Origin of the sequence: Nostoc sp. (genome assembly GCF_036916575.1) — a bacterium.
Lineage (GTDB): Bacteria > Cyanobacteriota > Cyanobacteriia > Cyanobacteriales > Nostocaceae > Nostoc.
The window spans coordinates 1-57,671 of the sequence record NZ_JBALGC010000153.1; the positions used below are offsets into that span (position 1 = coordinate 1).

Consider the following 57,671-nt stretch of genomic DNA (forward strand, 5'->3'; position numbering starts at 1 on the left):
ATTGGCATTCAAGTACTGTGGCGAGGTTGGTTAAAATTACACGATCTCTGTGAGGGTTGGCAGCTTGCAAAAGAGACTTAACGGGAAAAGTCAGGCTAACTGATGCCTACGGCGGGCTACGCCAACGGCGGGAACCGCCGCTCAACGCCAGTTCCCTTAAGTGGGGAAACCCCACCAATGGACTGGCTCGACTTTGCGCTATTTACGCGCCCGCTGTACTAGTGCAAGAAGGTTTGTAGTAAGCACTAAAGTGCTAGGGATTTGCCGGGATACCTACAATCCTCTATGGATGACATTCCATAACATCCCATCCTACCAAGTAGCTAAGTAAGAAAAAACAAAGGCTCTTGTCACCCCAAAAGCATTAACTGAAACCCTTAATATTTCGTTAACTCACAAAAGTAAATGTATCTTAAGAAGTATTTTCAAAAAAAGGTAAAGCAAATATGCTGTTACTGCTCAAGTTTCGACTTTTATAGCTTATATTTAATAAAGTAAAAATTTTATTAGGTAGGGCTTGCTGTAATGGGAGCATCTTGGTCGTTAATGTGATAAGTTTATGGGACTGAATAGCGCAAAGAGTTAATTTGAGCGTGCACAAATTTGATTACCCCTGATCATTGATAGATAAGGTAGTAAATTAAAAAAATAGGTTTTGCCATATTTATTTACAAGGTGTCCGCTCTTGCAAGTAACCCGCTCCTTGCCTGCTCAATCGGGTCTGAAGTATTGAGGAAGGTATGGGGTTTGCTTCTCCTGCTCTCTTTATTCACAGCTACGCTTCATAGTTTTGTGAGTTGGGCAACATGAACGTGGATGGATTTAGCCAACAGATAGACAAATTGCGCTCGCAGGTACAGGGACTATTGGAATGCGATACAACTAAGCCAATCTCACAACAAGAGATCATCATAGAGGCTTTCGAGGAACTCAACATTACAATGGAAGAACTATTGACAGCCTGCGAGGAGTTAGAGATAACACGAGCGGCAGTAGAGAAAGAGCGCCAGCGTTACCAAGATTTGTTTGAGTTCGCTCCAGATGGTTACTTGGTAACTGATATTGAAGGGACAATCCAAGAGGCTAACCATGCAGCAGCAATCTTGCTCGGTGTCAACCAAAAGTATCTAATAGGTAAACCATTCATTATCTTTATTGCTCAAAAAGACCGCCAGTCCTTTCATTTTCAAATGAACAATTTGCAGCTACTGAACTGGGAAATTAACCTACAGCCACGGAGACGAACGCCTTTTCCTGCTAGTCTTAAAGGGTCTGCGGTATACGACCTTAAGGGGAAGGAACTTGGCTGGCGTTGGCTGCTGTGCAATATCAGTGAACGCAAACAAGCTGAAGAAATGTTGCACCGAGCTTACGATCAGTTAGAAATACGGGTGGCGGAACGGACAGAGGAACTGGTAAAAACAAATCAGAAATTGCTGACTGAAATTACAGAGCGCAAACGAGCCGAGTCACAACTGCTGCACCTTGCGTTACACGATGCACTGACGGGTCTGCCAAACCGTACTGAATTTATGAACCGCCTAAGACGTGCGCTTAATTATTCAAAACGGTATTCAAATTATCTATTAGCTGTAATGTTTATCGACCTGGACCGATTTAAGCTGATCAATGACAGTTTTGGACACTTAAGTGGAGACCAATTACTGCTTGCTACTGCAAGTAGGCTAGAACGATGTATACGCTCCATAGATACAGCTGCACGGCTTGGGGGAGACGAATTTACAATTTTGCTTGAGGGAATTCAAGATGTATCAGACGCCATCACAGTAGCTGAACGGATTCAACAGGAACTGGCGTTACCCTTTGAGCTTGACGGACAAGAAGTGTTCATAACGGCAAGTATTGGCATCGCGTTGACTTCGATAGTAGACTATGAAAACCCAGAAGACCTTTTGAGGGATGCTGATACAGCAATGTACCGAGCCAAGGTGCTAGGCAGAGCGCATTATGAGCTATTCAACTCAGATATGTATGCTAATGCTTTGGCGAGAGTGCAGTTAGAGACGGATTTGCGCCGAGCAATTGAACGGCAAGAATTTCAGGTTTATTACCAACCGATTGTTTCGCTCACTAGTGGCTCTATTTTAGGTTTTGAAGCTTTGTTGCGCTGGCAGCATCCAGAGCGTGGTCTACTTAATCCAGCAGATTTTATTCCTCTGGCAGAGGAAACTGGACTAATTTTCTCCATTGGCAACTGGGTGTTGCATGAAGCCTGTCGCCAGATGCAAGCTTGGCGGGTATGTCATCATTCCAACTTCCTAGAGAAAATCAGTGTCAATCTCTCCCTCAAGCAATTTTCCCACCCGGATTTGATTGAGCAGATTAGGCAAATTTTGCACTCAACTGGTCTTGATGGTGGCACTCTAGTGTTAGAGATTACTGAAAGCGCAATTGTGGAGAATGGCGATCAGGGAACTGCTGCACTCTTACAACTTCAAAAGATGGGCATTGAGTTATCAATTGATGACTTTGGTACAGGCTATTCCTCATTAGGTCGTCTTTATCACTTTCCGATTAGTGTGTTGAAAATTGACCGTTCTTTCATCAGCCCGATGGGCACTAATAGTAAGAATTTAGAAATTATTGAGATAATTGTTACATTGGCACACAAGCTGGATGTAGATGTCCTAGGCGAAGGAGTAGAGACAAAAGAGCAACTAGCACTTCTAAGAAAGTTGAACTGTGAATATGGCCAGGGAAATTTTTTCTCCGTTCCATTAAATAGTTCAGCAGCAGAGGCATTAATTATGGCAAATCCTCGGTGGTAAGGGTGCTTTAAATAGGCACTTCTAAGGGACTGGGCAGGAAATGAGTATGGGAGATTGAACTCACCGCTAAATTCCTAGCTTCTCTAAGAGCGAACTTTTGTTTAGATTCCACATTCCGCACCTTCAAATTTGACTATTGGTTTTTACTGCTTTTTCTATGCTGAGTACTTGAGAGCAAAACCAAAGCTGTGGAAATGTCGAATCTTCTTAGTAGATTTACGTAAACTTTAAGAAAACATAAAGCTTACAGTGGGAATATTGTAGTTAACCTGTATTACTGCGGAAATAAATGACGGTTGAAGAAGCGATGCCTGCGGCGGGCTACGCCTACGCTCTAGTTGAGCAATTATTGGAATCAGGACGCTTAACGAGAGTGCAAGAGATTGTATTTCGCTACGCCTGGGAAGGGAAAACTTACCCAGAAATGACGCGAGAAGTCACATATGACCCCAGTCACATCAAAGACGTTGGTTCGCAACTATGGCGATCGCTCTCTCAAGCTTTAGATGAAAAAGTTAGCAAGAATAATCTGCACAGAGTCTTAAAGCGAACCGCACACCAGTACAATAGCGCAAACACATCCCTAACATCAAACCTCCAGCCCTTCACGCCTTACCTCGATTGAGGAGAGGCGATCAATCTTTCCCGCTTCTATGGACGTAGCACTGAATTAGAAACCTTGAGCCAATGGATTGTAGGCGATCGCGCTCGTCTGATAACTTTACTAGCAATGGGTGGTATTGGTAAAACTGTGCTTGCAGTTAAGGTTGCAGAACATAACCAAGATGCGTTTGAATATATTTTTTGGCGGCAGTAGTGACTCTCAGGTGCGATTGTAGGATGTTGAAGCAGGTACATGTCTCCAAATCTTGTCAGGACATACTGTTTAGTCCTGATGGTGAAATGCTTGCAAGTGCAAGCCACGACGAAACGATTAAACTGTGGAATGTCAGAACTGGCGTATGCTACAAAACGTTTCAAGCTTCACGACCTTACAAAGGAATGAATATTGCCAGAGTAAGAGGGTTAATACCAATTCACAATTCGCAATTCGCAATGACGCTCTCTACGAGACGCGCAAGGGACGCGGACTCGCTCTAAGCGTAAAGCCTGCGGCATAGCTTCGCTTAGGGCGCAGCCTCTCGTTCGCTGTCTTCGTCTCTGAAAGAGAAGAGAAGCTATACCGTTGGCATTCGCGGAGCGTGTCGCAGACAAGCCTCTCGTTGGCGTTAGCGTCTCTGAAAGAGAAGAGAAGGCTTTACGCTGCGCTAACGCAATTCAATAACTTAGATGCAGCAAGGCTTTGAGGGTTTACATTTGTTTCATTATTTTAGGGAATTGGTATAACCGATGCACAGAAAGCTTCGTTAAGGGTGCTAGGTGTGGTTGAAGTTGAGTCCGAGATTAATTTATGAGATAACCCCTTGTAAATCTAAGAAAAACATGGTATCGCTTTCTACTCAAATAACTGATTTGGTGACAGTAGCACTTCCTTCTCTTTTACCTGGCGATAAATCTCTACTAACTCTTAACTCCTAACCCCTAACCGGAGGAGGAGCGTCTTTGGCTTTGTTCCTAACTCCTAACCGGAGGCGGAGCGTCTCCGGCTCCGTTCTTAACTCCTGATCAATGACTGTCAACTTTCGCTAAATTGGAAAAAGATAAACTCAAGGAAATTTTAAATGTCAGCACAATTGTTACTGGTAGATGATGAACCAGGGATACGGGAAGCCGTGAAGGACTATTTGCAAGAGAGCGGTTTCAACGTTCAAGTCGCCAGTAACGCCCTTGAAGGTTGGGAATGGATGCAGCTGAATACACCTGATTTAGTGATTTCCGATGTCATGATGCCTCAGGTGGATGGCTATCAGTTTCTCAAGCAACTGCGTGAAGATCCCCGCTTTCAAGCGCTCCCAGTAGTATTTTTAACTGCTAAAGGTATGACAGGCGATCGCATCCAAGGCTATCATGCTGGTGTTGATGCCTATCTACCCAAACCCTTCGATCCAGACGAGTTAGTGGCTATAGTCGAAAATTTGCTAGCCCGCCGCGCCGCTAAGGCTTCAAGTACGGGAGATGAGGTTGAAACCCCTGATATTGCTGAACTAGCCAATCAAATTGCCCAAATTAAGGCATTGTTAACTCAAAGAAATGCCATTTCTCAATCGCCAGCCCCTTTCAAAATTGATTTGACTCCCAGAGAACAAAGTGTTTTGAACTTGGTCGCTGAAGGGTTGATGAACAAAGAAATCGCCCGACGTTTGGAAACCAGTGTCCGCAATGTAGAAAAGTATGTCAGCCGTTTGTTTAGTAAAACTGGCACCAATAGCCGTACAGAGTTAGTTCGTTTTGCTCTAGAACACGGTCTTGCTAAATAGAAATGGGGCATTGGGCATTGGTTATTCTCCATCTTCCCCTGCTCCCCCTGCTCCCCCTGCTTTCCTTGCTCCTGGGTAATTGGTAACAGGTAACTGGCTGCTAAACCATGACCTATTACCAGTAATAGATAAAACTATAAGTATTTCAGCAAATCAGGCACTGAGCTAAAGCAAAAAGCTAAAAGAAAGGTTATTTATTTTTACTTTGGTCTTTTAGGTTTTCATTTGATTTGCGCCTGTTGTCCAATTCCCCATCTGTAAAGACACAGGGTTTTATTATTCCTGAATGTTTTGATAAAAACTCGGTAAAATGCACCCAGCTGAATTTGCTCTCAGCCTTTACCAGTACCCTTTGCTACAAAGTTTTCCATTGAGGAAACTGTTCCTGGGACTTTGTGTTGCTAAATAAAACTTTCACAAAGTAGAAATCACAGTATTCTATGAATTTTACTTACTGCTTAGTTTCTATTGCAACGAGGGTATGGGAGCAACATTTGATTTGATGCCCAATTCACGTTTTGCCACTATTCAAATTACACCTTTAACTTTGTGGATTCTCAGCAGCATTACGCAAACGCATTAGCTGGCGTCGCATTTGAGGTGAGGCTTTGAACTCGGACACTTCCTGCGCTTTGACGGACGCTTGCAGCGTCTCTAGAAAGTCGTCAGAACCCTCGGTCAAGGCATCAAGTAGCACCTGTAACAGTTGTTCGCGATCGCCCAATAGACTCTTTTCCTCAATCAACCGGAATTTGAGATGTATTTCGCACTCATAAACACCTACTTCGAGATTATTTATCTGGCGTGGTAATGCTTTGGAGTTCATAGCTATTGAGATTCCTTTACTTGGTGGTCATGAGGGTAAGGAGGTAGATGTCCAGCAAAATTCTTTATATCTTTTTTGAATCCAAAATGCTTGAATTAAGAATTTTTCTTCATCAATCACCTTTGTATTCCATTTCACTCTCCTGTGCTTTATTTTAAAGCTAGATTTTCACTGTCTAAATTTTGATGTGACTGTGCCAGATGTACTTATGGTAAGCCATAACTATTATTCAGTTTTTAAGATTCTACACAATAAAGTTTCTGTAAGAAGTTGTTCGACCTTTTTAAAACTTTTTACATCAGCTTTATGTTAACGTCAATAACAGTTTGAGTTGTTACTTTAATTTTGGTGTTTATACGTAAGTAAAACCCCTTAATTTTTTTGAGTTTATTAAAGCCAGAGGTCGATGTAGCGTTATTCAGTAAAATTACTAGATGTACGTTTTTTTCAGCAGCAAATTCAGAATAAATTTCTGAGTATAGTTATTAAGGAAAAAACTTTTGTTCTCCAGAAAAAAATGTACACAGATCAAATTATTCCTGCCGAGTGCCTTACCCTACCGTCTTTTGGGCTTGATTGAGTACAAAAATCTTAGCAGTAGGTAAGATGAACACACCGCTTAAACTTGTTTATATGCCCCAAATCAAAACATTCTACCCAGTAATTTTTACAGAAAAATAATTGGACTACTGTCAGTACTAGCAACCAGATCCGTCTTCAACTCCTAACAGAAGTAATAAGTTAATCAGTACAACTGATATTTTTACTTATGCCCATTTAATATACCTTTTGAAACTACGTTCAAAGCTTGTAAATTGAGAGCATTCAAGCTCAGAGATAACGTCTACAATAATTTCAGTGTAATCCACCCAAATCTTACACCTTTTTATGGATAACCCGATGCTGCTCAAGTCCACAACCCGGCATGTCCGCATTTTTGCAGGGGAAATTGACCAAGATGGTGACCTGGTTCCCAGTGAACAGGTTTTAACGTTAGATGTTGACCCAGACAACGAATTTAACTGGAATGAAGATGCGCTGCAAAAGGTTTACCGAAAATTTGATGAACTAGTAGAAGCATCTAGTGGCGCAGACCTGACAGACTATAACTTACGCCGTGTAGGGTCAGACTTAGAGCATTATCTGCGATCGCTCCTGCAACTTGGCGAAATCAGTTACAATCTCTCTGCCCGTGTTACCAACTACAGCATGGGAGTTCCCCAAGTTGCAATTGACGACAAACAATAAGCGAATGAGTTAGTAGCGTTCTGGCTGAACCCTTCTGTGTCAACTTCCAGCTATTGTCATTAGTACCAAGTACCTCGTTCCCAGCCAGAGGCTGGGAATGCCCTCTGTGAGGCTTTGCCATCTCCCCAAAGAGCATTTCCTTCTTAGAACCTGGAAACGAGATTAGCGAAACAGTGCTAAAGAGATTTTTAAAGCCACTTCATTCGTCAGGTACTGTCGCCAAAAATATTTTTAGTAATTTTAATTCTTAATTAAAGTTAATTGTTGCTATCTTACTTATAAACTAAATAAATATCAACATTACCTGCCTCTTGATGATGGGGTAATTCAGCAAAAGTAAATAGCGCAGTTATGCTTGGGTTATGCTTTGGTAACAGGGTTGGAGTTAGTTGCTTTGGCGATGGAGAGTCACAGGGCAATAGAAGCTATGATGAGGCTGTAGGGTTGACTTAAGAGCGTATTCTTTGGATAAGTAAGTATTAGCACCTGCTGATATCCGCCAGCTAAAATCATCATCTAAAGTCTGGGTATGTCAAGTTTAAGAAAGATGAGCGGTCTAGATTATCCCTACTAATGCTATTAAAGAAATTGCCAATCGCTGATCGGTGCGAAAACTATGGAAAATGATGCGGCAACGCTCTACTGTCCAAATGAAAATTGTCAGGCTGCCAACCCCCTGAACCACAAGTTTTGCCAGCGATGTTCCACGCCCCTACCCAAAAATTACCTCTGGGCTGTGGTAGATGGCCCGAGTGTGGGTAGCCCTGGACAAATATTAGCTGATCGCTATTTAGTCCTTGATAAATTTGTTCTTTTAGATACGAAGCCTGGTTTATTAGCGCTAACGCCTGAGTTAGATAATTTCCAGCCTCTAAAAGCTTACCTGAGACTCATTCCCTACCGCTTACACGTACCGCAGGTATATGGAGTGCTTTTTCTAGCTGAGGGTTCCTCCCATCGAGAAATATTACTCTTAGAAAAACCGCCACTATTAGTAGATCACACAATTCAACAAGTGCATTTGGGCAGCGAGTTAACCACCGCTTGGCGTGATGCTACATCGATGCGCCAACTCAATTGGTTATGGCAAATAGCTCATCTGTGGCAACCTCTTGCGAGTGAAGGTGTCGCCTCTAGCTTGCTTGACTCCTATGTATTACGAGTAGAAGGGTCATTAGTACGTTTGTTGGACTTGCGTTTCGACGCCGCAACATCACCAGAATTGCCCCAATTAGGTGAATTTTGGCAGCAGTTGGTCAGTGATGCCAAACCAGCCATAGCTGAATTTGTTGATCGCGTTAGCCTTTGCTTAATTCAGGGAGAGATTAATTCAACCGATCAATTGATCGGAGTTTTAGATCGGGGACTGGCTGGGTTAGGGCGATCACAAACACCCACGATCAAAATTATCACCAAAACCGACACTGGACCAAGTCGCCAACGTAACGAAGATGCCTGTAGCCCCCCCAGTGGAACTCTAGTGAGCAAACCACCCCAGCCAACAGCCTTAGCAATTGTCTGTGATGGCATCGGTGGACACGAGGGCGGTAATGTCGCCTCAAATTTAGCCATTGAAACGATCCAGCAGCAGGTACAGCAACTAACAAAAGTTCCCTACGACCACATAGACCCCTCACTGCTGCTTAATGACCTAGAAAAGGCAGTGGCAATTGCCAATGACAAAATTAGTCAGCGCAATGACGGTGAAAATCGCCAAGGGCGTCAACGCATGGGCACAACTTTAGTCATGGCATTGCCTGTTGCACACGAAATGTACATTACCCACGTTGGCGATAGTCGTGCCTACTGGATTACACGTCACGGCTGTTATCAAGTTACCCTCGACGATGATGTCGCCTCCCGCGAAGTGCGGCTAGGTTATGCCATTTACCGCGAGGCTGTGCAACAGAGTGCTGCTGGTTCTCTCGTCCAGGCTTTAGGCATGGGGCCCAGCACTTCATTGCATCCCACATCGGGACGGTTTATGCTCGATGAAGATGCTGTTTTTCTGCTCACATCCGATGGTTTGAGTGATTTTGATCGGGTGGAGGAGTACTGGGAAACAGAAATCTTGCCGATTCTAGTTAGGGAAGCAAATATAGCAAACGTTGCAGATAGATTAGTCGAAATCGCTAATGTTAAGAATGGACACGATAATGTCACCGTCGCTTTAGTCCACTATCAAGTTCAATACTGGGAACCAGAAATCACGATCAAAGCCGTAATTGCAGAGAGTTATTCTGCTAAAACTGTTGATTTCGCGTCCAGAGCCACAGATGCGACACTTTTAGGTAGCTCAAATCACAAAACTCAAGTCATTCCCGACAAAGAGTCGGTCAAAACTCCTATTTTCCCGCTACAATGGATAGTTGCGTTAATATTTGTGGTAGCAGCAGGTTCTTTAGGATTCTTCGTGAAGCAACTGCGATCGCAATCAGGACCATTTCCAATTTTTTCCAATCCGATATCAACTCCAAACATTAGCATCGAAGCGACACCCATACCGCGATCGCTTGCTAACGTTTCTCCTGGTTGGGTAATTAAAACCAACAATCAAATCTCTTTGGGAAATAATCAATCGCTTCCCCGTGGGACTTTTTTAGAAGTTATTGAAAAAAGATCAAATCCCAAACCTGCTTCTGGTGATTTTTCGGTGTATATGCGAGTCTGTGTTAATAAAAGCACACAAACTCCAGTTAATACTAATAACCCAGTAGTAACTTCCTCAGTTCCACCAAATTCAAAACCTTTACCGCAAACAGAGAAAACAGTATTGCTGGACTTGTCCCAACTGAACCGTTTTGGCGTGTCTGTTTTACAACCAGACGCACCCAATCCATGTAGAACTGTCACGCAACCGTCAGTTATTCAACCACCTGACACCAGTCCAACTTAATCAAATACTCGATAAACTTGTAAAAACCTGGAATAATAACAGGTAACAACCAGAGTAAAAAATTTACAAGCTCAAAAAGTAGAAAATTTTCACCTTAAAGAATTGTTATTTGAAATTATTTGTTTTAGCTTTTAATTTAATGAATCCATGCCATCCCTGAATTTGGCGCTCGCCCGTCTTTTAAACACTGGCACTAACAACTTCGCCATTTGGGTGGTCAAAGCTCCCTATCCCAGTGGCTATGTTTTACGTGACTGTGTGTGGCCTGTTGAACTCACCCAAGTCTGGCAAGAATGGCAGCAGATGTTTGCTGGTCATAGTCGCCTAGATATTTCCTCAAACTCAACATCTCAAAAGCCCAACCCACTCCCCCTAGATTGGATTTCACGCTCTTCAGGTCAAACCACTGGCCCTTATAGCAGTCGTCTGATGCAATACTTGGGAATGAATTTATGGCGCTGGGTATTCGACGGACAAATTCTCGGTAGTCTAGAACGCAGTCGCGGTATTGCTATGGGTCAGCATACACGTTTGCGCTTTCGACTGGAAATTCGCGACCCAGATTTGATCGCTCTGCCTTGGGAAATTATGCAGCGTGAGCCTGGTCAATCGGCTATGTCTCTCTCCCCAGATTTGCTATTTAGTCGCACCAGCAGTGAAGTTGACGCCTTACCGTATTTGCGAACTGACCAGGCTTTAAGTATCCTGCTGGTTTTAGGTCATGATGAAAAGCTGCAACTGGAACAAGAAGCTGCTATCTTACAGCAAACTCTTGCAAATACGCCTGGTAATTCCCAAAAATATGCACCTTGTATAGTAAATCAACTTTTACAACCAACTCCACAGGAGTTAATTGAAGAATTAGAAACCAGAGCATACAATGTTTTGTTTTACGCTGGACATGGTTTGCCAGATCCAGACGGGGGGTTACTGTTTTTGCAACCAGATATGCCCCTCAATGGAATAGAATTGGCGCAAGTATTGACCCGTACAGGTGTGAAACTAGCGGTTTTCAACGCCTGTTGGGGCGCACAACCAGCTGCTATGAATCATCAAGCTGTACCTGCCAGTAGTTTAGCAGAAGTACTGATTCGTAATGGTGTGCCTGCGGTTTTGGGGATGCGCGATGAAATCGCTGACCACGAAAGCCACAGTTTTATTCAAGCCTTTACCGAAGCTTTGCGATCGCACATGCCAATTGATGAAGCCGTAGCCCAGGCTAGGCAAGAGTTGTTAACAGTGTATAAATTTAATCAACCAGCTTGGACTTTGCCTGTTCTTTACCTGCATCCAGATTTTAATGGCGAACTTATTAAGAACCTGGATGAAGGTATTACAGAACTACCAGACACAGCTATTCCTGATGTCGGTTCCTCGCTTCCGACTGCTTCTTTGCGATCGCTCACCCCAAATGGTAAAACCTGGTTGTTGCGTTATGGGGTCACTCGCATCGGCCGCACGAGCGACAATGATATTGTCATCCTTGAACCATCTGTTTCTAAACGCCACGCCGAAATCTTCTGCCGCAATACTCTTACTGATGCTACACTGGTGCGAACTTATTACTTGCAAGATTTTTCCACCTACGGGACAACCTGGTTTTTAGGCCCTAAAGGCTGGCAACAAATCCTCCGAGAGGAAGTCCCTTTAAAATCGGGAATGCAGTTAAAGTTTGGAAGTGCTAGAGGTGAAACCTGGGAGTTTCTTATTGAAGATTCCTAGCAGAGCTATTGCACGAATGGATTTGAGTTTTTAGCATCAGCTTTTAAAATCTGTTTTTATTGGATAAAATATCAACTATTTTTGCGGAAATCTCTTCTTAGGAATTGTAGCTGTCAATACTACCAAAGAATCATGAGGCAATAAAAAATGGCTGACAAAATTAACGGCTCAGACACTTTCTCCTCTTTGCCATCTCAAGTAGATTTAGAGTTTTTAGAAGCCTTACTGCAACCAGACGATGCTACCTATCCCTGGAATCCAGGTGATGAGCAATCAGAAGCTTATTTTCAGGAACTAGAACAACAGTTCGGAATGCAAGATTTACTCGAAGAAGAACTAACGACGCGATCGCAAGATTTTTACAGTCATTTAGACACACTTTGGTCTAATATCTCCGTTGGATCAAACTATAATCTCAATCCCCAAGAGGCAGTAGTGCATAATCTTCAAGAAACATTACGTACTACTTTTTTTGCCTATGTCCCCCAAGTATTGCTCAACACCATTGCCACCAAAGCCGCTGAAATATTTGCTTCTCACCAATTAATGGGTGAGCATCTAGTTGAGTGCGTTCAGACAGTACTACCAACTTGGGGAACAGAGGATCTTTTAGTTTTGGCTCGTCCTTTTGCTTACGCTATGCGAAGTAGCGAATCACAGAACGCAGCATCTACGCTCAGTAATCTTAAAAATAGCGAGTGGACAGCTTTATCAGAAGTAGAGAAAGCAAAGGTTAGTTTAGCAATCGCTTCCTATGCTTTCAATCAACTCAACAAGTCTCAGTCTGAACCATAACTTGAGTCAACTATCTCTCTTTTCTACATAAATTTCCGGGGGAGGGCAGGCAGATTTATCTGCTGATAATGTTTGTGCTGCAATTTTAAGCATTTACTAATTCTTAGTCTTTTAGAAAAATGTGCCTAAAGTAACAATACGATAAACTAATTCTCAGATCAGACCATCTATCCCAAGATATAAATATTCAAAAGTTAAGAGTCAAAAGTTCTTTTATCTCTTCTTCTTTCCCTACTCCCCTGTTGCTACTGAAGTTTAGATGCCTGCGGCAAGCCGCAAAGGTCTATAGCGGTACTTCTTCTCTACGATACGCTACGCGTAGCAAGCTTTAAGAGAAAGGAAAGGGTACAAAGAACCCGTAGGGTAGCCGCCGCGATCACTTCTGTTTATTCCCTCTGCCCCATCTCTTATTTTGGACCGAGAAATCGGGTAGCAAAATTTTGCGATCGCGTCGGTGACAGTGCCCGTGCCTTGAGAATTGCCGCCATCAAAAAGGCGTAAGATAACACCCCAACAACTACCAACAGCAAGGCATTGATTGATCCTGTAGCATTCCACAAAGCATGGAGCGCAGCGGCACTAAGATAACCAATAGAGAGAATTTGCCAACTTCTACTGGGTTTGAGAACAGCCAACCCGATGAAATAACCCAGGTAGCCACTATAAGCCATGTGTCCGGCTACAGAGCCTAAAATTCGCGGAATTAGCAGTTGTAAACCCGCCAGTTGACCAGCAGCACCTGTACCCACCTGTTGCGTGACATTTTGAGTAATATCTGGCACATATTGTCCGAGAGTTTCCAAGAGAGTGAAGCCCACAGCAGAAGCTGTTCCCAGGAGAATACCATCTAGAGGTTCCCAGACCCCGATGCGTTCCCGCCAAGGTGAAGACAATATTCTACCGATGGCAAAGGCCCCTAGTACAGGCAATGCCTTGAGTAATTCCTCCATCAAGCCAGCGCCAAAAAACATCCGCACCAGCAACTCTGTGAAGGTGATCGATTCTTGGGGTGAGGGCAAGTTTCCAGGCAAGATGCCGCGAAACACGTAGATAAATAAATTCAACACCGGACTGAGCAAAATCAGCATCGTCCCCAATGTTGCAGCCATTAGCACCCACCAAGGCTTCTGTTTACCGCAAAGTTGGTAAACAAAATAGTAGGCAGCGAAGGCGATGTAAGTTGCGACGATCACTTGATTAGCTCGGGGCTGACCAACTGTAGCAAACATTAACACTACAAAGATTACAGTCAGTATTCCCGGTACAAGGTAAGCTTTACGAGTTAAATCTTTACCAGTGGAAATAATCGGAAAAAGCTGGGTGAAGCTAACAGAATCTGGCTGCTTTAATTGCGTGTGGTTGTGGTAGTTTGTCGCCGAAGGTAATGGTGTAACTTGGTTAACTGTCGTGGCCGGGGTGAGTGAGGTAAACTCGTACTCAAAAACGTATTGTGGGCCATCAGCACCTAGAGAAATGCGATCGCCTGGGTGCAATTCCTGACATTCATACAAGCGTTGTCCATTCAAATAAGTGCCATTAGCACTATTCAAATCACAAAGCACCCAGCTGAATTTGCTATCTGGAGATAGAGAAAGGGGACGAATCACCGCATGACGACGAGATACCATTCGGTACATCATGGCATCCAAGACAACTTGGCAGCTAGGGTCGCGTCCAATTACCATCTCTTTACTGGGGGGCAGTGAGTAGCGAGATTCTGATCCAAAAGCTGCCCCATTACCAGACACTAGCCGCAGAAATGCATTATGTCTTGCGTTTTTGCCTGTCATCGAGTTAGAGTGCGTTTCTAAACTAATTCTTCAGATAATTTGGCAGCAGGACTAACCTTAGCCACATTAACAGCAGCATTGCTAAATCCACTATAGCTTCACTTACTGCTAAGAAATTTAAAATTTCAGATGCAAAATTTCAAATTGTTTCACCTAATGTAAATAAGTATTCCATCTGCAAAGAGTTCAGACTGAACCTGGCTTGTTAGGCGGATAAATCAGATTGTATTGGTGGTGTACTCTTGACATCCTAGCTACAAATTAAACCCACGCCAATTTATCAAAAAATAGTAGTTTTTACTGCATATAGTTTCATCAAAAAACTATATGATTTTCTGCCGTCTGTTGTTTTTACCAGTGATAATTGACTAAGCCCCTTCGGGGCAGGGAGTAGGGAGTAGTGAAAGAAACTGCCCCGAAGATTAAACCAAAAGATTTCTCGTATCTTGCCTCACACAACTGTAGTCAGTTCTGGGTGTTCAATCTTAGTTCCCAGTACTGTGAGGAATTCTGCCAGCCAATGGGGGTGAGCAGGCCAAGCTGGTGCTGTCACCAAGTTACCATCAACTATTGCCTGATCAACAGGGATATCGACATAAATCCCTCCAGCACTCTTAACATCTGGGCTACAAGCAGGGTAACCAGTACATCTCTTACCTTGCAGTACATCAGCAGCAGCCAATAACTGCAAGCCGTGGCAGATGGCAGCAATAGGTTTATTCCTTTGGGCAAAGTGACGGGTGATTTCTAGCACCTGCTGATTCAGACGGATATATTCTGGTGCCCGTCCTCCGGGAATGACTAACGCATCATAGGTTGCGGCTTCTACTTCTGTAAACGTAGCATTTAAAGTAAAATTGTGACCGGGTTTTTCGCTGTAAGTCTGATCTCCTTCAAAGTCGTGAACTGCTGTCCGCACCTTGTCGCCAGCTTTTTTGTCTGGGCAAACTGCATGGACAATGTGTCCCACCATTTGCAACGCCTGGAAAGGAACCATTACTTCATAGTCTTCTACATAGTCCCCAACAAGCATCAAAAGTTTCTTTGCAGCCATATTTTTGTTACCCTCACCTATTAGTCAATAGTTAATAGTTGTTTATAAAGTAAATATTAATTTAAAGTCAGCTACGTTAGGCATTAGTCTATATAGTAATATATAATACGTACAGTATTAAGTGTGCCGTAATGTATCATTTAAGGGCGGCAAGTTAATAAAATGTAATCCATCTTACAGATTTGTTCTGTTAATGACTATTGACTAATTAAAGCAGATGAAATTCTGCGATCGCTTTGGGAAAGTTTTTATTTTCATGTCCTGGGTGGCTGAGTTTAATCAAGGCAAAACGCTGTAAGGGCGTTAAAACCGCCCAATGTTGTTGTTTCAAGGTTACACCTATTTCTTGAGCTTTTTCCTGGATGCTAGTTGGCACAGTGGCAGAGTCTAGCCATGCAGGATGAGGCTCGATGGGCAATTGTGTAGCTGGTATACCCGTGCGTTGTAAAATTAATTGTTGGATATGCTCGCGGTAAGACTGAATTTCCGTTTCTGTAGTGCAAGGTAATTCGACTAAAGCTTGACGCTCGGCTGTAGTCATTTGATTCCAATCAGACAATTTTAGCTTGATGCCACAAGTATCTAATTTGCAACGCACCTGCATGGGGATGCAACGCAGGGAATCAACAAAGTCCGCTTCAAATTCAAAGAAATCTGCCATAAGTAAGTATTCAAAATTCGAGCATTCAAAATTAAGGGTTTTTAATCATCGATAATTTTTATATCTCAGTTACATAAATTATGAATTAAAAACAAGACTTATCTAGTGATCGCACATTAATCATTTGTCCAAAATACAGTTTAGGCTAATTTTAAGTATCAAGTATACTATATTATCTTGGCAAGAATTTTATTTTAACCTATATTTAACTACATTTATGCCTGAAAACATCTGATTACGTCTTTATTTTTAATATTAATTTTTGTAATTACTTAGACGAATTATCAGATAACTAATTGAGAGGGCGAGAATAGCAATTCCTAAACCAATTATATCAATACCTGAGACTTTATCTAAGTCAAGAATAATAATTTTTCTGGCAACAGCAATTAAAGATGTGACAATAACTAATTCAACTTGAAAAACGTGTTTTCGTAAATAAGCTGTGATATTCTCTAAGATTTCTAAAGCAATTAAAATATTCAAAAATAGCCCAAAAATTTTATACAATGTTGTGTTAAACTTTGCAAAAGGCGCTGTAAATAACTCTTTAAAAATAAATATTCCTAAATCTCCGATCGCTACCAAAATCACCATTACCATAAAAATAGATAGAGCTTTAGAAACTAGCACTTCTATGTTTTCGATAATGTGCATGAAGTTCTCATCTTTGGTAATTACTAAAATTTGCCTTAGTAGCTTTCTCATAATGCTGCACCCGATTCTCAAACAAAAGAAAATCCCATAGATAAATCTAGAGGATTAAAAAAAGAGGAGTTACCAAAGCTTTGTAAGTTTTTTATTCTTTATCCATAGCTAAAATCGACGCTAGTAAAACCTCTTCTTACGAGAGATTTAACCTCTTTAGATATAGTAATTGGTAACAGCCAAAATTAGACAGTCATAAAAAATGATAATAACTATTGACTATTGATTATTGACAAAATTACCTATTGCTGGTTAGAAATTATCTCTTGAGCGGTACACTTAGGAGCTTACCATTGTGAGGACTGGAGTTGATAATCTTTGACTGTAACTTCCACAGAGATTGGTATCAGCTGCACAGCACAGGCTTTTAATTCTGGTTGCAGCGAATCAGGGTAAGATTCTGGATGGGTGAGGGCATTAGCTTCGGCATTGTCTGCCCACAGCGAACCCCTTTCCTTTCTGTGCGTCTTTGTGGCGATACCTAGGTGTACTATTATACCAAATCTTCAAATCAAACAAGCAACGAATCCAAACCTAGAAACCTAGATGACATCTGAGTTTCTTAATAACGAATTATATTAGCGTACGTCTCATAGAGAAGCGTAAAGCCTTCTCTTCTGCTTCTCATATCAAAGACGCTGCGCGAACAAAGATGAAAACAGCGAACCAGAGGCTTGTCTGCGACACGCTCTTGCTAGCTTGGTCGTCTAGTAGGGATACGGCCAACGGCATAGCTTCTCTTCTTAGGCTGCACCCTAAGCGAAGCTATGCCGCAGGCTTTACGCTTAGAGCGAGTCCGCGAACGTCACGAGAGTGATTACGAATTAGCAATTGGTATTACATCATCAACCAGCCATAAAAAGCATGAGATAATTTCTCAATATTCTTGAGAATAAGCTTAATTAACTAAAATGGCAGAAGTTTATACAAGTGCCCAGTGGACTGAAATTTACGAAGAAAGCTTACAAACTGGAAAGATTGCCTACCATTGTGATGAGATTGAAAGCGTTGAGATTTGGCAGCATCCACTCATAAAAGGTCAAATTAGTAACACTCCACTTTGTCTGGGACTGTGAGCAGACATTGCTAATTTGGAGTTACCAGAGACTGTTGGTTGGGATTTTGTGGATGGTGATACCTACGTGACTTTGGTTTTTCGTAGCGCAGGGGTACTCAAAGAGGAAATTGAAGATATTTGCGAACAACCTGGAGAAAGCTATTTATTCTACAGCTTAGGAGAAGTCAGAGAGATTGAAAAATTGATGGTAGGACAAAATGTCAATGTTAGAGTCCGTTTGGAACCGCATCTGCTGAGATTATTGAGTGTGGGTCAGGAAGCATATTTACCCAGCAAACTCAAACCATTTTTGGAAACTGATACACCGCCTTCATTTCATCAATCACTTGGCAAAATGACCCCGGCAATGCAATTAGCGTTACACCAACTGCTTCACTGTCCGTTTCAAGGAATCATGCGACGTACTTATTTAGAAGCTAAGACACTGGAATTGATCACCTTACAATTTGCTCAACTATTTAATGATCGTACACCCTCCCACCAATTGGTTAATTTGAAGAGAAACGATGTTGAGCGCATCTATCAAGCCAGAGATATTTTGCTTCAAGATATTACCAATCCACCCTCATTAATTGAATTAGCAAAACAAGTGGAGTTAAACGATCGCAAACTCAAGCAAGGATTTCGTCAAATTTTCGGTACTACAGTGTTTGGATATCTGCATGATTATCGTTTAGAAAAAGCTTGTCAATTGCTCATGGAAGGACGGATGAATATAGCTCAGGTGTCCTACGCTGTGGGATTTGCTAATAGAGGTTACTTTGCTGCGGCATTTCGCAAAAAGTTTGGTATAAATCCCAGCGATTATCAAGCACAGTGACGAAAATAGTCCGGCAAGTGATCGCAAATGACCGTGTAGAGATCACCTGAAATCAGAAAATGCCCTATTCTACCTAAAAGTTATCAAAATTTACTTGCAACTGTTTTGGAAATCTGCGATCGTGGTGTGTGGAGCAATGAATCAAAAAAAATCTTATATTCTTTTCGTAGTGGGTGTAATCTCAATTCTGACGATGCGACCTGCTCAAGCAGATTCAGAAATTTCTCGCCTTCAGGATGTTATTCATCCTCTTAGAAGTGCTGCACTGCTAGCTCAAGACTCTAGTGTAACGGTAGTACAGGTGACCGGAGTAAAAGCCAATCCCACGAATCAAGGCGTGGAGATAATTTTACAAACGACTAAGGGGCAACAGTTGCAAGTCATAAATCGCAGTGCTGGTAATAGCTTTGTTGCTGATATTCCTAATGCTCAACTGCGTTTACCGTCGCGTGAAGCCTTTACATTCCGCTCTACTAAACCAATTGCAGGTATTACTGAAATAACAGTCACTAACTTTGATGCCAATACTATTCGGGTGACAGTTATCGGTGAAGGGAGTGTACCAACAGTTGAGTTATCTGACAGTCCAGACGAGGGTTTGATCTTCTCAGTTGCAAGTGCTGCATCTAGAGCGCAAAATCCCACCCCGCCTGCACCAAGGTCACAACAAACCCAGCCAGAGCAACCAACAGCCCAGGACGATCAGCCGATTGAATTGGTAGTTACGGGTGAGCAGGATACAGGATATAATGCGCCAGACGCGTCAACTGCCACCAAAACAGATACACCCCTCCGGGACATTCCCGCTTCAATTCAGGTGATTCCCCAAGAGGTAATCCGCGATCAAGGTGCAATCAGCGTCAGAGAAGCAGTGCGTAATGTCAGTGGTGTTACTTATGCTAGTTCATCTGGCAATCGTGCAGAGGGTTTTACTGTTCGAGGCTTTGGTGCTGGGACCTTTTTGAATGGATTTCGTGATGAAAGCTTCTCGCGAACTCAAGAGGAGAGTGCAAACATCGATCGCATCGAAATCTTGAAGGGGCCTGCATCCATTCTGTATGGACGGGTAGATCCATCGGGAATCATCAATCGGGTTACCAAGAAACCGCTATTTGATCCTTTCTACGAATTAAATTTTACAGCCGGAAGCTATAGTTTTTACCGTCCAACTTTAGACTTTGCCGGTCCACTCAACGACGAGAAAACATTAGCGTATCGCTTGAATATTGCCTACGAGGACGCAGGCAGTTTTCGCGATCGCGTGCAGACTGAGCGATTCTTCTTTGCGCCATCTTTTACCTATCAGTTAGGCAAAAATACGAGCTTAAACCTAGATGTATCTTATCTGCGGGACGCACGACCGATTGATCGGGGACTGGTGGTATTGAGTGACAATAAAGTTCCTAATATTCCAATCGGTCGCTATCTGGGCGACCCGACCAGGCAGGAAAAATTCACCCAAACCCTAGCAGCCCTTTACCTCGACCATCGCTTTAATCCCAATCTCTCACTCCGGTCTTTGTTTCGCTATACCGCAAGTACCGAAAGTGGCCCTGGTGCCACTCTACAAATCTTTGGTGATACAGAAGACGATCGCACCTTTGAACTGGGCAATTCTATTGGCGATCAATACTATGAAACCTACTCCTGGCAAAATGACCTGACTGCCAAAGTCAAAACGGGATCAATTCAGCATACGGTATTGCTGGGCTTAGAACTCACACGACAGAAGAGCTTCTTCTCTGCCAGAGATCGCTCGGCTGGATTCATTGATGTTTTTAACCCCAACTACAACTTTACTTTTGGTGAGTTTGATCCCTTGAGAACTGGTAATGATGTCACCGAGACTTTTGGTATCTATCTGCAAGATCAAATTACCTTGCTGGATAACCTCAAACTGCTGGTCGGTGGAAGATTTGATACCTATCACTATGAATCGACTACCAACGATGTTGCAAATCCGCCCGACAACGCAGATGCATTTACCCCACGTGTAGGCATTGTATATCAACCGATTCAGGAAGTGTCACTTTACACCAGCTACAGCCAGTCTTTTACCCCTAACAGCGGTAGAAGTATCAGCAATCAACCCTTTGATCCCCAACGTGGCACAGGCTATGAAGTTGGAGTCAAAACAGAGTTGCTCAATGGTCGGTTATCTTCAACACTAGCGTACTACAATACGACGCTGAAAAATGTCCTGATCGACGATCTAGATAATCCTGGCTATTCGCTTCAAGTCGGTGAACAGCGCAGTCGAGGTGTTGAGTTTGATATTGCAGGTGAAATTCTTTCGGGTTGGAAGGTGATTGCATCCTACGCTAACACTGATGCAAAAGTTACCAAAGACAACATATTAGCGATCGGCAATCGGCTTAGTAATGTGCCACGCAATAGTGGCAGCCTATGGACAACGTACACCCTGCAAACAGGGAGTTTGAAAGGATTAGGCGTTGGGTTTGGGGCATTTTTTGTCGGTGAGCGAGCAGGAGATTTAGCTAATTCCTTTGTGGTTCCTGGTTATACTCGCTTGGATGCAGCCCTGTATTACCAAAAAGAGAATTTCCGAATTGGACTCAATTTCAAGAACCTCTCGGATATTCGCTATTTTGAGGGGTCACAAGGTAGAAGTCAGGTTATTCCAGGCGCACCCTTTATTGTACAAGGTACGATTTCATATTCATTTTGATTGGTATAGCATGAGTATTCACAACCTTTTCCCTATTTAATGTTCCCTATTCCCTAGAACTCTTACAAAAGTGTTTTGTGGGATAGTGAAATATTTGACCATTTGTGATTCTCATTCAACTTTTGTATAAATTCTTGATGTTCAGTGGCAGCTAAACCTGCTTGTAACACAGATAACACCGTTGCCATTTCTTCTGACAGTAAGGCAGGTACCGCTAACCACAACCCCGGAAACACCTGAGAGCGAAAATCAAAGTCTTCTAATTTAGCAATACTGCATCCATTTTACTAGCGCACATGAAAAAGCTCTTTCCCCTATTATCAACTAGCAAATCGAGATATCCTTCTGCTGTGCCGTGTACGCCTTCCCCTTCAGGTTGAAAAGGCGGGTGCGCCCTTAGAACGGAATGGTATCTCCTCAGCAACTACTCCTTGCTTGGAGCGTCATTTCAAAACTTAAAATTTTCGCAGGAATTTAGGATCATTACAAAAGTTCATATTTAACCAAAATTAACTTACAGTTGATGTAAAGCCAAATTAGGTATCCTATAGGCACATTAGGTCTATGTAATAATAATGGCAAATCCCTAGTGGTCAGAAAATTTTTATAAATTTCCGCGAAAAACTTTAACTTGAGTTTGATAACTAGACAGTAAGCTCTACTGATCCAAGCATTAAACATCAAGTTATGGATTTGTTTATTGGAACTTTAAACAGTCAGAGGGATCTCTAGACTACTTCTGAAAGTATTTCACTAGGAGCGCCTCTATGACAAACGTCCACACGGTAAGTAATCTAAACCAACAACTCCAGCAGCTTGTTGCCGAAGCCTGTTCGCATCCAGCAAGGAGTTTAATGCGGCGGCAAAAACTTAGTGAGATAGTTAGAGTTGTGACGAAATCGGGCAAACTATGGAAGGAGAACACAGCTTACTATAATGATGCTCTGCAACAAACTTGGTTATATTTCTGCCGAAACCCAGAGCAATATAACCCCCAAAGTTGTAGTGTTATCACTTGGCTAGATAATTGTCTTAAATGGCGACTACAAGATTTCCGTTCGTGGTCAGCAGAAAATCAAGCCAGGACTGTTCCTATCTCGATGCTAGGAATTGAGGAAATAACTAAAACAATCGAAAGCTTGCCAGCTGCTGCCGAAATTCCACCAATTTTGGAAGAAACTTACCAATGGGCCTTTACAGATCCAGACAAGGATTTAGCCAGCACTTATGTTAAAGGACGTCCTGACGTAACTTGCCAAATCTTGATCCTGCGACGCCTGCCTCCAGAAACCTCCTGGAAAGACATCGCTAAGAAATTCAACTTACCTCTATCAACTGCACCCAACTTCTATAAACGTGAATGCTTACCCCGCTTGAGAAATTTTGCTCTCAAGCAAGGATATCACGAAATTTTGGATTGAGGCAGAGATATCTAAAATAGAGGACTATCTATAAAGTGGAAGGACAACTTATGATTCATAGCACCAAGAACCTAGAAGAAAAATCCATTCCGGTGGCTATTACCCAAGCAGCCCTAAGAATAGCACACAAGTTTGCCGATGAACAGTTGACATTAGAAAAGAAAAAGCAGGTTTATCTTAATACGTTGGCTGTATGTGCGGTAAATGATTACATGGAAATGATGAACATTCCCACAGACCCAAAGGCTAGCGATAGTTGGAATTCAGCCATGCGCTATTATGCAGATGTGGCAGACCTAAAGTTGAGTGGATTGGGTCACTTAGAATGTCGCCCCGTCAGGTCTGATAGTGTCTGTTATATTCCACCAGAAGTACTGGATGACAGAATCGGCGTAGTTGTAGTTGAGCTAGACATAGAGCATCAGCAAGCAACTCTAGTGGGTTTTGCTAAAACAATAAAAGCTGGTGAACTTTTTTTTAACGAGTTACAGACTATTGAGAACTTACTTGCCTATCTTGATTCACTCGAAAGTAACCCGAAGGAAGTCAAGTTGAGCTATTGGTTGGAAAATATTTTTGAGGCAGGTTGGCAGCCGATATCAGAAATTTTAGCACCAAAAACACCACAATTTGCTTTTCGCTATAGTAACGGAGTAACGCGGGGTAAGCTGATTGACATGGGTATACAACTCCCTGGACAATCGCTGGCACTAGTTGTTACACTAACACCAAAAAATTCGGTAGAAATCCAACTGAAATTGCAAGTGCATCCATCAGGTGAGCAAGCCTACTTACCCAACAATCTCATCGTCAAAGTGCTAGATCAAAAAGGCGTTACTGTTATGGAAGCTCATGTTATAAGTGGCAGTACTCATGTAACACTAGAGTTTAATGTTCAAAAAGGAGAGCGTTTTAGCGTTAACTTAGAGTTGGGAGATACTAATATTACTGAGAAGTTTGTTGTTTAAGCACATATACTTGTCAATTGCTAACCATGCAAAAGTTGGTTGTTTTAAATCTAGATGGTGATTTGAGTCAGGGAATAAAAGTCACGCTGGAGATTGGCGCAGAAGGCGATCGCGCCAGTATTGAAGTTCAAGGCTATCTGACCCCAAAGCCAGAGATAATTGCAGATTATGAGCTTTGGCGAACAACCTATCGCAGTTTAGCAAACTTTCGCCTTACACCCGTGAGTATTAATGTCGGAAGTTCTCTTAATGAGCATCTCAACAACTGCCGCAAGTTAAATAACAAGTTAAGTCAGCAAATGAATAGTTGGCTCAACTGTAACTCATTTCGTCCACTGAAAGAGAAATTACTCAAACAGCTAACGTTAGATGATACAGTTCGCGTACTAATCAAAACGAGTGACACTTGGCTACGTCGTCTTCCGTGGCATTTATGGGATTTTTTTGAGGATTACTCTCAAGCAGAAGTTGCTTTAAGCGCCCCAGAATATGAATATCTGCCAAAATCAAAAATAGATATTATTAAAGAGAAGGTAAAAATCTTAGCAATTCTGGGTAATAGTCAAGGAATCTTGATTGATAAAGATAGAAACCTATTGGAGATGTTACCAGATGCAGAAACCACTTTTCTGGTAGAACCACAGCGCAGCCAGTTAAATGAACAACTTTGGGAACAAGACTGGGACATCTTATTTTTTGCCGGGCATAGTTCCAGCCAAGAGGATGGTAAGAACGGTAATATTTTTATTAATAAAACAGATTGCTTGACAATTTATGAGCTAAAGTATGCTCTTAAAAAAGCTGTAAGTAAGGGGTTGCAGTTAGCTATTTTTAATTCTTGTGATGGCTTAGGACTAGCACATCAACTAGAAGACTTGCACATCCCACAAATCATCGTTATGCGGGAGCCAGTGCAAGACTTGGTAGCACAAGAATTTTTAAAAAATTTCCTCAAAAAATTTTCCAGTGGCGAGTCTATGTACTTAGCAGTACGAGAATCAAGGGAAAAATTACATGGTATTGAAGATCAATATCCTTGTGCGGTTTGCTTACCTATAATTTGTCAAAATCCAGCGGCAGTGCCACCAGCTTGGAAAGATTTTTTTATAAACCCACAAATAGAAACTAGCAAGCTTCAAGTAAATAAATATAGAACTCCAGTGCAGTTTTGGTGGCGTAGTGTTCAAGTAGTGCTGTTATCAAGTTTAATTATTACTGGTTTGGTAATGGGGGTGCGATCGCTTGGTTTATTGCAACCATCTGAATTAAAAGCTTTCGACCAAATGATGACGTTGCGTTGGCAGGAAAAACCAGATTCGCGTTTTTTGATAATTACTATTGATGAAGCGGATATTCAGTATCAGAACCGCATGAATATGAATATGCGATGGTCACTATCAGACCAAGCACTCGCACAATTATTAAAAAAACTAGATCAGTATCAACCAAGAACAATCGGCTTAGACATCTATCGTGATTTCCCTGTAGACTCCAATATTGCAGATTTAACAAATAGACTACAAAAAGATAAACGTCTTTTTGCCGTATGCAAAGTTTCTGCACCTCTTGATGGTGCGCCAGAAGGCACTCCTCCAGCTCCTGAAATCCCAGAACAACGCTTAAGCTTTAGTGATTTTGTCGCAGATGATAATGAAGTAGCCCGCCGTCAGCTTTTGCATTTAACACCTCCTTTAACATCTCCCTGTGCGGCACAATATGCTTTTAGCCTCCAAATAGCGCTTGATTATTTGGAGGCTAAAGGTATCAAATCATATATCAACCCAGAAGGTAACTTGCAGATTAGCAACGTTGTATTTAAGCAATTAAAATCTCATACTAGCGGCTACCAACAAGTAGATGCATCGGGTTATCAAGTCTTGGTCAATTACCGTTCGCTTTCTTCTCCTCAAAACATTGCTCAACAAGTATCTCTCAGAGATGTTCTTAATGACCGGATTAACTCCGAATTGGTCGAGTTGTTGAAAGGGCGAATTATTTTGATTGGTGTTATTGCTCCAACAACTACTGATTATTGGAAAACTCCTTATAGTGCTAAAGTCGTGCCTAATCAAAAGCTGATACCAGGGGTCTTTGTTCAAGCTCATATGATCAGCCAAATCCTTAGCGCTGTTCTAGATCATCGACCTTTGCTTTGGTGGTGGCCTACTTGGGTTGAAGGACTCTGGGTATGGGGATGGTCACTATTAGGAGGAATTTTAGCATGGTATATACGGTCTCCACTGCGTCTTGGGATGGCTGGAATGATAATGCTATTGTCATTATCTAGTATATGTTTTGGTATTTTTACGCAGGCAGGGTGGATACCACTTATTCCAGCAGCATTGGCATTAATTGCTACACAAGTAGCGGTTGTGTCCAGAGATGTTCGTAATCGTTAACTTTCGTAAGCAACTTTCTATATATTTTAAATTCATAATATTATATGAGTATTTACACAGTTAAAAACTTCATAAGGACATCATGCTGTGTTGCAAACAAATATATAAGTTGTCATTCCCAGCCGATTAAAGGATTTCTACAATTATTTGCTTCACTGAAAGTTATATCTTTAAGGGCAAATTAAGTAAGTCGGCACAATAAAATCAAGCTATGTGAAGAAAAGTAAACGAAGCTAAAACCCTTTTCCCTCCTGCCTCCTGCCTTATCCCAACGAGAATTATTTACGCCGACCTACTTAGATTAAGCATTTTTAAGTTTATTTTTTCCGTAATCTTATAACTTTTTATTGTAGTTAACATTAGGACATTGCTAGAAATATAGTAAATCAATGAAATGTCTTTCATAGCTACTTATAAGAGTTTAGTGTGTTCCGAACTTATGATTATCACTGCAAAGCTAAAGTTAGTTTCTTCTCTGTGATTGACGTTTATATTCCTTTTGCAAAAGGGGACTATTTTTTTGATGAAACTTACTTGCATTGTGACTTTAGTACTTCTTGGACTCATAAATTGCCCTTCATTAGTTTTGGCATATATCGCTCAATCAGTTAACAAACACCTTGTTAATATGCGTAGCCAATCTGAGCGCCCAAAATTTCCAGATAACGGCGCACCTACAGGTCGTCGTAAAGGAGGTACAAGCCGTGATGGTTGTACCCCTTTAGATATGCCTATTACTGCCTTGGTGCCTGGTAAAGAAATTGCAGAGGAATCAAAATCTTTTTTAACTTTTACAATTTCTGAATATCCAACTTTTTGGGTGTATGTGCCGGAATTACCTCTAAATGCTCACTTTGGCGAGTTCTTACTTCAAGATGAAAATGACGAAAATATCTATCGAATATCTCTATCATTACCAGAGAAGGCTAGTGTTGTTGGCATTTCCTTACCGCAAATTCCCGAATACGCTTTAAAAACAAACAAAAACTATCAATGGTATTTTAAACTTTTTTGTGGTGATCCCCGAAAAACACCAGATTATTTTTATGTTAAAGCATGGATACAACGTGTTCCGCTAACTTCTAAACTTCAAAGTCAATTGAATATAAGACAATCAGATTCCTATACTACTTATGCTGCCAACCAGCTTTGGCAAGACGCCATAACAAATTTAGCTAATCTCCGCCTTACTAATCCAAACTCACACATCTTTCTAGAGGATTGGACGCTTTTATTAAAAGATATTGGCTTATCAGAATTTGCACCAGTACCGATTATGAAAATTGATAAACTACAAAAAGGTATTCCTCAATCAAATTAATATTTAAAATCAATATGATAAGAAAACACTGTGTGTTTTTCCGCTTATTTCGATGGATTTTTCAATTTTTAAAATTTTCTTCTTTAGCGCTAGTAACATCTCTACTATGTAATCTTAGCCCACCTGTTTTAGCAAACCTTACTTACCCCAATCTCAAACATCCACAAACTCAAATTCAACACTTAGTCACTCACACTCAAAGCTTGGTAGAGCAGGGTAAAGCTTTCTATGAAGCAGGACAATTTGCAGAAGCGCTCAAGGTCTTGGAACAGGCTGCTATCGATTTTAAAAATACTGGAGATCAACTCAACCAAGCTATGGTGCTGAGTAATCTTTCCCTCACTTATCAGCAACTTGGTCAGGTAACAGAAGCAGAAAAAGCAATTACCCAAAGTCTCAATCTGTTACAAAGTTTGAATACTTCAAAAGACTATTTTGCAATTATCGGACAAACCTTGGATGTACAAGGAAAGTTACAATTAATGCAAGGACAAACTGAGGCAGCCTTGTCTACTTGGCAAAAAGCTGCTGAAATTTATCAGCAAATAGGTGATAAAGAAACATTAATTAGTAATCGGATCAACTCTGCTCAAGCTATGCAGGCTTTAGGTCTTTACCATCAAGCACAAAAAACCTTAACAGAAGTTGAGCAAACCCTTACTAGTCTGACAAAATTACCCATCAAAGCGGCTGGGCTGCTTGGTTTGGGAAATGTCCTGCGATCTGTTGGTGATTTAGATAAATCTAGAACTATTTTAGAGCAAAGTTTGGTTGTAGCAAAGCAAGTACAATCTTCAAAGGCTATAGCTGATACGCTACTTAGCTTAGGTAACACAGCCTTTACTCAAGGCAAAAGTCAATTAACCATAGGCAACACAGAATTTGCTCAACAACAGATTCAAGCTGCCTTAAGATTTTATCAGCAAACAGCTACAATTGCACCACCTACTACACGGCTTCAAGCACAGCTAAATCAGCTAAGTCTAATTTTAGAAATTCTCAACAACAAGTCAGACGAAAATACGTTAAAAAAAGCTTTGGGCTTGTCTTCTCAAATCCGATCAGAAATTAACAAATCACTTCCTAGCCGAAATTCAGTATATGCTCGGATTCAGTTTGCATCCATTTTAAAAAAATTAAGACATCAAACAACTATAAATGGTCTCTCTAATTTGGATATCGCTCAACTTTTATCTACTGCTGTACAGCAAGCCCAAAATTTGAGAGATCAGCGAGCTGAATCTTATGCCCTTGGGTTTCTTGGTGGGCTGTATGAAAATAATAAACAGTTATCTGATGCCCTAGCATTAACTGAAAAAGCCTTATTTATAGCGCAGAGTATTAATGCATCAGATATTATTTATCAATGGCAATGGCAGCAGGGGCGTTTACTCAAGCAACAAGGAGATATAAAAGATGCAATTGTTGCATACGATGCAGCTTACAAAACTTTAGAATCTCTGCGCGGTGATTTAGTTACTGCTAGCCAAGACGTTCAGTTTTCTTTTCGGGAGAATGTGGAACCAGTGTATCGAGAGTTAGTTGAATTGCAATTACGAACAGAAAACTTAGAACAAGGTACACCAGAAAGCAGTCAATACAAGCTTAAACAAGCTCGTCAGGTAGTTGAATCACTTCAGCTAGCAGAACTGAACAACTTCTTTCGTTCAGCTTGTTTAGAACCAATTGTTGAGATTGACAAAGTGGTTACCCAGGATAAAAAAGCAGCAATTATCTATCCAATTATTTTGCCAAACAGCTTAGAGCTTATTTTAACCTTGCCAAACCAACAATTACGTCATTATACAAGCAATATATCCCAAGAGAAGGTGCAGAGTACTATAGCTTTGCTGCATGAATATTTACCTGATGTGGCTGCGACTTCTGAAGTCAAGCAACAATCACAGAAGATATATGATTGGTTAATCAAACCAGCCCAAGCAGAATTGTCTAATAATGGTATTACCACCTTAGTTTTTGTGCTAGATGGTGAATTACGAAATATTCCAATGGGGGTTCTCTACGATCAACAGAACAAGAAATATTTAATAGAGAAATATGCCATTGCTCTAACTGCTGGTTTACAACTCCTTGACCCTAAACCTTTGCAAAAGGTGCAGTTAAATGCTTTGATTGCTGGAGTAGGAGAAGCGCGTTCGATAGAAGGGCGAAAATTTTCATCACTGAAAAATGTCGCAGGGGAATTAAAAGAAATTCAGATGGAAATTCCTAATAGTCAAGAATTTTTAAATCAAAATTTTATTGACAATAATCTCCGAAAGAAACTGCAAACATCTGCTTTTTCCGTAGTTCACTTAGCAACTCATGGGGAATTTAGTTCTGATCCAGAAAGAACTTTTCTTCTGACCTGGGATAAGTTATTGAAAGTTAAACAATTTGATACATTACTGCGGGTTAGTGATAAGAGGTCTAGGAATATAGAGTTACTTGTCTTAAGTGCTTGCAAAACTGCTCTTGGTGATCAGCGAGCTGCTTTGGGATTAGCTGGAATCGCCGTGCGAGCAGGCGCACGCAGTACATTAGCAAGCTTATGGTCAGTGGACGACCAGTCTACTGCTCAACTCATGAGTGAGTTTTACCGAGAGTTAAAAACTGGAATCAGTAAAGCACAAGCGCTCCAGCGGGCTCAATTAGCTGTATTTGCTAAAGAAAAAAGCCCTTATTTCTGGGCACCTTATGTCCTAGTAGGGAATTGGCTTTGATATATACAATTACTACAAGACATATGACTTCATTGTTCCGTATTTGAGCGATCGCAACGCGCATCTACTGATGAAACCCAGAAGTACTGCAAGATAGAGCGTTTTGCCATGAACTACTAGCGGTTTTATTGACTTCGGATGTAAGTACCACCTCTCCCTTTTCGTTTACCGCCCATCCACTTGCTTCTACAATAGGTTCTGGTATTGTTACTGGCCTAACACGGGGACTGTGGCGATCGCTGCCAGACTTGAGCGATACCCAAGCTACCTCCACTGTGTCAGGAGTGAGAACATCCTTGGTGGGATTGGGAGGTAAACCACCGCGTCCGGTGATCACAAAACTGCTTTGAGCATAACCTGGACTATCGCAAACTTGTGCTACCTCAGTGTCAACTGGTATTGTTGGTAACTCTACTAAACTCCTGCTGGGGTCAACGTCAGGCGTGTTAAGTTGGATAGTGCCATTGAATTGAGAATTTGCTCCTGTGGCAGTGATGTCGCTTTTTGCAGTTGGTGCATTGCTCGGCTGAATGCCAAAGATCCCTTGAGCGCTGATTTCGACTTTTCCACCCCGAAAGTCAGCAGAATTAGCACTGATATCACTATTTTCTTCAGGAACAGCAATGATGAAGCCATCTTTTGCATCAATTTCGATGTTGCCGCCAGGAATACCAGAACCTTTGGCATTGGTGGTAATAGAACTTTGATTGCGTAGTAACAACAAGGGCGATCGCATAAAGATATTTCCACCTCCTCCTGTAGTGTCAGCAGTGATTTTGGCAGCGTTGTTGAGATATATTGAGTTAGCGTTAATTTTTAAGTCACCCGCACGCCCTGAGCCTGCGCTATTTACAGTTATTTTCGCTCCATCCTGAACTGCCAATTTTCCTGTTGTCAGTGTCAAGTCACCGCCTGCTCCTTGTCGTGTCGTCTCAGCCGAAATTACTGAACCGTTACCAGTGAGATTAATAGATTCAGGAGCATTGACACTTAGGGTTCCGCCTTTACCACTACCAGAGCTAGCAGCTGATACCGTTGCTCCTCCAGTGAAATTTACAGCTAAGGTTTGCCCATTGTCATTGGGTTGAATTGTCAAGTTGCCGCCTGGTGCAGTTCCTGTCGTCCCAGCTTCTAATCTGCTGCCGTCTGTCAAGTTCAATTGTGCAGCTTGCACAGTCAGATTGCCACCATTAGCTGCGGGGTTAGTAGAATTAGTAGCGGCTGAAACGCGCATTCCATTGGCGATAGTTAGTTTTTCAGTCCCAAGAAGCACATCTCCAGCTTGTCCACTACTATCATCTTCAGATGTGGCTGTCAAAGTTCCACTACCACTAAGAGTTATAGATTCAGGTGCAAGGATTGTAAGATTTCCTCCCTTACCACTACTTGAAGTGGATACTGATATCTGCGCTCCGTCAAGGAAATTAGCCGTTAAGCTTTGTCCTTGCTTTCCAGGTTGGAGAGCTATATCTCCAGATGAACCTGTACCAGTTGACTGCGCGAATAAACCGCTTGAAAAGCCACTGAGATGGATTTCTGAAACATTTGCTGTAATCTTACCTGCTTGACCACTGGCAGAGGTAGAGGTGCGGAGTTGCCCGCCATTAAAAGCACTTAAGCTATTTGCATTAAAGGTAACGTTACCCGCATCTCCCTGTCCACTTGTGCTGGCACTGACTTGAGCGCCATCAGCTACAGTTAAGTTAGTTGTATTCAATTCTATAGTCCCGCCATTGCCAGTGGAGTTTGTAAATGTATTGGAGAACAATCCACTAGCAGGACTAACTGGATCAACAGTAAAACTACCAAATTCAGCTAGTCGTTCAAAGTAGGTAGGGTCACTGCCAGAGAGGGTAATGCTGTCAGTAGCATTGACATTAATACTGCCTGCATTGCCACCACTGAAGGCAGTTGCGAGTATTTGCCCACCACCACTAATTTTAAGGGTGTTTACGTCAACTGTGATATCTCCGCCCTCAAAGTCACTTCTGCTTTTAGCACTCAAGACTGCTCCATCTAATATATTTAATGCACCTGTGCGGATTGTTATATTACCACCTTGATCGCTTGCTCCTTCTTCAGTGTTTGTAAGCAAGCCACTAGAGAATCCTTCTAGGCTAACTCCAGAGACAGTAACAAAATCTTTTGCTTCAATTTGAATATTCCCAGCGCTTTTGCTCCCTTGTGTTGTGGCTAAAAATTCAGCACCGTCATTAAGAGAAAGTGATTGTGCCAAAATTTGGATATCACCTGCCTTGCCCTTTCCTTCAGTGGTGCTGAAAATATAGCTATCATTTCCGAAAGAAACATTATTGTTTGCTTGAATGGAAACGTTACCAGCATTTCCCTCTCCAGTAGTGGAGTTCTGGATATAGCTATTATTTCCGAAAGAAACATTACGGTTTGCTTGAATAAAGACGCTGCCAGCATTCCCCCCTCCAGGGGTGGAGCTTTGAATGTAGCTATCATCTACAAAAGAAAGATTACCATTTGCTTGAATGAAGACGTTGCCGGCATCTCCGTCTCCAGTGGTAGAGTTATCAATACTGCTACTATCTGCAAAAGAAATATTACCATTTGCTTGAATTGAAATACTGGCAGCATTTCCTTGTCTAGGAATACCTCTGCCAAATTTATCTGTTCCAGAGGTTGCACTTTCAATATATGTATTAGCAAAAGAAATATTACCATTAGCATACATTAAGATGTTTCCAGCATTTCCTTGTCCAACAGTACCGGCGGAGATAAAATTTCCTGTCAAAAAAAAATCGCTATTATTACTATTATTTAGAAAAGAAAGGTCGCCGTTCACTTGAAATAAAATATTTCCAGGATCTCCTTGTACAGCAGCACTAAAAATGGAGGTATTTGTAAAAGAAGTATTTCCATTCGTCTGAACTGAGATATTGCCAGCATTCCCCTGCCCAAAGTTTTCGATTAGCAGTACAGCCGAATCCATTACCAAAGATGACCCAGATTTAAGATTGATATCACCCGTATTACCAGTAGTACCAGAATTAACCTTATTAATAAATTGAGTCGTTCTAATCGGATTTGTTTGCCCGATTCTCATGGTTTCTGTAGTATTAAGCGTAATATTTCCGGCTTGAGAATCAACTGTCCCTTCTCCCACGATTCCAGTTGCAAGGATAGTATTAAAAATATCTAGGTTCCGGGCGTTAATGGTAATATTACCTCCATTTTCAGCTAATACATCAACTATTGCTTCATTAGTAAGAGAAACGTCAGATTTGACTAGTTCATTAGGAAAGTTTAAAGATAAATTGTTGTCATTTATATTCAAATCTATTGCTCCAGAACCTAAAGCTCCTCCCAACTCCACGCGACCACCTGGAGCTTGTAAAACTCCACCATCTAAGCTCACATTGCCGCCCACGAGTAATAGACTTCGACCATTAGAAACTTTTAGACCCTGATAAGCAGGCTCGAAAAAATCTGGATCTGGAGAAGTAAGAGAAGGAGCAAGTCCTATAGCTCTACGTGACCTAACAGTGATCGGAGCAGCAATCTGATTAAACAAAAAAGCAGAAGGATTTACATTCAGAAGTCCTTTTGGAATAGGCTCAACTGGGTTAGTGCTGAAAATTTCACCATTAGCCAATCCAATGGCATTTGCTGTTGTGACGACAAATGAACCATTTATATTTAAACTAGCGTTCGGGCCGAAAATGATCCCATTAGGATTAATCAGGAATAAGTTGGCTGTACCATTAGCTCGGATTAATCCATCGATATCAGAAATAGACTTGCCTGTTACTCTACTAATAATGTTCTGAATATTCCCAATATTATTAAAGGAAGCAGTATCGCCAGTCGGGACAGAGAATTCTTGAAAGCTGTGAAACAGGTTGCCGCCGACCTGTGTTCCACCATTGATGTTAAAGGTATTACCTTCTTTTATAATGTTAGAGTTAATGGGTAAGGTGCGATCCGAGCTAATTTGAGCGTAGGCGCAGCCCGTCGTAGACATCGCACAATTAAAAGACAAAGCACTGAAACTGATCGCAATACCTAGCGCTGTACCCCAACAACTAAAATCCCAACTACTAGACATTGCAAGCCTCCACAAGTATTATCAACACCAAAGTTTAGTTAAGCACATATAGGACTCCTATTTGATTTTTGAATAACTAAGCTGCCTATAACCCAATACGCTTGGGTTAAGGAAATTTATCCGTTAAGACAGGCTGTTCTTGAGCAGGGGAAGCATGGGAAGCAGGGAGAGAGAAAAAAGGCTTAAGTGAACTGTATTGGAATAGTATCGGCGCAATCGTACTCAAACGGGACAAACTTAACCCAATCTTGCTTAATAATTTGGCGTTCGCCAATTTTTTTTGAAGTTAGAGAAATTGGTAAATAATGTAGTCATAAGGGTTTGGCAGAAATCAGGTTTTTGGATGGTGGCGAGTGGTGAACCAATACCCAAAATTAATTCGCTCCGAGGGAGCGATAGCGTTCGCGTAAGCGTCCGCTCTGCAAAAGCGCCGACCTGTCGGTTCGCAATCTGGGACAAAGGCTGTAACCGAATGGCGCTCTTGTAAAGGTGAAAATTTGTGCGAAGTGGTCTTGCAGTAGGAAAATGGATGAAGCGGTAGTGCTCACCAAGCTATATTTTTGGAATTATGGTGTTGAATCATTTCTTGTTAAAAGAGCCAGCTTCGGTATCTCATGAACACTCAGAGTACATCAATCTACTTTTGTGAACCCAAAATCTGCTCTAAAAAAAGCTTTAAATGGGGTAAAAGACTGACGCCTTTATTCTTTTCGGATAAAAAGTCATTTATTATGCAACCTTCTGGAACTCTTGCTGGTTTAGATATCCTAGTAGTTGAGGATGATAATGATACTCGTTTTTTCATCACTACTGTATTGGAAATGGATGGAGCAAAAGTTATAGCAGTGATGTCAGCAGCTGAGGCACGCAAAGTATTATCCGAATTGCAACCCGATGTTTTAGTTTGTGATATTGGGTTGCCTGAGGAGGATGGCTACACTTTCATCTCCAAAATCCGTGCGCTCAAACCAAAGAATGGTGGACGAGTCCCGGCTATTGCTTTAACAGCCTATGCTGATAGTGAAGCTCGGATTCGTGCCTTGGAAGCTGGCTTTAACACTCATGTATCTAAACCGATTGGTCCAGAAGAACTAGTTGAGATAGTTGCTAGTTTGGTTGCTTCTTGTAATTGGTAATTATTGTAGTGCTTGATGTAAACCCAGGCATCCCATTAAGTAATTTATCGACATCAGCACCCACTATAGACCAATACGGTTCAGTTAAGCATCTCTTTCTTGTCTCTGCGTCCTCTGCGCCTTGGCGGTTCGTTAAAAAATTGACTTTAACAGCAGAGTTTTAGCCTTAACTGAACCGTATTGCTGTACTGGCTGCTTGGGGTCGGTAGACTGCTGCATACAAAAATGTGATCCAATGGATCACATTTCAAAAGCAAATCAGTGAATGGTACAAAGCATTTGTTGGGGTGGTAGATAAAACTACTGAGGATTTGTAATAGTGTACGCCCGCAAGGGCAGTGCATGAAGGGCAATCGCATGATTTATATTTTGATTCAGCAACGCCAATTATTCAATAAATAACCGTGCAAGACTGGGCAATGCTTCGCCATAAGTAGGATGGATGTGAACAGATTTTTCTAATAATTGCCAAGTTGCTCCTGCTTCCATAAGCGACAGAAATACATGCACGATCTCAGCCGCTTCATAACCAACCAATGTTGCTCCTAAAATCTGATCCGTTTCTGTATCTATTACCATTCGGTAAAAGCCTAAATCATGCCCCCACTCAATAGCACGAGCAATATCGGACATTGGCAGGGTCACGTAGCGAGCATTAATCCCCTTTTCATGAGCGTTTGCAATTGTCATTCCAACCCGTCCAACTTGTGGCTCAGTATATATGGCATAACCTAATACACGGTCGTTGCGAGTCCGGTTCTCACCACGCAAGATAGCCTTTAGACGCCGATAATCTTCCCAAGAAACATGGGTGAAGGCAGGCTGTTGAGCAACATCTGCGATCGCATATACATCTGAGCATGTTGTCCGAAATTGCTCGTCAACTTTAACATAACCTTGTTCATTTAGCTCAACACCTGTGGCCACTACATTCAAAGCACTGGTGTTCGGCTTGCGTCCAGTTGCAATCAACAGTGCCTCACCTTGGAGTTGGTGACCATTATCTAATTCCAGGGTAAACACATTATCGTTGTAACTAACTTTATCAGTGTTGACATGAAAGTGAATTTGAATGCCATCTCGCTTTAGAGCTTCAGCTAAAGTTTCACTCACATCAGGTTCCTCATGATCTAGGATGCGTGAGCCTCGCACAATTATGTGTGTTTCACTACCCAAACGTGCTAATCCCTGTGCGAGTTCCAAACTAATGTAACCAGCACCAATGACGAGCAGCCGTGGTGGCAACTTTTGTAAGTCAAAGAAATTGCGGTTTGTTAAGTAAGGTGTGCCTGCTAAACCGGGAATGTTAGGGATGGCAGCCGATGTCCCTGTATTAATAACGACTAGTGGTGCTTGAACGGTGACATTACTGCCTGTAACTGTTCGCTCTCCAGTAAAGGATGCTTCTGCATACACCACCCTCACTCCTGCTTCATGCAAGCGTTTGTCAACTCCTTGATGCCAGCTATTGCGAATTGAACGTACCCGCTCCATCACAGCCGGAAAATCAACCTTAACTTGAGCATATATCCCTAAATCCTTAGCTTGACGAACACGACCCGCAGCATGAGCAGCTGCTAAAAACGCTTTAGAAGGGGTACAGCCATAATTGATACAACTCCCACCCAGCAAGTCTCTTTCAAACAAAACAACCTTACGGCCTTCTTTGGCAAAGTCAGCGGCCAGAGGCACACCTCCCTGACCACTACCGATGATAATCACATCTGCTGTTTCCATACTTGACTCCCTGTAAAATCAAACGGTGGAATTAAACTAGAGTATTTGCACGGTGGAATATCTACTAACTGAGCCACTTTGCTGTAATCTTTAGATTAAGCACTTACCAATAATAAAAGCAAGAGCCGTCGATGAAAGCCGTTCCCTACGGGACGCTGCGCGAACGGGCGAAAGCGCTAAAGATATAACAGTGTGCAAATATCCCTGATCCGGTGAGGCAGCGCAGGAACATCTCAGCTTGACGATGAAGATTGGGAGCATTCGTGACAGGTGAAGATTAAATCAGTTTTGTCAATAGTAGTAACGCTATAAATTAAGGCAAGGCGTGAGTATCAAATTGAGAATTGTACGGGAGATCGAGCCTAAGAATGAGTGGCACTTTTTTTGATGAGGCGTAGGCGTAGCCAGCCGTAGGCATCGCTAGCCCAAAAATTGTGTTTTTTACCCCCGTTTTTCAGAAAATTTTAAGCACTATTACTTATTGATAAATTGTTTATGACCTTAACCTGTCAAGGATGCATTGGGAGTGCAATTGTAAATTCAGGCAACCTATCGGTATGCTTACAGCTATTTTCAGATAAATAGACCACACGGTAACGGCACAGCAATGCTGTGCCCCTACGACAGATGTGGTTCAAATACATGAAAACTGCTGTAAATATCGTAAATCCATTGTCAATCGACTTGTAGCTACTTTTTCAGTCTTGCGTAGGCGTAGCCTGCCGCAGGCATCGCTTCACTGCTGGTTACTGCTTTTAGCCAAATATAGCTGTTGGATTTAGATTTTCTTAAATAAAATTCTCGTAACGATACAGACGGCAAACTAATTCATGCTGCTTTTCAACACCAAAGAGTTTCTTGGCACGAAACAATTAGCGATCGCTAGTACTGTAAATACTAGCGATCGCCTTAGGATAAGTTTGTTATCGTTATGGTCTGATACTGCCTGTACCTACCTTTACCTTTTGTGATCCTTCAACGATTTGGTAGAGTTTGTCTTCAAATTTTTGCATACATGCCGACCAATCAAATTCGAGTATGGAGGGGCGAGCGTGCCGAGTCATATCTGCTTTCAAATCGGAATTTTCTAGAATCGCAATCACCTTTTGGGCGAAATCTGTTGGATTGTTAGGTTGGGCAAGGAAGCCGTTACGACCAGGAGATACCTGTTCAGAGGTTGAGGGGGCAACAACGGCAACCAGAGGGGTTCCAGACGCTAATGCCTCGTTATTTGTAGTGCAGAAGTTTTCGGTGACGGAAGGGTTGACAAAGACATCCGCTCTGGCAAACCAACCTAAAAGTTCTGTGCCGTGGGACTCACCCCAGATGGTAATACCGGATGCAAACTTTTGGGCACGCTGACGGATCTCTTCATCTAGAGGGCCACTACCAACAATCACCAGATGGACATCAGGGATTTTGGCAGCTATGAGCGGAAATATATCAAGCAGTTGGTTGACGTTCTTTTCAGGGGTGATGCGTCCGACAAACAAAAGAGTCGGTCGGTTGTCATTAGGAATGGGATTATAACAGATGTTTCGCGGGTGAAATTTTTCGCAATCGATGCCTTGATAAGCAACGTATTCAGCACGTTGGCATTTCAGCTCTTTGTATTTAGTAAGTTGTTCTTTAGAAGAAAAGTAATTGAAGTCATAAGACTCACTAAATTGCTTGACTAAAGTGGGAATGATCGGACGAACCAAGCTGAAGAACTGATCTCCAAAGTAATATTTGATATACGCAACTATATCTGTATGGAAGAGTGATATTATTGGCGTGCCTGTTCGTTTTGCGTATTCGGTGCCGATCGGGCGACCATAACCTTGCAAGAAAAATGAGTATAAACCTCTCATTTGCGCGGCTTCTTCAACCACTATGATATCTGGTTTGAATTTCTCCAACAACTTGGTATCACTCCAATGTCGATAGTGCAATGGTTGAGGAAGAGACTTGTAAAATATCAGTGGTTGTGTGGGGAATGCGTAAGCAGAAAAATTGGGGAAAGACTGAATTTCATTTAAACCTGGCATAGGACGATCGCCAACATTTTTGGGGTAGCGATCGTTGATTTGCGGATGGATTAGAAAAACCTCATGTCCCTGCTCTAGCAACCAACGAACCCGTTGGTGTACTGCGACGGAAACTCCAGTTAAGAAAGGAGCGTACAATCCTGTAAACAGTGCAATGCGAAGTTTTTGCTTAGTCATAGAAAAGCGGAATATTTCACGAAAATGCTGGTTTTGAATTTAGGACTTACGCAGCAAATGTTTCATGAACATCCTGATTATCTGCCTCAGTAATTCCCACTAATACAGTTAGTTTGAGGATTTACGTTTTTTCAAATAGCCTAAATTCTCGATGGTGAAAAGGATGTTTCTAAACCTGGATTATTAACTATCAAAACATCCAAAGTTTTCAGTCATAATTCCCCTTAATATATTTATATAAACCCTTGCCAATAATGTAAATAGATTTTGGAAATCAACAAACAAAAGCGTGTATTTTGACAAGGGTTATAGCTAATATAGTTCTACTAAATATAAGATAATATAATTTGAAGACTAGGGAATGTTTAGTGTAATAACTTTCATACCCTAGTTTATATCTAGCGATTTAGTTCAAAGAGAAACCTTGCTATCAATAGGCTGATCCAACCACTGATAAGGGCGATATTCGACTAGCTTGACATTCCAGGGCCCTTGAACCCGATAGGAAACACCCCGCCAAGTGACTGTTGAAATCCACAGTGACGATAGCATCACTAGCCCATAAACCCACTGTGTTAGGGGAATCCCAATTAACATTTTGATGATTGTAGCAGCTGATAATTTTGCGTAGACGCCGAGCGGCTTGCCGATAGGCATCCCCTGGTCATTAGAGCGAACCACTCGCTGTATCTCTAATTCCAACACGAGCATTATCAAGAGTAATCCGACAGTATAGACTCCATAGCAGACTAACAAGAGAGCCGCAGCTTCCCATTTTGCCTCTAACAACGACTCTAGAACTAAAATTATGACTATAGTAGGAAACAAAATGCTAGAAACAGCTTCACTAACTAGAGCTAACCAACGTGGGTGATACAGTCGAGAACAAAGTATGAGGCGCTTGAGATAGTCTATTAAGTTGAATAAATCAGTCTCTTCACGATTGACTATCAGCAGCGAAGGCACAAACTTTACCTGCAATCCATGTTTTTTGAGAATGTCGTGCATCATAAAATCTTCGCCTAAAGCTTGTCCCCACTTATCTAGCAGTTCTGTTTGGCGAAGTGCTTCTGTTTTAATAGCCAAAGTCCCACCCCAAGGAATCTGGAAGATAAACATTTGCACTACTGTGGATACATTGCCTATGTAGCGCACTAAAGATCCCCAATACTTACCTGTAGGTACGTACCAACGGTTACCCGTTGTTGCCCCTACTTTGACATCGCCTAAAGGACTGACTAATTCTCGCAGCCAATTCACATGGACTATAGTATCAGCATCTACTAGGGCAACCACCTTGTAAGAATCGTCCAATTCATGGATAGCTTGGATTAAAGAACTGCATTTCAGACTACAATTGTTGCGTACTATTCTCAAAGGGCTAATTTGAACATTGGTCGCTTCTTGCTCTCTAATGGTTTCACTGGCAATTTTCCAAGCGGGATCTTCGTGACTATCAACGATCAACTTTAAATCATACTGTGGGTAGTTCTGATTTAGGAGTGATCGCAAACATCTAGGCAAAAACGGATCGGCTCCGCGTAGGCAAAGAATCACTGCTGTTTTGGGCAACTGGTCATCTGGTAATAAGTTTTTTTTGGATGAGCGCAGATACCATATAAAGACAAGCGTTAAACACACCTGAATAACCAGCCAACCCATCAAAGACTTAGACAGAAATATCGCCAAATCTTCCACTTCCATTAAATTTTTAATCTCCGGTAGAATAAGCGATTGGGGATTAGGAAGATGGGGTGACGCGGTGACAGGGAGACGCGGTGAAAAAACTCTCCGTGTCTCCATGTCTAGTCCCCAGTCCCTTTACGAATCAAGCGAATATTTCATAATAATGTTGACTGTTGTATTTTTGTTTACAACAAAACTGGCGTCACGAAACTTTGGCGCACCTGTTTGTATGGACACAGTTGGATTTTTGGAAATCCCAAAACCTTCTTTGGGAATACCGAAAAAGTCTTTATTGAGTTTGCGATCGCCATTCTGATCATCAACTACGGCGACAGCATAAGTTCCACGCTTCAAACCGGAAAATTCTTTTTTTACAGAACTTCCACTAATCTTAACGCAACCACTTTGATCTCCACTAGAATTACTCATCGGAAATCCTTGTTCACTTGCGTAAACTCTCAAGCAAATCTCACCTTTTTGGTGATGTATTCCATTTACCACAACAGTTAGTGTTTCAGTTGGCTCTGCATTCACTGTTTTCGCAAAGCTGATGCTCACTAAAGTTGCAAGCAAAACATGACAAAATTGAGATAGTTTCAGCATAATTTTGTAGTCAGAATAGGTGATTTTGAGGTTGATCAAAAGCTGCGTTTGCCAGCTTTTATTTCTGAACTGATTTGTTCAAAGCGTGATTTGCTGTTTTTTCATTGATGCTCTATGCCAACCTTTCCAAAGTACTTGCAGCACTTTTAGCAAATCTTTAAGCAAAAGATATTGTGTCCCTTTTAACTGCTGATATAGACTTATATGACAACATAGCCGCTCATACAAACTCAGGGGACTACGCCATATGGAAAGTACATACTCCCAGAATATTCTCCAATGTGGCAATAAAATTTTTCCCTTCTTTGCTGAATCGAACCATACTGCATATGCATAAAAATCAGGTAGCATACTCAATGAGGGTTTTTTACTGTTGTTAGTAAACAACAAATAATTAGGGAAATACATACTCATTGATTGTTGCGGATGGCTTCTGGCAAAAAACAGGTATTCAGGGATTTCATAAAACCTACCGAGAATACCAAGTCTTAACAAGAGAATTCCATCTGCATTACCGTAACCACCCATAGGCGGTATCTTTTTCAAGGCACTGGCGCGAATTACCCCGTAACATTGATAACATAAATGCTTGGTCAGCAATTCGTTAAAACGCTGCTGTGGTTTTAGTGCATCTGCTTTGAGTTTGATATCGTAGTTTTGGAGAAAATTACCCTGTTCATCAATGAAATATGTCTGGGAGTGACACAAGATGATGGTAGGGTCTTGGTCAAGCACCTCAACACACTTTTTGATAAAATCTGGAGCATGTAGATCATCATAAGCTGCCCACTTAAAGTACTCACCCGAAGACAATTTAAAGACGCGATCGAAGTTACGGGCACAACCAATATTCTTGTCATTACGGTAGTAACAGATACGTTGGTCTTGCTCGGCGTATGCTCTACAAATTTCTTCAGTTTTATCTGTAGATGCATTATCTGAAATAATTATCTCAAAATCTTCAAAAGTCTGAGCCAAGAGTGAATCTATGGCTTCTTTGAGATATTTCTCACCATTGTATACAGGTAATCCGATGCTCAATCGTGGCTGATTCCCAATCATAGAAAACAAGTATTCGGAAAATAGGTGGATTATTTTATGCTTAATTGCAGCTAGTTGTTAGGCAGATGCAACGTAAGAATTCATAAATCAGAATCCAGAAGCAAAGACGCTCCGCTCCTAACTCCTTACAATCCAACAATGATTACGAAAATTTATGGACTATTTGAGCAAGCGTTGGATATCTGTTTTTTGCAGCCATTTATGTGTTTGCTGCATTCCTGATTCTAGGTCAATTGTTGGTTTATAATTTAACAGGCTTTGTGCTTTGACAATGGAACAAGCATAGGGACGAGTCATAAAATCTATAGACTCAGGTAAAATATCAACTTTTTGGCGAAAAAGTTTTTGTCCTTGAACACGTAGCTTTAGAAACAACTTGATTTCATCTTTTGGTAATGAAAGGGGTGCTGATAAACCTTCCATTGCTGCTAAACGCATAAAATACTCTTTCCAGGAAGTTTCTTGTCCGTCGGTGATATTAAATATTTCACCGTAGGTTTCTTTTTCTATCGCTAGAAAGATGCTATCAATCAGGTTATCTATATACACATGATTGATCACTCCTTTTCCATCGTTGGCATAGGCAAATAATTTTTGGCGCATCATCAGAATTGGTCTGACTATCCAAGGAATACTTCCTGGGCCGTAAATATCCCCGGCTCGAATAACGATGATGCCAAAATCTGGGGGATTATTCAGTTCTAAAAGTGCTGTTTCAGCTTCTATTTTCGTTTGACAGTATGAATTATTTTCGCCAGAGAGTGGTCCGGATTCTGTAACACCATTAGGATAGTTGAAACCGTAAACCATCACACTGGAAAGATGCACAAATGTCTTGATACCAGCCTGTTTAGCGGCTTGAGCTATGTTGACAGTACCGCCAACATTGACATCACGAAAATGGTTAATTGCGCCAGCTTCTTCGGCAATTTGATATGTATGTAAAACGATGTCTACTCCCTGACAAGCCTTTTGGGCAGTGGTAGGATCGGTGATACTACCAATAATTACCTCAACACCTAAATTCTGTAATTGTTTGTTTTGTTCTGTAGAACTTTGCAGTCCACGAACCTTCATTCCTTGCACTATGGCTAACTCGGCTGTACGCAAACCGACAAGTTCATCAATCCCAGTAATTAGGAGGGTCTTGTTTTTGAGGTTCATAAAGTCGGGATTATTGTTAAATAGGTGAATTTGAGTTAGCAAAAGACTTCAAAGTTATACCAAATTAGAATTTGGTAAAAACTTTTAATCTCAAATTGGTATAAAGAACAACTTTTCTCTGGAGAGGCTGTACCAATACTTAGTTTTGAGTCTATATCAGGGCAAAATAATTTGATTATTTTGCTGTTAGGAATCAGCTAGAAAATATCTCCTGGATCAGCGGAACGGAGTTTATTGATAGCAAGTGCTCCTGACGTTATACACATTAAAACTGCTGATGTTAAGACAATCAGTGCATTATTAGTGGTCATAAATATTGGTAATTTGGTTGCTTCTTTTGCAAAACTATATAACAGCACAGAAGTAATAAATCCTGGAATATAGCCTAAGATAGCCAAAATTAAAGCTTGTTGAAATACCACATTTAATAAATAGGTATTGGCATAACCTATGGCTTTTAAAGTGGCGTAAGCGACGAACTGTGTAGCAATATTGCTGTAAAGAATTTGATAAACAATAACCACACCAACAACCGCAGCCATTGTCAACATCAAGTTAAGTATAAAACCAATGGGTGTTCTGACTGCCCAATATTTTTTTTCAAAATCAATAAAGCCTTGGCGTGTAAAAACTTGGACATCATTAGGCAAACTTGCTTGCAAATTTTTCAGTACTGTTTCTGCATTAGTACCAGGTTTGAGGGAAATCAAACCGATATCTATCATATCTGCCGGACGAGTATTGGGATTTATCCTCAAGAAAGTTGAGTCACTAACAAGTAAATTGCCGTCTACCCCAAAGGAAGGCCCCAAGCTGAATAAACCACCAATTCTCACTCGATAGCCAATTAATGAATTGAAGGGAAATATTTCAATTGTCTGTCCAGTTTCTCCCGCATTAAATTTTTCAGCTATTGGGCCAAACTCTGGACGAGAACTCCGGTCAAAAAGCATGACATCGGGAATTTTGAGTTTATCTAAATTTTCCTCAACTTCTGGGATGTTCATCACAGGTCTGCCTGGATCGAAACCAATAACATATATTGAATATTTCTCACTAGTTGCCGGATTTTTAAGTTTGGCAAATTGCAAATACATGGGGCTAACTGACTCTACACCGTTAAACCCTAAAGATTGGTACAAACGAGTTCGCGAAAAGCTTTGATTTGAGGTCAAAGATTTATATTGCGAACTAACTATAAATAAATCTCCTTTAAGATGCTGATGCACTGCGGTCGCACTGGAATAGAGAGCATCTTGGAAACCAAGTTGCACAAACATTAGCAGCACAATAAAACCAATCCCGGCTACAGCTACTAGTAAACGAACTTTTTGCTGGGCTAGCTGTAGCCATGCTAAAGGTATTTTGAAAACCATGAATTTATTTGTTATTTGTTAACTGTCATTTGTTCTCAGCGACTAATGACTATATTTGAATGGCAACATCTACCTGTAAGTTAGTTAAACGAGCCACTCGTTTACTATCTGCGGGATTATCAATAGAGATTTTTACTTCAACTATTCTCCGATCTGTATCTGATCCAGGGTTAAGGCTGAAGATGTTTTGCTTGTCAACTTGCCAACCAATCTCTTTGACAGTTCCCTGTAATATTCCAGTAAATGCAGTGCTCCTAATAGTGGCTTTTTGACCTACACGCACTTTTTGAACATCGGTTTGATACACCTCTGCAATCACATACATTTGGGATGTCTTACCTATTTCAGCAAATCCTGTGCTGGTGTTGATTACCTCTCCGGTTTTGGCGTGAATTTTCAAAATTTTGCCATCTATGGGAGATTTGATGTAACTTAAATCCAAGTCGGCTTTTGCTTGTTGAACAGCAGTAGTTGCACTGTTGAGTTCGGTTTGTGCTACTTGAACATCTACACTACGCACTTCGCTAATACTCGTGAGTGTAGCTTGTGCTTGCTTGAGTTGTTCTTGGAATGTGTCTTGAGTTCGCTTGAGAGTGGCTTGAGCTTCTGTCAGTTGCTGTTGTGTAGTCTTTAGTTGCAAAGCTTTGGTATCTGCTATGGAAGCTGCGATCGCACCTTGCTTATATAATTGCTGATAGCGATCGTTCTCGGCTTGAGCATTGTCTACTTCAGCCTGGATGCGGTCTATTGTCGCCTGTTGTGTGGCAACGTCTCCTTTATATTCTGGCTCTAAACGGGCGATCGCTGCCTTTTGAGCATTGACATCTCCGGTTTTAGCTCCAGATTTGACCTGCGCTAGTTTAGCTTTGGCAACTTGCTGTTTGTCTAAAGCCTGTTGCAAAGCTGTTCTAGAACGACCATAATTTTCTAGATACGCCAATAATTGCCCTGCTTTAATCGTATCTCCTTCTTTCACCAACAATCTTTCTACCCGCACCCCATTATTGGAAGCGGGAGCAGTCAAAGAAGTAACTTCGCCTTCTGGCTCCAAACGTCCCAAGGCAGTCACAGCAACTTTCGCAGGAGTCGCAGCTTTTGGAGGAAACGCTTGCGGTGTCTGAACTTTAGGTTTAGACCAAAACGATGCCAAACTATAGAAAGTGATTAATCCCGCCGCTAAAGTCAGAGAAGTTGCTAAAATTACTTGCGATCGACCTGTGGGTTTTGTGAATAATCGGCTTTCTTTATTTACTGCCATGTTTTTATTCCAATTCTGTTTTTTTAGGGGATAGCTTGGTTATATTTAGTCGATTTGAATAGACTCATCCGCAAATTACCAAGAGCGCTTTTCCTCTAGGGTTTCTACCTTAATTAAGTAGATGGGTCTAAATTGGTTTTATATGAATTGTTTTACGCTTTTGCCGCCCAAACTCACTATTGTGGCGTAAAAATTAATGGTGTGTTACTTCAAAGCTTCCTAAGTTATATCCTGATTTGATATCTAATCCAGTAGCGTAAAATACAATAGTGTTAACCAGAAAACTTAACTCTCAAGAACAACGAAGCGTCAGTAAAAATGAACTCAAAACTTGGATAAACTTGTCATTAAGTATGGCGTAAAAATTGATTTTTGTCAACCAATTTACCTTGTATAAGTCTTGATTCTCTCACTATAATATTTCATCACAGTAAGATTAGAGACTGAAAAAATTTACTCATCACTAATCCTTGGTCTGCCAATTGAATACCAACAGATGGTTAATTTTTAAGCAGATTTGACATTAATAACAGATTATTGTTACCAAGGTTGTGTAATCTAAGACATTATTATCTATTTGGCTAACAACATCTAGCCCTGCAATTGATTGCACACCAAATCGGTTGGTAGATGCAAAATCTGAGCTTTACTTCGGTTCATTTTTTACTGAAAACTCATTTAACCCATATTATGTTTATCAAGCAACATACTAAAAATTAACATTTGCTTTATAAATAACCGCTTTGCTTCTTAACTTGACTTATATTCAAAAATAACCAAAAACTTTGGCTCAATTATGATGTTTCTCTGAGAAAAAACACTTATGGTTATTCAATTTATCTTTGTATTCATTGAATTGTTACTTACTAGACAACAGATTTATATTGTTAACTTAATCCAGCGATAATTTCTGGGTAACTCGTAGATAACAAAATATTTACCACATTCATTTAGTCATAAATTATACTTTCATGCTTAATCTTATTCAAAATTTACACCAGTTATGGTGGAGGTTTATTTATGAAATAACTTTAAAGAAATGATTTAGTTTCTGTAAAGTATGTTAGTGTTTTTATTAATTCAATGCTTTAAAGTGGTTAGACAAACTAGTTATTTAATTGATATTTTTAAATTAAAAATAACTAAACATAACTGCTTTACCATCACTTTGTGATCGTTTAATTACTTTTTCAACTTGCATAAATTCGGATTAAAGGTGGTGTCTTTTCTGTAACGAACTTGTCAACTTTGCTGGGTCAAATCCCATAAACTAATTATCCTGGACATTGAAACTGGCTATGACATTTATCAAGATACAGAACGTTGTCATGAATACCAGCTACGTTACTGCAATTAAGCTAAATAATCAAATGGTTTCGGGCGAAAAAAGCGTTTCTGTTCCCTTATCTACTCCTCAGTTTCCATCGTTCCAGTGGGATACCATTGCTCAAAATCTCTTCCATTACAAATGGATTGAATTTCCTGGTCAAGCAGTTATTACACTCCAAGACTATTTTACCAGTTTTAACAACGTCATCGACCATGCCAATTTTAGATTTTGGATCGCACCAAAGGTGCGCTGACAGCGCAACTTGGATTTTGGATTTTTTTGGTTTGTCCTCCACTTATTGTGGGTGGAACAAATCTAAAAGACGCTCGTACCCCTACTCTCAAGTAAGCTACGCGCAGCGTGCTGTAGGCAAGACTTGCTAACGCTACGAAGAAAGCAAATCTAAAATTGCAAATCTAAAATCCAAAATTGGTTGACCTATTGCCACAATATCAAGAATCTAGCGTTGTATAACATTTTTGTGCGATCGCTGTGTGCCAAAATTGCCTGTAAATCTAAGGCTTTCTCAAGGCAGTATGTGTCGTGTGGTGTCGAATTGGAGAAAAGCATTTAGTGCAGATAAGATAGCTAACTGCTTACAAAACAAGAGATTTTCATTAATTAGTAGGCAACAGAAATTACTGTAGCTACACAATCCACAGTACTAACTATGCCCTATGTCTGCTCATTCCATTGATACTGCCTTAGCGGAGTTAGAGAGCCTGATCAATAATTGTGAAAAGGCTGTAATGAGGTCTATAGAGGAAAAAAAAATGAAGTCAGATAAATCAGTGTCAATCAACAAAATTAACAGACAATTACAACATAATCCTATAGCCATTGTTGGGATGGCGTCTCTATTGCCTAAAGCCAGAAACTTGCGGGAATACTGGCAAAATATAGTAAACAAAATTGATTGTATTACTGATGTTCCCTCGACCCATTGGAACGTCGAGGATTATTACGATCCAAATCCCAGAACCTCTGAGGATAAAACTTACTGTAAAAGAGGCGGGTTTATTCCAGAGGTTGATTTTAACCCGATGGAATTCGGCATACCGCCCAGCATTTTGGAAGTAACAGATGTATCGCAACTATTAAGTTTAGTAGTTGCGAAAGAGGCGATGGAAGATGCAGGTTATGGCGAACAACGTGAGTTTAGCCGCGAGACTGTTGGGGTAATCTTAGGCGTGGCTATGGCCAAGCAATTAGGAATGCCACTTTCTGCGAGGTTAGAATATCCTATTTGGGAAAAAGCGCTCAAGAGCAGTGGTTTATCCGACGAGGATACGCAAAAAATCGTTGAAAAAATCAAAAGCGCCTATGTAAAGTGGGATGAGAACGCTTTCCCTGGAATGTTAGCTAACGTAGTCGCGGGTAGAATTGCCAATCGCCTAAATTTTGGCGGAATGAACTGCGTAGTTGATGCCGCTTGCGCTAGTTCCTTTGGTGCTTTAAAGATGGCAATTAGTGAGCTAGTTGAGCATCGTTCTGACATGATGCTGACTGGTGGTGTTGATACCGATAACACCATCATGGCTTACATATCTTTCAGCAAAACACCAGCTGTTTCTCCCAGTGAGAATGTCAAACCTTTCGATGCTAAGTCGGATGGGATGATGCTGGGTGAAGGTATCGCCATGATTGTCCTCAAACGGTTGGAAGATGCCGAACGTGACAACGATAAAATATATGCCGTGATCAAAGGCATTGGCACTTCCAGCGATGGACGCTACAAGAGCATTTATGCTCCCCGCAAAGAAGGTCAAGTTAAAGCCTTAGAACGTGCTTATGAAGATGCAGGCTTTTCTCCCGCTACTGTTGGTTTGATGGAAGCACATGGCACCGGTACAATGGCTGGAGATCCGACGGAATTCGGTTCTTTAAAAGACTTCTTTGACGGACATGATCACAAAAAACAGCACATCGCTTTGGGTAGTGTGAAATCGCAAATTGGACACACAAAAGCGGCTGCGGGTGCGGCGAGTTTGATTAAAACTGCTTTGGCATTACATCACAAAGTATTACCGCCGACAATTAATATCACCGAGCCGAACCCCAAACTCAATATTAAAAATTCCGCCTTTTATTTGAATACCGAAACCAGACCTTGGATTCGTCCAGAAGGGGAAGCGCCAAGACGCGCGGGTGTGAGTTCTTTTGGCTTTGGTGGCACTAACTATCATGTCGTTTTGGAAGAATATGAAGCCGACCAGAACCACGCTTACCGCTTACACAGCGGTGCTAGTGAAGTGCTGTTGTTTGCTCCGACAGTAGACCAATTGTTGAGCAAATCTGAAGAGATTTTAAGTAAGTTGCGATCGCCTGAAGCAAATACACACTATGCACAATTAGTCAATGAGTGCAAATCACCACAAATTCCCCTCTCTGCTGCCAGATTTGGGTTTATAGCTGAGAATTTGGAAGAAGCTTGCAAGTTGTTGCAAACTAGCATTGACTGGCTGAAACATAAAGGGTCAGCAGCATCTTGGGAGCATCCCCAAGGAATTTACTACCGCGCCTCTGGTATGGAGTTGGGTGGAAAAGTTGTCGCTTTATTTTCTGGTCAAGGTTCGCAATACTTGGAGATGGGCCGGGAACTGGTAACGAATTTTCCTTTGATGCGGCGTCTTCATGGTTATATGGATAGCCTGTTAATCAAAGATAATTTGCAGCCGCTTTCAGAGATAGTTTTTCCTCATCCTGTGTTTGAAGAAGCAGAAAAAAATGCTCAAATTGCTGCCTTACAACGCACAGAATATGCTCAACCAGCCATTGGGGTGTTGAGTGCAGGGATGTACAGCATACTGCAACAAGCTGGGTTCAAGTCAGATTTTGTTGCCGGTCACAGCTTCGGAGAACTGACAGCTTTGTGGGCTGCGGGGGTTTTGAGTACAGAAGATTACTTATTCTTGGTGAAAGCTAGGGGTCAAGCAATGGCGGCTCCCGAAGACCCGGATCATGATGCGGGTAGTATGCTGGCTGTCAAAGAAGACATCAGCAAAGTGGAAGTAGTAATCAGGCATTTTCCGCAAGTAGCGATCGCTAATCAAAATTCTCCGACTCAATTTGTCTTAGCTGGGCCGACCGCAGAAATAGCCAGAGTCAGAGAGGCTTTACACGAGAAAGGATATACAGCTGTATTGTTACCTGTATCAGCAGCTTTCCATACACCGTTAATTGCCTTTGCTCAAAAATCCTTTGCGATCGCTACTAAGTCCGTCAAATTCCAAAGTCCCAAAATCCCTGTTTACAGCAACGTCACCAGTAAGCAATATCCCAAGGAACCCCAAGGTATTCAAAAAATCCTGGAAACGCACCTTTCCAACTCAGTGCTGTTTAAGCAGGAAATTGAAAATATCTATGCAGCCGGTGGTACTTGCTTTGTGGAATTTGGGCCGCGAAGAATTCTCACCAACTTGGTAAAAGATATCCTTGGCAATCGTCCACATATCACCGTATCTTTGAACCCCAGCACCCAAAAGAATAGCGATCGCTCCTTGCGGGAAGCAGTTGTGCAGTTGCGGGTAATTGGTCTGGTTTTGAATAACCTCGACCCTTATCAACTTCCCCAAACTCTACCCCCAATTGATAACAAGAAGGCGTTAAATGTACGTTTGAACGGCATCAACTACAGATCCGAAAAAACGAAAAACGCCTTTGCTCAAGCTTTGGAGAACGGGCACAAAGTTACATTACCTACCGTGACACCGAGCCACCCCACCCCTGAATATTTTGATGCGGCTCCTTTATTTACCAGTCCAGATGTAACTCCAACTCTGGCAGTGGGAGAGACTAATGGACATAAAAAAACATCCCTAATCACCACCCCATCAATGAACGGTGTGACTTCTGATCTCATCACCCAAACAGAGCAACAAATGAATCCTGTGACCCTTTCACAACCAGCCCAGGAATCTAAGATGCAACCAACACCAGAAAAACTTACAAATTACCAACAACTTTTAGAAAGTTTAGAATATCTCCTGACACAGTTTCAGCAAAATCAAGCCGAGAATTTACAAGTTCACGGTACTTATCTCAACCATCAAATGGAATACGCCAAAGCGTTTTTCCAACTGATGCAACAGCAGAATTCCCTGTTGAGTGAAAGTAAATCGACAGCAGAAACTGCCAAAATGAAGCTAGTTGTCATGGAAAGCTTAGAGCGCAGCATGATGCAGTTTCACTCCCAACAAGGTGAAACTCTACGCATCCATGAGCAATATCTCCAAGAGCAGCTGGAATATACCAAAAACTTTTTCCAACTCATACAGCAAGAATATTCTCAAATCATCTCAGGTGATGGAGCGACTCAACCTCAAGAGAAATTAAACAATGGGATAGGACATCATTTCATCCCATTCACCACAGAAACAACTGTCACAGACGCACCTGTACCCCCTACTACCAAGATAGTAGAAAGCCAGCCTTTGCCTGTAACTGAGCCAGTAGCTAAAAATGGCTTAAATGTTACCCAAGCACCTCTGCCGCCCGCTCCCCAGATAGTAGAGCCTGTAATTGAAACTCCTGTATCTCCAGAGACGCAATCAATCGCGTCTCTACTTCCGACTCCCCATTTCCCCAGTGTTGAGACAGTAGAGCCTGTAGCCGAGCCACCTGTCCCAGTAGTAGAACCTCAAAGCGAGGTTGTAGTCAAAATTAGCTCACCCCCAGTCAACGAAGTTATCGCATTCAGCCCAGAACCAGCACCTACAACTGCTGCACCTGTATCTGGCGCAACCATCGATATTGTTGACTTGGATAAAAACCTGTTAGCCATCACCAGTGACAAAACGGGCTACCCAGTCGAGATGCTGGAAATGGACATGGACATGGAGGCGGACTTAGGGATTGACTCCATCAAACGGGTGGAAATCCTGGGGGCGCTACAGGAAATGTACCCCAACCTACCCAAGCCCAATTTAGAAGAACTAGCAGAAAAACGCACCATCGGTCAAGTTGTCGAGTATCTGCAATCCCATGCTTCCAGAAGTATTTCTGTAGAAATTGCAATTCACGAAATACAACAAGCAACCGACGAGATTTCAGTAGAGACTACACCTGTAGTTGAGGTAATCACTTCACCTGAACCGAGCATAGTTGTCGCATTCAACACAGAACCAGTTGTAACTGATGAATTTGCAGACTTAGGTCAAACGCTATTAGCCATCACCAGTGATAAAACCGGCTATCCAGTCGAGATGCTGGAGTTGGAAATGGATATGGAAGCCGACTTAGGGATTGACTCCATCAAACGGGTAGAAATCTTAGGGGCGATGCAAGAAATGTACCCCAACTTACCCAAGCCAAATATCGAAGAACTGGGAGAACTCCGCACCATCGGTCAAATAGTCGATTACCTACAGCAGTTAGCTGGAGGTGAAAAAAAAAAGTTTGAGCCTGAGTTTGTCCAACAGCCACCCGAATTAGAGCATAATATCCAACGCCATCCCGTCAAACTCAAAAGCCTACCACAGCCAGATTATTTGGATTTCACGTTACCAGAGGGACACATCGGTTTAATTACCGATGATGGTTCCCTCACCACTTATAAATTAACTGAATCCCTAATCGCCCAAGGCTGGAAAGTAGTAGTTGTCAGCTTTCCCCAATCGCTGATCGCCCAACAAGCACCGTTACCCACAGGAGTAACCCGCGTCACCTTGGCAAACTTGAGTGAAGAACATCTCCAACAACAACTACAAGCGATCGCATCTCACTGCGGAGCGATTGGGGCCTTCGTCCATCTACATCCTCTTTTCGTAGCAAATCACACCGGGACAATTCCCTATCTCGAACAAGAAAAGGCGATCGTCAAGCACGTATTTTTGATGGCGAAACACCTCAAACCCTCTCTAAACGAAGCCGCAGATCATGGACGTAGTTGTTTTTGCACAGTTGCTCATCTCGACGGCGCTTTCGGCTTAGAGTACAAAGTCAACTTTGGGGCGATTGGCGCTGGTTTATTCGGATTAACCAAAACTCTGAGATGGGAATGGCCAAAGGTTTTCACTCGTGCGATCGACCTAAGTCCCAGACTTGACGCCAAACAGTCAGTACAAAACATCATAGCCGAGCTTCACGACCCCAATCTTTATATTAGTGAAGTTGGCTACGGCTCACAAGGACGAGTCACCCTTATCGCCGATTAAAAGGCTGATGTAGCAGTCCTATTTGAATTGTGAAAATTACTGTTTTAACGAACCGCCAAGGACGCAAAGAGCGCAAAGAGAAGAAATAAACAGAGAATTTCACAAATTTTTTAGGGCTGCTATTAAGATGTTTTTTAACTTCATTCTTAATACAAGAAGATTACTTATTTCTCTTACTTTGCGTCCTTTGCGCCCTTTGCGGTTCGTATATCAAAAAACCCCAGTTTATTCAGTTATTCACGAGGATTTATGACCCAAACAGCCCAGCTTAGTCCATCATCTGTCTTTGTCGTTAGCGGCGGTGCAAAAGGGATTACGGCTGAGTGTACTATCAAATTAGCACAGCAGCAACCCTGCAAATTTATCCTTCTCGGTCGCTCCGAACTTTTAGAAACCGAGCCAGATTTTGCTCAAGATTGTGATGAATCAGCATTGAAAAAACGCATTATGGAAAATCTTCTTTCCCAAGGAGAGAAGCCCACACCCATGAGCGTGCAAAAGATATATAACCAAATTACCTCCAGCCGCGAAATTAAAAACACCCTCGCAGCAATTCAAAAAACAGGAGCCAAAGCAGAATATATTAGCGTCGATGTCACAGATACACAGGCTTTACAGGAAAAACTTGCCACTTCTGTACAACGTATGGGCCCAATTACAGGCATCATACATGGAGCTGGAAATTTAGCCGATAAATTAATTGAAAAGAAAACAGAACAGGATTTTGAAAAAGTTTATACCGCCAAAGTGCAAGGATTAGAAAATCTACTTACTTGCATTAATCCCAATCAACTTCAGCATTTAGTTTTGTTTTCTTCTGTAACAGGATTTCACGGAAATACCGGACAATCTGATTATGCGATCGCTAATGAAATTCTCAACAAATCAGCGCATATCTTCAAGCAACACTATCCTTCATGTCATGTAGTCGCTATCAACTGGGGTGCTTGGGATAGTGGGATGGTGACACCGGAATTAAAAAAAGTTTTTCAAGAGCGTGGAATTGAAGTAATTCCGATTGCGGCTGGGGCACAAATGCTCGTTAAAGAAATGGGTAACGCCAATCATGCAACTGCACAAGTTGTGATTGGTAGCACACTTGTTCCACTTGCTACAGAACTAGATTCTCAACTGCGAACCCATCAGATTCGTCGCCAAATCACACTAGCAGCTAATCCCTTTTTGCTAGATCATACTATCGCTGGTTCTCCAGTTTTACCAGCAACTTGTGCAATGACATGGATGATTAATGCCTGTGAACAACTTTATCCCGGTTACAGATTGTTCTATCACAAAGATTTTAAAATTTTGAAGGGGATTACTTTCAATGAATCCTTAGCAAAGGAACATGTTTTAGAAATAGAAGAATTTTCCAAGGTGAGCTTTGAAAACATCGAAGTTAAAGCAAAAATTTGGAGTAAAAATCTAGAAGGAAAAATTCATTATCATTTTAGTGCTCAACTCAATCTCCAGCGAAAAATTCCGATTGCACCTACTTATGAATCAATTAATTTTGAACAGGATAACATCATCACCGCTACAGGAAAAGCTTTTTACCAAAATGGAGGAACTACATTATTTCATGGCCCTGCTTTTCAGGAAGTCAAGAAAGTCTTAAATATCAGCCCTGAAAAAATCACTACAGAATGTCTTTGGGAAGAAATCAGCTCCCAGCAACAAGGACAATTTCCAGTGCAATGGGTGAATCCTTATACGATTGATTTGAGTATGCACGGGTTATGGATTTGGACACAGCACTTTCATCAAGAAGCTTGTTTACCTGGTAAGGTGGAAACCTATGAACAGTTTGCACCTACACCACATAACAAACCTTTTTACGTTTCTTGTGAAGTGAAAGCGAAAACAGCAACTAGTGCGATCGCTGACTTTATCATACATGACCGTCAAGGACAAATATATTCACGTATGCTCGGCGCCCATGCAATTATTTGGTCAATGAAATCACTCAGAAACTAGTAATTTTTAACTTCTTCTCTGTGCACCTCTTTTGCCTCGTGCGTCAGCTATTTCTTTAGCAACCGTGTCTTGAAAGTTTGGGGAACAGCGTAAATCCTGCCTTTTAAATATCTCTTGCCTAATACCCAACCTTAAGGATATAACTAATGGAAAAAATAGCTATCATCGGATTATCATGTCTATTCCCCGATGCTAAAAACCCCGAAGAATTCTGGCAAAATATTGTTACTCAAAAAGATTCGATATCCTCTGCAACACTCGAAGAAATCGGAGTAGATCCGACAATCTTTCACAATCCAGTTAAAGGTACACCAGACAAAACCTATTCACTCAAAGGCGGATACATCCGTAACTTTCAGTTTGACCCTACTGAATACAATCTGCCATCAGAATTTGTTGCTAGTTTAGATAACACCTTCAAATGGTCATTGTATGCTGCTAAACAAGCAATTGTGCAGAGTGGTTATTGGGGTAATCAAACTGTTCTCTCAAAATGTGGCATCATTTTAGGTAATTTGTCATTACCGACAAAACTATCTAATCAATTATTCTCTCCCATTTACCAGAAAGTTCTTACCCCTGCTGTCAAAGAACTTTTGCAGTATGAAGACTTTGATTTAGCTACTCTACCAACTGCTAATAAAGCGTCTTTGTATAATGCGATGATATCAGGCTTGCCAGCATCTATCATTACTCAAGCCCTATCTTTATCTGAGATTAATTTCTGTTTAGATGCTGCTTGTTCGTCATCATTTTATGCTATGAAACTAGCATCTCATTACTTATGGTCTGGAAAAGCCGACGCCATGTTAGCTGGAGCCATTAGTAGTGCAGATTCACTATTTGTGCGGATGTTATTTTCTGGTGTTCAAGGTTATCCAGAAAACGATATCAGTCGTCCTTTAGATAAATCCTCTAGAGGGTTAATTCCCGCCGATGGTGTTGGGATGGTGATGCTGAAGAGATGTTCTGATGCCATCAGAGATGGCGATAATATTCTCGCTACCATCTGCGGTAATGGACTTTCAAATGATGGCAAAGGTAAGCATTTACTTAGTCCAAATCCTAAAGGACAAATCTTAGCTTTTGAACGAGCTTATAAAGAGGCAAAAATTAGTCCAAAAACCATCGATTATTTAGAGTGTCATGCTACTGGCACATTATTAGGAGATACAACTGAAGTCAACTCTGTAGAAACCTTCTTTGGTGAAAATAAAGCTGCGCCTTTGGTAGGTTCTGCTAAGGCAAATACTGGTCATTTGCTAACTGCTGCTGGCATGGTTGGCTTGACTAAAGTGATTTTGAGTATGTCTCATGGCGTAATTCCACCAACCATTAATGTTACTGAACCTTTATCCTCGGAAAATAATATAATTTCCGCCGAGAAAATTGTTACAACAGCTACAGCATGGACGAATAATAACGCATCAATTAAACGGGCAGCTATTAGCGCTTTTGGTTTTGGTGGCACCAATTCTCATCTGATTTTAGAACAAGGAAATACAACACAATCTGTTGAATCAACTGCACCTGTTCCATCTTACAAGGTCGCCATTGTCGGCATGGATGCCTTTTTCGGTAACTGCAATGGCTTAGATGCTTTTGAACGCAGTATTTAT

At 41.5% G+C, this 57,671-nt stretch carries 37 protein-coding genes and 1 pseudogene (1 of these 38 running past the window's edge); 23 read left to right on the forward strand and 15 right to left on the reverse strand.

Annotation, left to right across the window (positions count from 1 at the left end):
- Positions 1-806: 806 nt before the first annotated feature.
- The 5 genes from V7L29_RS34400 (at position 807) to V7L29_RS34420 (ending at position 5,167) form a co-directional block, all read left to right on the forward strand.
- Complete coding sequence (locus V7L29_RS34400; protein WP_334689096.1) at positions 807-2,789, forward strand: sensor domain-containing protein; 1,983 nt, start codon at positions 807-809, stop codon at positions 2,787-2,789.
- A 289-nt stretch (positions 2,790-3,078) separates the two neighbouring features.
- Positions 3,079-3,414 carry a hypothetical protein gene (locus V7L29_RS34405; RefSeq protein WP_334689097.1) on the forward strand — a complete coding sequence of 112 codons (336 nt, stop codon included), beginning with the start codon at positions 3,079-3,081 and terminating at the stop codon, positions 3,412-3,414.
- 9 nt (positions 3,415-3,423) lie between these two features.
- Entirely contained in the window at positions 3,424-3,606 is a 183-nt protein-coding gene (locus V7L29_RS34410; RefSeq protein WP_334689105.1) for an NB-ARC domain-containing protein, read from the forward strand.
- A 23-nt stretch (positions 3,607-3,629) separates the two neighbouring features.
- Complete coding sequence (locus V7L29_RS34415) at positions 3,630-3,890, forward strand: WD40 repeat domain-containing protein (RefSeq protein ID WP_334689098.1); 261 nt, start codon at positions 3,630-3,632, stop codon at positions 3,888-3,890.
- Positions 3,891-4,471: 581 nt separating this feature from the next.
- Positions 4,472-5,167, forward strand: coding sequence for a response regulator transcription factor (locus V7L29_RS34420; RefSeq protein WP_334689099.1), 696 nt, complete (start codon positions 4,472-4,474; stop codon positions 5,165-5,167).
- 541 nt (positions 5,168-5,708) lie between these two features.
- Here the strand turns inward: V7L29_RS34420 and V7L29_RS34425 are convergent.
- Positions 5,709-5,993, reverse strand: coding sequence for an Npun_R1517 family heterocyst differentiation transcriptional regulator (locus tag V7L29_RS34425; protein ID WP_100900764.1), 285 nt, complete (start codon positions 5,991-5,993; stop codon positions 5,709-5,711).
- A gap of 888 nt (positions 5,994-6,881) precedes the next feature.
- Between V7L29_RS34425 and V7L29_RS34430 the strand changes: the two genes are divergently transcribed.
- The 4 genes from V7L29_RS34430 to V7L29_RS34445 all read left to right on the forward strand — a co-directional run bounded on the left by V7L29_RS34430 (position 6,882) and on the right by V7L29_RS34445 (position 12,654).
- Entirely contained in the window at positions 6,882-7,241 is a 360-nt protein-coding gene (locus V7L29_RS34430; protein ID WP_334689100.1) for an NAD(P)H-quinone oxidoreductase subunit M, read from the forward strand.
- Between the two features lie 616 nt (positions 7,242-7,857).
- Positions 7,858-10,137, forward strand: a complete 2,280-nt coding sequence (locus V7L29_RS34435) for a protein phosphatase 2C domain-containing protein (protein WP_334738298.1) — start codon at positions 7,858-7,860, stop codon at positions 10,135-10,137.
- A 147-nt stretch (positions 10,138-10,284) separates the two neighbouring features.
- Positions 10,285-11,859, forward strand: coding sequence for a CHAT domain-containing protein (locus V7L29_RS34440; protein WP_334738299.1), 1,575 nt, complete (start codon positions 10,285-10,287; stop codon positions 11,857-11,859).
- 147 nt (positions 11,860-12,006) lie between these two features.
- Positions 12,007-12,654 carry a hypothetical protein gene (locus V7L29_RS34445; RefSeq protein ID WP_334738300.1) on the forward strand — a complete coding sequence of 216 codons (648 nt, stop codon included), beginning with the start codon at positions 12,007-12,009 and terminating at the stop codon, positions 12,652-12,654.
- A gap of 407 nt (positions 12,655-13,061) precedes the next feature.
- On the opposite strand, the gene V7L29_RS34450 is transcribed toward V7L29_RS34445, so the two are convergent.
- The 4 genes from V7L29_RS34450 to V7L29_RS34465 all read right to left on the reverse strand — a co-directional run bounded on the left by V7L29_RS34450 (position 13,062) and on the right by V7L29_RS34465 (position 16,867).
- The gene (locus tag V7L29_RS34450) at positions 13,062-14,444 is read right to left on the reverse strand and encodes a PrsW family glutamic-type intramembrane protease (RefSeq protein WP_334689104.1); all 1,383 of its coding nucleotides are present in this window, start codon (positions 14,442-14,444) and stop codon (positions 13,062-13,064) included.
- A gap of 451 nt (positions 14,445-14,895) precedes the next feature.
- Entirely contained in the window at positions 14,896-15,498 is a 603-nt protein-coding gene (locus tag V7L29_RS34455) for a DJ-1/PfpI family protein (protein ID WP_334738301.1), read from the reverse strand.
- 208 nt (positions 15,499-15,706) lie between these two features.
- Positions 15,707-16,159, reverse strand: a complete 453-nt coding sequence (locus V7L29_RS34460; RefSeq protein WP_334738302.1) for a nitrate reductase associated protein — start codon at positions 16,157-16,159, stop codon at positions 15,707-15,709.
- 255 nt (positions 16,160-16,414) lie between these two features.
- Positions 16,415-16,867 (reverse strand): phosphate-starvation-inducible PsiE family protein, encoded by a 453-nt coding sequence (locus V7L29_RS34465; RefSeq protein WP_334694063.1) that lies wholly within the window; start codon positions 16,865-16,867, stop codon positions 16,415-16,417.
- 767 nt (positions 16,868-17,634) lie between these two features.
- On the opposite strand from V7L29_RS34465, the gene V7L29_RS34470 reads away from it, so the two are divergent.
- From V7L29_RS34470 to V7L29_RS34485, 4 genes are all read left to right on the forward strand, one after another.
- Entirely contained in the window at positions 17,635-17,757 is a 123-nt protein-coding gene (locus V7L29_RS34470; protein ID WP_334738303.1) for a hypothetical protein, read from the forward strand.
- A 21-nt stretch (positions 17,758-17,778) separates the two neighbouring features.
- Positions 17,779-17,943, forward strand: coding sequence for a hypothetical protein (locus V7L29_RS34475; RefSeq protein WP_334738304.1), 165 nt, complete (start codon positions 17,779-17,781; stop codon positions 17,941-17,943).
- 15 nt (positions 17,944-17,958) lie between these two features.
- Positions 17,959-18,765 carry a helix-turn-helix transcriptional regulator gene (locus V7L29_RS34480; protein WP_334738305.1) on the forward strand — a complete coding sequence of 269 codons (807 nt, stop codon included), beginning with the start codon at positions 17,959-17,961 and terminating at the stop codon, positions 18,763-18,765.
- A 136-nt stretch (positions 18,766-18,901) separates the two neighbouring features.
- On the forward strand, positions 18,902-21,454 hold the full coding sequence (locus tag V7L29_RS34485; protein WP_334738306.1) for a TonB-dependent siderophore receptor: 2,553 nt from the start codon (positions 18,902-18,904) through the stop codon (positions 21,452-21,454).
- 62 nt (positions 21,455-21,516) lie between these two features.
- On the opposite strand, the gene V7L29_RS34490 is transcribed toward V7L29_RS34485, so the two are convergent.
- Positions 21,517-21,642: a hypothetical protein gene (locus V7L29_RS34490; RefSeq protein WP_334738307.1), complete on the reverse strand. Its 126-nt coding sequence runs from the start codon at positions 21,640-21,642 to the stop codon at positions 21,517-21,519.
- 579 nt (positions 21,643-22,221) lie between these two features.
- Between V7L29_RS34490 and V7L29_RS34495 the strand changes: the two genes are divergently transcribed.
- The 5 genes from V7L29_RS34495 (at position 22,222) to V7L29_RS34515 (ending at position 30,286) form a co-directional block, all read left to right on the forward strand.
- Positions 22,222-22,875 carry a sigma-70 family RNA polymerase sigma factor gene (locus V7L29_RS34495; RefSeq protein ID WP_334689458.1) on the forward strand — a complete coding sequence of 218 codons (654 nt, stop codon included), beginning with the start codon at positions 22,222-22,224 and terminating at the stop codon, positions 22,873-22,875.
- A 50-nt stretch (positions 22,876-22,925) separates the two neighbouring features.
- Positions 22,926-23,843, forward strand: coding sequence for a DUF1822 family protein (locus V7L29_RS34500; protein ID WP_334738308.1), 918 nt, complete (start codon positions 22,926-22,928; stop codon positions 23,841-23,843).
- A gap of 26 nt (positions 23,844-23,869) precedes the next feature.
- Positions 23,870-26,242 carry a CHASE2 domain-containing protein gene (locus V7L29_RS34505; RefSeq protein ID WP_334689460.1) on the forward strand — a complete coding sequence of 791 codons (2,373 nt, stop codon included), beginning with the start codon at positions 23,870-23,872 and terminating at the stop codon, positions 26,240-26,242.
- Positions 26,243-26,765: 523 nt separating this feature from the next.
- Entirely contained in the window at positions 26,766-27,563 is a 798-nt protein-coding gene (locus tag V7L29_RS34510) for a DUF928 domain-containing protein (protein WP_334738328.1), read from the forward strand.
- Positions 27,564-27,577: 14 nt separating this feature from the next.
- Positions 27,578-30,286, forward strand: coding sequence for a CHAT domain-containing protein (locus tag V7L29_RS34515; RefSeq protein ID WP_334738309.1), 2,709 nt, complete (start codon positions 27,578-27,580; stop codon positions 30,284-30,286).
- Between the two features lie 64 nt (positions 30,287-30,350).
- Here the strand turns inward: V7L29_RS34515 and V7L29_RS34520 are convergent, their stop codons facing one another.
- On the reverse strand, positions 30,351-34,361 hold the full coding sequence (locus V7L29_RS34520) for a two-partner secretion domain-containing protein (RefSeq protein WP_334738310.1): 4,011 nt from the start codon (positions 34,359-34,361) through the stop codon (positions 30,351-30,353).
- 731 nt (positions 34,362-35,092) lie between these two features.
- On the opposite strand from V7L29_RS34520, the gene V7L29_RS34525 reads away from it, so the two are divergent.
- Positions 35,093-35,497: a response regulator gene (locus V7L29_RS34525; RefSeq protein WP_334689463.1), complete on the forward strand. Its 405-nt coding sequence runs from the start codon at positions 35,093-35,095 to the stop codon at positions 35,495-35,497.
- Between the two features lie 387 nt (positions 35,498-35,884).
- Here the strand turns inward: V7L29_RS34525 and V7L29_RS34530 are convergent, their stop codons facing one another.
- The 8 genes from V7L29_RS34530 to V7L29_RS34565 form a co-directional block, all read right to left on the reverse strand.
- Positions 35,885-37,234, reverse strand: coding sequence for an FAD-dependent oxidoreductase (locus V7L29_RS34530; protein WP_334738311.1), 1,350 nt, complete (start codon positions 37,232-37,234; stop codon positions 35,885-35,887).
- Positions 37,235-38,163: 929 nt separating this feature from the next.
- Positions 38,164-39,441: a glycosyltransferase gene (locus V7L29_RS34535; RefSeq protein ID WP_334738312.1), complete on the reverse strand. Its 1,278-nt coding sequence runs from the start codon at positions 39,439-39,441 to the stop codon at positions 38,164-38,166.
- 411 nt (positions 39,442-39,852) lie between these two features.
- Entirely contained in the window at positions 39,853-41,139 is a 1,287-nt protein-coding gene (locus V7L29_RS34540; RefSeq protein ID WP_334738329.1) for a glycosyltransferase, read from the reverse strand.
- A gap of 123 nt (positions 41,140-41,262) precedes the next feature.
- Positions 41,263-41,730, reverse strand: coding sequence for a DUF2141 domain-containing protein (locus tag V7L29_RS34545; protein WP_334738313.1), 468 nt, complete (start codon positions 41,728-41,730; stop codon positions 41,263-41,265).
- 78 nt (positions 41,731-41,808) lie between these two features.
- Positions 41,809-42,792 (reverse strand): glycosyltransferase family 2 protein, encoded by a 984-nt coding sequence (locus V7L29_RS34550; protein WP_334688604.1) that lies wholly within the window; start codon positions 42,790-42,792, stop codon positions 41,809-41,811.
- Between the two features lie 159 nt (positions 42,793-42,951).
- Positions 42,952-43,956, reverse strand: a complete 1,005-nt coding sequence (locus V7L29_RS34555) for an NAD-dependent epimerase/dehydratase family protein (protein WP_334738314.1) — start codon at positions 43,954-43,956, stop codon at positions 42,952-42,954.
- A 197-nt stretch (positions 43,957-44,153) separates the two neighbouring features.
- Positions 44,154-45,332, reverse strand: coding sequence for an ABC transporter permease DevC (gene devC, locus V7L29_RS34560; RefSeq protein WP_334688606.1), 1,179 nt, complete (start codon positions 45,330-45,332; stop codon positions 44,154-44,156).
- A 49-nt stretch (positions 45,333-45,381) separates the two neighbouring features.
- Positions 45,382-46,590, reverse strand: a complete 1,209-nt coding sequence (locus V7L29_RS34565) for an ABC exporter membrane fusion protein (protein WP_334688607.1) — start codon at positions 46,588-46,590, stop codon at positions 45,382-45,384.
- Positions 46,591-47,888: 1,298 nt separating this feature from the next.
- Here V7L29_RS34565 and V7L29_RS34570 point away from each other — a divergent pair.
- The 4 genes and pseudogenes from V7L29_RS34570 to V7L29_RS34585 form a co-directional block, all read left to right on the forward strand.
- On the forward strand, positions 47,889-48,173 hold the full coding sequence (locus V7L29_RS34570) for a hypothetical protein (protein WP_334688608.1): 285 nt from the start codon (positions 47,889-47,891) through the stop codon (positions 48,171-48,173).
- A 424-nt stretch (positions 48,174-48,597) separates the two neighbouring features.
- A pseudogene (locus V7L29_RS34575) lies at positions 48,598-53,286 on the forward strand (beta-ketoacyl synthase N-terminal-like domain-containing protein); the annotation flags it as partial.
- Between the two features lie 1,038 nt (positions 53,287-54,324).
- Positions 54,325-56,052, forward strand: a complete 1,728-nt coding sequence (locus V7L29_RS34580; RefSeq protein WP_334738316.1) for an SDR family NAD(P)-dependent oxidoreductase — start codon at positions 54,325-54,327, stop codon at positions 56,050-56,052.
- A gap of 146 nt (positions 56,053-56,198) precedes the next feature.
- Positions 56,199-57,671 carry the start of a PfaB family protein gene (locus V7L29_RS34585; protein WP_334738317.1) on the forward strand. 3,297 nt of this gene lie beyond the right edge of the window, so the window shows 1,473 of its 4,770 coding nt (coding positions 1-1,473); its start codon is at positions 56,199-56,201; its stop codon lies off the right edge, out of view.

Coding starts and splice junctions, on each gene's coding strand:
- V7L29_RS34415 (WP_334689098.1), top strand. CDS start 3,630: ATGTTGAAGCAGGTACATGTCTCCAAATCTTGTCAGGACATACTGTTT.
- V7L29_RS34450 (WP_334689104.1), bottom strand. CDS start 14,444: ATGACAGGCAAAAACGCAAGACATAATGCATTTCTGCGGCTAGTGTCT.
- V7L29_RS34465 (WP_334694063.1), bottom strand. CDS start 16,867: ATGAGAAAGCTACTAAGGCAAATTTTAGTAATTACCAAAGATGAGAAC.
- V7L29_RS34425 (WP_100900764.1), bottom strand. CDS start 5,993: ATGAACTCCAAAGCATTACCACGCCAGATAAATAATCTCGAAGTAGGT.
- V7L29_RS34400 (WP_334689096.1), top strand. CDS start 807: ATGAACGTGGATGGATTTAGCCAACAGATAGACAAATTGCGCTCGCAG.
- V7L29_RS34505 (WP_334689460.1), top strand. CDS start 23,870: ATGCAAAAGTTGGTTGTTTTAAATCTAGATGGTGATTTGAGTCAGGGA.
- devC (WP_334688606.1), bottom strand. CDS start 45,332: ATGGTTTTCAAAATACCTTTAGCATGGCTACAGCTAGCCCAGCAAAAA.
- V7L29_RS34420 (WP_334689099.1), top strand. CDS start 4,472: ATGTCAGCACAATTGTTACTGGTAGATGATGAACCAGGGATACGGGAA.
- V7L29_RS34515 (WP_334738309.1), top strand. CDS start 27,578: ATGATAAGAAAACACTGTGTGTTTTTCCGCTTATTTCGATGGATTTTT.
- V7L29_RS34525 (WP_334689463.1), top strand. CDS start 35,093: ATGCAACCTTCTGGAACTCTTGCTGGTTTAGATATCCTAGTAGTTGAG.
- V7L29_RS34460 (WP_334738302.1), bottom strand. CDS start 16,159: ATGGCAGATTTCTTTGAATTTGAAGCGGACTTTGTTGATTCCCTGCGT.
- V7L29_RS34570 (WP_334688608.1), top strand. CDS start 47,889: ATGACATTTATCAAGATACAGAACGTTGTCATGAATACCAGCTACGTT.
- V7L29_RS34490 (WP_334738307.1), bottom strand. CDS start 21,642: ATGGCAACGGTGTTATCTGTGTTACAAGCAGGTTTAGCTGCCACTGAA.
- V7L29_RS34405 (WP_334689097.1), top strand. CDS start 3,079: ATGACGGTTGAAGAAGCGATGCCTGCGGCGGGCTACGCCTACGCTCTA.
- V7L29_RS34565 (WP_334688607.1), bottom strand. CDS start 46,590: ATGGCAGTAAATAAAGAAAGCCGATTATTCACAAAACCCACAGGTCGA.
- V7L29_RS34510 (WP_334738328.1), top strand. CDS start 26,766: ATGAAACTTACTTGCATTGTGACTTTAGTACTTCTTGGACTCATAAAT.
- V7L29_RS34535 (WP_334738312.1), bottom strand. CDS start 39,441: ATGACTAAGCAAAAACTTCGCATTGCACTGTTTACAGGATTGTACGCT.
- V7L29_RS34475 (WP_334738304.1), top strand. CDS start 17,779: ATGGCAGAAGTTTATACAAGTGCCCAGTGGACTGAAATTTACGAAGAA.
- V7L29_RS34500 (WP_334738308.1), top strand. CDS start 22,926: ATGATTCATAGCACCAAGAACCTAGAAGAAAAATCCATTCCGGTGGCT.
- V7L29_RS34495 (WP_334689458.1), top strand. CDS start 22,222: ATGACAAACGTCCACACGGTAAGTAATCTAAACCAACAACTCCAGCAG.
- V7L29_RS34580 (WP_334738316.1), top strand. CDS start 54,325: ATGACCCAAACAGCCCAGCTTAGTCCATCATCTGTCTTTGTCGTTAGC.
- V7L29_RS34520 (WP_334738310.1), bottom strand. CDS start 34,361: ATGTCTAGTAGTTGGGATTTTAGTTGTTGGGGTACAGCGCTAGGTATT.
- V7L29_RS34430 (WP_334689100.1), top strand. CDS start 6,882: ATGGATAACCCGATGCTGCTCAAGTCCACAACCCGGCATGTCCGCATT.
- V7L29_RS34445 (WP_334738300.1), top strand. CDS start 12,007: ATGGCTGACAAAATTAACGGCTCAGACACTTTCTCCTCTTTGCCATCT.
- V7L29_RS34555 (WP_334738314.1), bottom strand. CDS start 43,956: ATGAACCTCAAAAACAAGACCCTCCTAATTACTGGGATTGATGAACTT.
- V7L29_RS34545 (WP_334738313.1), bottom strand. CDS start 41,730: ATGCTGAAACTATCTCAATTTTGTCATGTTTTGCTTGCAACTTTAGTG.
- V7L29_RS34550 (WP_334688604.1), bottom strand. CDS start 42,792: ATGATTGGGAATCAGCCACGATTGAGCATCGGATTACCTGTATACAAT.
- V7L29_RS34485 (WP_334738306.1), top strand. CDS start 18,902: ATGAATCAAAAAAAATCTTATATTCTTTTCGTAGTGGGTGTAATCTCA.
- V7L29_RS34470 (WP_334738303.1), top strand. CDS start 17,635: ATGCCGCAGGCTTTACGCTTAGAGCGAGTCCGCGAACGTCACGAGAGT.
- V7L29_RS34440 (WP_334738299.1), top strand. CDS start 10,285: ATGCCATCCCTGAATTTGGCGCTCGCCCGTCTTTTAAACACTGGCACT.
- V7L29_RS34455 (WP_334738301.1), bottom strand. CDS start 15,498: ATGGCTGCAAAGAAACTTTTGATGCTTGTTGGGGACTATGTAGAAGAC.
- V7L29_RS34435 (WP_334738298.1), top strand. CDS start 7,858: ATGGAAAATGATGCGGCAACGCTCTACTGTCCAAATGAAAATTGTCAG.
- V7L29_RS34530 (WP_334738311.1), bottom strand. CDS start 37,234: ATGGAAACAGCAGATGTGATTATCATCGGTAGTGGTCAGGGAGGTGTG.